The sequence below is a fragment of the Pantoea sp. SGAir0183 genome, from assembly GCF_043545505.1.
Map to the genome: position 1 here is coordinate 57,672 of NZ_CP028053.1, position 57,671 is coordinate 115,342.

Below are 57,671 nucleotides of genomic sequence, written 5' to 3' on the forward strand. Positions count from 1 at the left end.
CTGTTCTTCCGCCGCCGCGGCCAGCATCTGTACTTTGCCCAGGCGACGCAGACGGGTGATATGGCCTTGCTGATCGACGACGGCCAGACCGGCTGAGTCATAACCGCGGTATTCCAGGCGGCGTAAACCTTCTAACAAAATTTCTGCGATATCACGTTGTGCTACTGCACCAACAATTCCACACATAAGTTATTTCCTGACTTCATGGCTGTTTGCCATTACGTTGTCATATGACCTGATTGTCCGGCATTGCCGGTTCCCCGAGCCTTGTAGAGAGTGGGGATTATAGTTTTGGTACTGCAAGCGGCCCGTTTAGCCCGGGCCGTAAAAATTATTTTTTCTTCTGTGGGCGCTGCCAGCCGGCTTTGTGATTCTGCTCTTTACGGTTATAGACCAGATCGGCAGTGGAAATGTCTTTCATCACCGTTGTTCCGGCGGCAATCGTTGCGCCTGCCGCCACACTCACCGGTGCGACCAGCTGCGTATCCGAACCAACAAATACATTGTCACCAATAACGGTTTTGAATTTGTTTGCGCCATCGTAATTGCAGGTAATCGTCCCTGCACCGATATTCACATTGGCACCGATCTCCGCATCACCCAGATAAGACAAGTGACCTGCTTTAGAGCCTTTCCCGAGTCGGGCTTTTTTCATTTCAACGAAATTGCCGACGTGGGCGGCCTGGGCCAGTTCACTGCCGGGACGTAAACGCGCGAACGGGCCGACCGTACAGTCAGTGGCCAGATTCGCATCCTCGATCACCGAATAGGGGCTAATCTCGCAATCATCGCCGATGACGCTGTTTTTAATGACGCAGCCCGCACCAATATTGACCCGGTTGCCCAGCGTTACCTGGCCTTCAATAATGACGTTGACGTCGATCTCAACGTCCCGACCATGCTGCAGCGTGCCGCGCAGGTCGAAGCGTGCCGGATCGCGTAGCATAACGCCCGCAAGCAGCAGTTTTTCTGCCTGCTCCTGCTGGTAAGTGCGCTCGAGAGTTGCCAGTTGCAGACGGTTGTTTACGCCATCAGTTTCGCTATTGCGTGCCGGGTGTACCGCATTGATGACCCGACCTTCCTGATGCGCCAGGGCAATGATGTCGGTGATGTAATATTCACCCTGAGCATTATTATTGGTAAGTTTTGCCAGCCAGCGTTTTAGATCACCACCGTTAGCGATCAGGATGCCAGTATTGATTTCATTAATGGCCAGTTGCGCAGGGCTGGCATCTTTCTGCTCAATAATGCCGACGATGGTGCCATTTTCACGCACGATGCGGCCGTAGCCCGTAGGGTTATCCAGTACGACGGTTAACAGTCCAATCCCGCCTTCCGGCTTCGCGTCGCGCAGACGTTGTAATGTCTCTTCAGAAATCAGCGGAACATCACCATAAAGCATCATGATGTCTTCGTCGTCTGCAAAGTGCGGAGCTGCCTGCTGCATGGCATGCCCGGTACCGAGTTGTTCTGCCTGCAACACCCAGTTAACGGCACTGTCGGTTAACGTGGCTTTGAGCTGGTCACCGCCGTGTCCGTAAACCAGATGAACCTGTTGCGCACCCAGCCCTTTAGCGGCATCAATGACGTGCTGAACCATCGGTTTACCTGCCAGCGTATGCAAGACTTTTGGCAGATCGGAATACATACGTGTGCCCTTGCCAGCCGCAAGAATCACCACACTCATCGCACTGTTAGACATATCTATCCTGACTGATTTTTGACTGAGGAACGTTAAACGATTTAGCACTGAGATTACTACATTTTTCTCGTTCCGAAATTAGCTATTATCCCGCTATCCGGGCTTCAGATAAAAAAAATGCCAGCCCGATGGGCTGGCATTTCATGACGCATAAAGCCGGATTACATCGCTTTTTTGGTCAGCTCGATCACGCGCAGTTTGGCAATGGCTTTCGCCAGTTCCGCAGAAGCCTGAGCATAGTCCACGTCGCCGTGGCTGCTGTTCATATGCTCTTCTGCTTTACGTTTTGCTTCCAGGGCACGCGCTTCGTCCAGATCGGTACCGCGAATAGCGGTATCGGCCAGAACGGTAGTGCTGCCAGGCTGCACTTCCAGCACGCCGCCAGAGAGGTAAATAAACTCCTCTTCGCCGTGCTGTTTCACGATACGGATCATTCCAGGCTTAATGGCAGTCAGCAGCGGGGCGTGGCCAGGGAAAATCCCCAGTTCACCTTCGCTACCTGACACCTGAATTTTCTGTACCAGACCAGAGAACAGTTGGCTCTCTGCACTGACAACATCCAGGTGATAAGTCATAGCCATAATTTTCCTCCTGGGAAACCGTTATTACAGTTTCTTCGCTTTTTCGACCGCTTCTTCGATGGCACCAACCATGTAGAAGGCCTGCTCTGGCAGGTGGTCAAATTCACCTTCCATGATGCCTTTAAAGCCACGGATGGTGTCTTTCAGCGTCACGTATTTACCTGGAGAACCGGTGAACACTTCTGCTACGAAGAACGGCTGAGACAGGAAGCGCTGAATCTTACGCGCACGTGCCACCAGCAGTTTGTCTTCTTCAGACAGTTCGTCCATACCCAGGATGGCGATAATGTCTTTCAGTTCCTGATAACGCTGCAGCAGTGACTGTACGCCACGTGCAACATCGTAGTGCTCCTGACCCACAACCAGTGGATCCAGCTGACGGCTGGTTGAGTCCAGCGGATCAACGGCTGGGTAGATACCCAGAGAGGCGATCTGACGGCTCAGGGTGACTGTTGAGTCTAAGTGAGCAAAGGTGGTTGCCGGTGACGGGTCAGTCAGGTCATCCGCAGGGACGTAAACGGCCTGTACGGAGGTGATTGAACCGGTTTTGGTGGAGGTAATACGCTCCTGCAACACACCCATCTCTTCTGCCAGCGTTGGCTGATAACCTACCGCAGATGGCATACGACCCAGCAGTGCAGAGACTTCTGTACCGGCCAGGGTATAACGGTAGATGTTGTCGATGAACAGCAGAACGTCACGGCCTTCATCACGGAATTTCTCCGCCATAGTCAGACCGGTCAGTGCAACGCGCAGACGGTTACCCGGCGGCTCGTTCATCTGGCCATACACCAGCGCAACTTTGTCGATAACGTTGGAGTCAGTCATTTCGTGGTAGAAGTCGTTACCCTCACGAGTACGCTCACCTACGCCGGCAAATACCGAGTAACCTGAGTGCTCAGCCGCAATGTTACGGATCAGCTCCATCATGTTTACGGTTTTACCCACACCCGCACCACCGAACAGACCGACTTTACCGCCCTTCGCGAACGGACACATCAGGTCGATAACCTTGATGCCGGTTTCCAGCAGTTCCTGCGAGTTAGACTGCTCTTCATAAGAAGGCGCAGGGCGGTGAATAGAGGAAACCTCTACTGCACTGCCATCTTCTTCTTTCAGGTCGCCTTTCATGTCGATAGGCTCGCCCAGCACGTTCATGATACGGCCGAGGGTTGCTTTACCAACCGGTACCTGGATCGGTTTTTTCAGGTCGGCAACTTCCAGACCGCGCTTCAGGCCGTCAGAAGTACCCATGGCGATAGTACGCACTACGCCACCACCCAGCTGCTGCTGAACTTCCAGCACCAGACGAGCATCACCATTCTTAACCTCAAGAGCGCTGTACACTTGCGGTACTGCATCCTGAGGGAATTCGACGTCAACTACGGCGCCGATAATCTGGACAATCTTTCCAGCTGCCATCTTGAATCCTCTACCTAATTCCAAACCTGGTTAAACCGCGGAGGCTCCCGAGACGATCTCGGTAAGTTCCTGGGTGATGCTGGCCTGACGAGCTTTGTTGTAAACCAACTGCAGCTCTTTGATCAGATTTCCGCCGTTATCGGTTGCAGCTTTCATTGCCACCATACGTGCGGCCTGCTCACTGGCCAGGTTTTCCACCACACCCTGATAAACCTGCGATTCGACATAGCGACGCAGCAGCGTATCCAGCAGCGCTTTCGGATCGGGCTCGTACAGGTAATCCCAGGTCTTCGCCTTCATCTCTTCTTCACCTTCCGCTGGCGGTAACGGCAGCAGTTGGGTAATGGTCGGAGTCTGAGACATGGTGTTGTTGAACTTGTTGTTAACAATGTACAGCTTGTCGATACGGCCTTCATCGTAGGCCTGCAACATCACTTTTACCGGGCCAATAAGATCAGACAGCGCAGGCTTATCGCCCATGCCAGTGACCTGTGCCACTACATTGCCACCAACAGCGCCGAAGAATGACACGCCTTTCGATCCCACAATGGCCAGATCGCTCTGTACGCCTTTGTCGGACCAGGCCTTCATCTCTGCCAGCAATTTTTTGAACAGGTTAACGTTCAAACCACCACAAAGCCCGCGGTCAGTCGAAACGACCAGGTAGCCGACGCGCTTAACGTCGCGCTCATCCAGGTAAGGGTGCTTGTATTCCAGATTGCCTAACGCAAGGTGACCAATCACTTTGCGCATGGTATCTGCATACGGACGGCTGGCCGCCATGCGTTCCTGCGTTTTACGCATTTTGGAGGCGGCGACCATTTCCATCGCTTTGGTGATCTTCTGCGTATTTTTTACGCTTCCAATCTTGGTACGTATTTCTTTTGCGCCGGCCATTAGCTTCTCCTCAAAGCCTTGCGGCCTGCCTTTTCAGACAAGCCGCCAGACATTACCAGGACTGGGTTGCTTTAAACGTCTCAAGGAGGCCTTTCAGCTTCTCTTCGATGTCGTTATTGAAGTTACCAGACTGGTTGATTTCAGCCATCAGATCGGCGTGATCGCGATCTGCGAACGCCAGCAGAGCCGCTTCGAAGCTACCAATTTTTGCCAGCTCAACGTCGTTCAGATAGCCGCGTTCCGCTGCGAAAAGAACCAGACCCTGTTGCGCGACAGACATCGGCGCATACTGTTTCTGCTTCAGCAGCTCGGTCACTTTCTGACCATGGCTCAGCTGTTTACGGGTTGCATCGTCCAGATCAGACGCAAACTGGGAGAATGCAGCCAGTTCACGGTACTGTGCCAGCGCGGTACGAATACCACCGGACAGTTTCTTGATGATCTTGGTCTGAGCAGCACCACCTACACGGGATACAGAGATACCCGGGTTAACAGCCGGACGGATACCGGAGTTGAACAGGTTAGATTCCAGGAAGATCTGACCATCAGTAATCGAGATTACGTTGGTCGGAACGAACGCAGAAACGTCACCCGCCTGAGTTTCGATGATAGGCAGTGCGGTCAGAGAACCGGTCTGGCCTTTTACTTCACCATTGGTGAAGCGCTCAACGTAGTCAGCGCTAACGCGTGATGCACGCTCCAGCAGGCGAGAGTGGAGATAGAACACGTCGCCCGGGAATGCTTCACGACCTGGTGGACGGCGCAGCAGCAGAGAAATCTGACGGTATGCAACAGCCTGCTTAGACAGGTCATCGTATACGATCAGCGCATCTTCACCGCGGTCACGGAAGTATTCGCCCATGGCGCAACCCGCATACGGAGCCAGGTACTGCAGTGCAGCAGACTCAGATGCAGAAGCCACAACAACGATGGTGTTAGACAGCGCACCGTGTTCTTCCAGTTTACGTACCACGTTAGAAATGGTTGACGCTTTCTGACCAATCGCAACGTAGACACACTTGATGCCTGAATCACGCTGGTTGATGATGGCGTCGATTGCCATCGCGGTTTTACCGGTCTGACGGTCACCGATGATCAGCTCACGCTGGCCACGGCCGATTGGAATCATCGCATCGACAGATTTGTAACCCGTCTGAACAGGCTGGTCTACGGACTGACGATCGATAACACCGGGTGCAATCACTTCGACTGGCGAGAAGCCGTCGTTGTCGATTGCGCCTTTACCGTCGATAGGTGCACCCAGGGTGTTCACCACGCGGCCCAGCAGGCCACGGCCAACCGGTACTTCCAGAATACGGCCAGTACACTTGACCTTCATGCCTTCGGCCAGGTCAGCATACGGACCCATCACCACGGCACCTACAGAGTCACGCTCGAGGTTCAGGGCGATAGCGTAACGGTTTCCCGGCAGGGAAATCATCTCACCCTGCATTACATCGGCCAGGCCGTGTACGCGGATGATACCGTCACTTACAGAAACAATAGTACCTTCATTGTGAGCTTCGCTCACGACATTGAACTGAGCAATGCGCTGCTTGATCAGTTCGCTGATTTCGGTGGAATTCAGTTGCATATGCTCCAGTCCCCTTAAGACTGCAAGACGTCTGCCAGACGGTCAAGACGGCCGCGTACGCTGCCATCAATCACCAGATCACCCGAACGGATGATCACGCCTGCCATCACAGACTTATCAATTTTGCAATTCAGCTTAACTTTGCGTGACAGACGTTTTTCCATCGCGGCGCTGATTTTAGTCAGCTGGTCGTCACTCAGCGTGCTGGCAGAAATGACATCCACTTCGGCCGTCGCTTCATACGCGTCCCGAAGTTGAATGAATTGCGCCAGTACAGCTGGAAGCGCTGTCAAACGTCCGTTTTCCGCCATCACCTTAATCAGGTTCTGCGCGGGTTCATCCAGTTGATCACCACAGACTGCGTTAAACGAGGCAGCCAACGCTTCAGGTGCTAACGCACCGGAAAGCAGGTCAGCCATCTGTTCATTGGCAGCCACTTCTGCGGCAAACGCCAGCATCTTTTGCCAGCGTTCAATACTTTGATGCTCAACAGCAAAGTCAAAAGCTGCTTTGGCGTAGGGGCGAGCTACAGTAATCAGATCAGACATCAGCCCCTCCCTCCTTACAGTTCAGCGACCAGTTTATCAACGATGTCGCTGTTAGCAGCTTCATCCACGGAACGTTCGATGATCTTCTCGGCGCCAGCCATTGCCAGCAACGCGACTTGCTTACGCAGTTCTTCACGTGCACGTTTACGCTCGGCGTCAATTTCAGCCTGCGCTTGTGCCACGATGCGAGTACGTTCGTTATCAGCTTCAGTCTTGGCTTCGTCCAGAATCTGCGTGCGACGCTTGTTCGCCTGCTCGATAATGACCTGAGCTTCCTCTTTCGCTTTTTTCAGCTGGTCGGTCGCATTAGCCTGCGCGAGATCCAAATCTTTCTTCGCGCGTTCAGCAGAAGCAAGGCCTTCAGCAATTTCTTTCTGGCGCTTTTCGATGGCAGCCATAATCGGCGGCCATACGTACTTCATGCAGAACGCGACAAACAGGATGAACGCGATGGCCTGGCCGAGGATTGTTGCATTAATGTTCACAGCACAATGCCTCTAATTAAGTAGTAAACTTTTCTGCCGCTATCAGTGATAAACGGCAGAATCCGTTCACGCCTGCGCCGGGCGCAGAGTGAACACAGGGCTTTAGGCGACAGCAAACATCACGTAGAGGCCCAGACCAACAGCGATCATTGGGATTGCATCCACCAGACCCATTACAACAAAGAACTGCGTGCGCAGCAGAGGAATCAGGTCAGGCTGACGAGCAGCGCCTTCCAGGAATTTTCCTCCGAGGATGCCGATACCGATCGCAGCACCGATTGCCGCCAGTCCCATCATCACAGCGGCAGCCATGTACAGCAGATCCATATTCAGGTTTTCCATGACAGTCTCCAGTTTGTTTCAGTTAAACGCGTATTGTTGAGAAAAAAATCAATGTTCTTCAGATGCCATCGACAGATAGACAATCGTGAGGACCATGAAGATGAAAGCCTGTAGCGAAATGATCAGGATGTGGAAAATGGCCCACGGCACATTCAGAACCCACTGTGACCACCACGGCAACAGACCGGCAATAAGGATAAAGATCAGTTCACCCGCATACATGTTACCGAACAGTCGCAGACCGAGAGAAACCGGTTTGGACAGCAGGCTAACACCTTCCAGAATCAGGTTGATGGGGATAAAGATCGGGTGATTAAAAGGCTGCAGCGTCAGCTCTTTCGTGAAGCCGCCAATGCCTTTCATTTTGATGCTGTAGAACAGAATCAAAATAAAGACGCCCAACGCCATAGATAACGTGATGTTCACGTCTGCGGACGGCACAACGCGAAGCGCTGGCAGGCCTAACCAATGCTCACCGATATACGGCAGCAGATCGATTGGCAGCAGATCCATGAAGTTCATCAGGAAGACCCAGACAAAAATTGTCAGAGCCAGCGGGGCGATAAGTTTACTTTTACCGTGATACATGTCGCGCACGTTGCTATCAACGAAACCGACAACCAGCTCGATAGCCGCCTGCATTTTCCCTGGCACACCGCTGGTGACGCTTTTCGCCACGCTACGGAACAACACCAGGAAGATAACTCCCAGCACCAGAGAGAAAAACATGGAATCGATATTTAATACCCAGAACGTCGCGGGAGCGTCGTGAGCATTCACTAACTCGAAGGTACGCAGGTCCAACTGAAGATGAGTCAGGTGGTGACCAATGTACTCTTGCGGAGTAGAGATTTCTCCTGCAGCCATGATGCCTCTTACCCTTTGTTGTTAATTACCGCCGGTGCCAACATCTGTACGACCAGCACCGATAACCAGGCTACTCCGACCGGCCAAAAGACCGCATCGAATATACCCAACGCCACAATGAGCAAAATAATGGTCGCGAACACTTTGGCTATTTCACCCAAAGCAAAGCTCCATGCGACGCGCCCCGATGCCGGGGTTTGCCCTTGCAGGCGCCAGGCTATAAACAAGAACAACACGTTCGGCAGCCAGGCTGCCACGCCGCCAGCAAGTGCAGAGGCGCCCCAGGTCATATCTTTCAGGGCAAAAAAGAGAACACCGACGATGACAATGGTCACTAACTGAATCATCAGCACCGTTCGGGCGTATTTTACACTGTAAAGAGACACTGACATGACGCTGATACTCTCCTGCCCCTTTAGGGGTATGTCGCGTGTCGTATAAGACTGCCTTTGTGCATTTGAGTCAAGTAGCAAAAGCCGTGCAAATTATACGGGCCGCACCTGTGATTTCAATCGTTAAGTAACGAAAAGGTGAACAATTATCTAAATTTCTTTCCGAAGGACTATTTTTCCAAAGATAGAGAGCAGGTCGTTACGAATTACACGCCGAAAAGTTCGGTCGTCATGCTGTTTTAAAGCGTGCTTTAGATCACATAATAAGCATTCGCACCGTAGCAGGTTTTATCGTCCTGTAATTACCTGAGCTAAGAATCAATAAATAAACCCTTTATGGACAGTCACTTAAAAAGAATTACCGCCTCATTTTTTCGTAATGGCGATAAAAAGGGTCTATTGACATCGAAGACGGGTTCAGAATCGTAAAATGCTTATTCCCCGTGACCACATTTCATTGCCGTTTAACCGGAGAATGGGTGATTCACACCTGGAAAATTCCAGGAATGCGTGATTATTTTGATAAAAAGTTGTGAATTAAAAGTTAAATGTGAAAAAGTTTTTCAGATAATTTCCGGGTGGGTATTTAACATTGCGAGGTGAAATAACCGATGAGACAAATGTCGCCCTACCGCATCTTTGGTAACACGTGCACCGTGCCTCGTCGTCGCGCACGGTGCAGACTTCAGCTATTCACGTCCGATAATGACCAGGTGACGTTCACCCTCAAGCTGAGGAACCCGCAATGCAACCACGCCATCAAGCGCATAGCCCGCAGGCAGGTTGGCAATTTCATCATCAGGCCGTACGCCTTTAAGAGCATAAAAGTGGCCGTCTTCCGCCGGTAAGTGGTGGCACCAGCTCACCATATCGTCCAGGGAGGCAAAAGCACGGCTGATGACGCCGTCAAATGGCGGCTCTGCAGGAAAGTCCTCTACCCTGCTCTGCACTGGCGTGATATTGGTCAAACCGAGTTCATGCTGGACCTGCCGTAAAAAACGCACACGCTTACCGAGGCTGTCCAGTAAAGTGAAATGCGCATCAGGCATGACGATGGACAGAGGAATACCAGGTAAGCCCGGCCCTGTCCCGACATCGATAAAGCGGGCACCTTTAAGATGCGGCGCAACCACAATGCTGTCCAGAATATGGCGCACCAGCATCTGCTGGGGATCCCGTACGGACGTCAGATTGTAGGCTTTATTCCATTTATCCAGCAGCCCGACGTAGGCTACCAGTTGCTGTTTTTGTTGATCGGTAAGAGAAATGTTTGCCGCTTGCAGCAGCGAAGTGAGTTTGTTGATCACAGCATCAGTCCAGTCAGCGGGGGCGGGTAAGCCCGCCCCGGTTCAGATCAGGCGCTTTTGCGCAACAGACCTTGTTTTTTCAGGTAAATAAGTAAAATCGAGATTGCCGCAGGCGTAATGCCTGAAATGCGTGACGCCTGACCAATTGACGTGGGTTTATGATCGTTCAGCTTGGCGATAACTTCATTGGACAGACCGCTGACCTGACGATAATCCAGCGTCGCAGGCAGTAGTGTATTTTCGTTACGCAGCTGACGTTCAATCTCTTCCTGCTGGCGCGCAATATAACCTTCGTATTTCACCTGGATTTCGACCTGCTCAGCAGCCTGCTCATCGGTTAACGCCGGGCCAAATGCTTCCAGCGTCATCAGTTTCAGGTAGGTCATTTCAGGACGACGGAGCAAATCTTCACCGCTGGCTTCTTTCGTCAACGGTGCGCTGGTTACGGTATTCACGTCGGCGATGTTTGCGGATTTAGGATGGACCCAAATATCACGCAGTCGCTGACGCTCCTGCTCGATCGCTTCCAGCTTCTGGTTAAAGCGCGCCCAGCGCGCATCGTCCACCAGACCGAGTTCGCGACCCGTTTCCGTCAGACGCAAATCGGCGTTGTCTTCACGCAGCATCAAACGGTATTCAGCACGCGAGGTAAACATGCGATACGGTTCTTTGGTGCCGAGCGTACAAAGATCGTCCACCAGCACGCCCAGATAGGCCTGGTCACGACGCGGCGCCCAGCTTTCCTTATCAGCAGACTGTCTTGCCGCATTCAGGCCTGCCAGCAAGCCCTGGGCCGCCGCTTCTTCGTAACCGGTGGTGCCGTTGATCTGGCCAGCAAAGAACAGACCGGCAATAAATTTGCTTTCCAGCGTGGGTTTCAGATCACGTGGGTCAAAAAAATCATACTCAATGGCATAGCCCGGGCGCACGATTTTTGCATTTTCCATACCCTGCATAGAACGTACGATCTGCATCTGCACATCGAATGGCAGGCTGGTGGAGATACCGTTCGGGTAGATCTCGTTACTGGTCAGCCCTTCAGGCTCAAGGAAAATCTGATGCGAATTGCGATCGGCAAAGCGCATGACTTTGTCTTCAATCGAAGGGCAATAGCGTGGGCCGATCCCTTCGATGATCCCGGCATACATCGGGCTACGATCGAGGTTATTGCGGATCACATCATGCGTTTTTTCATTGGTATAGGTGATCCAGCACGGAACCTGCTGAGGATGCTGTGACGCGCTTCCCATGAACGAAAACACAGGCATGGGGTTGTCGCCATGCTGCGGCGATAACACGCTGAAGTCGATGCTACGTGCGTCAATACGCGGCGGTGTGCCGGTTTTCAGACGATTAACACGTAAGGGTAACGCCCGCAGACGTTTCGCCAGCGGGATAGAAGGGGGATCACCCGCGCGTCCACCGCTGTAGTTATCCAGCCCGATATGAATTTTCCCGTCAAGGAACGTGCCCACGGTTAACACAACGGTTTTGGCACGGAACTTCAGGCCCATTTGCGTCACAGCACCGACGACACGATCGTTTTCAACGATGAGATCATCGACGGCCTGCTGGAAGATCATCAGGTTGGGCTGATTCTCCAGTGCTGTACGCACAGCCTGACGGTAAAGCACGCGGTCGGCCTGCGCACGCGTTGCCCGAACAGCAGGGCCTTTACTGGCGTTTAGTATCCTAAACTGAATGCCGGCCTGGTCGATCGCGCTGGCCATCAAACCGCCTAAGGCATCCACTTCCTTTACCAAATGTCCTTTGCCGATACCACCGATCGCCGGATTGCAGGACATTTGTCCCAGCGTATCAATGTTATGGGTCAGTAACAGGGTTTGCTGACCCATTCGGGCTGCTGCCATGGCAGCTTCCGTGCCCGCATGACCACCACCAATAACGATGACGTCAAAAGGATCTTGATAAAACATGAAGTGGTACCTCGTTGATGAATAGTCAGAGATCGTTCTCTCTGGGCGGTGGATTCTACTGAAATTATGGCTGAGGCGAAAGCAGCGGGATCGTCAGGTTTAAAAGATAAGATCTTTATTCTTTATATGATCTCTCTGTTAGATCTCTTATTAGGATCGCCATGCCTTGTGGATATCTGCGGAAACCTCAAAGGAAACAAGTTGGTAGCGAGGATCGATACCTGTGAATGATCGGTGATCCCGATCCGTATAAGCTGGGATCAAAACAGGTCCTTATCCACAGCTCAGAAAGTAAACTACGGTTGTTCTTTGGATAACTACCGGTTATACGCAGAAAAGCAGGGTAGTTATCCACAAAACAAACAGCAGGATCCGACGAAAAACAATATTATCTGCTGGGGATCGTCATTATTTCACGATCCCACACCCGCTCAGATCGCGGATTTCCAGGTCATCACCCATTCTTCAGCCGGATCTTCAGGGATCTCATGTTCGAGAATGTCGATTTCCAGTCGTTCACCGATACGCTGCGCGCCGCAGGCAATCAGCAGAGCATCAATATTGCGGATGGCGCCACAAAACAGATCGTACTCATGATTGCCAATGCCAACAGCCCCAAAACGGACGGCAGACAGATCGGGACGGCTTTCATTAATAGCATCATAAAAAGGTTGCAGATTGTCAGGTAACTCACCGGCGCCGTGGGTTGAACTTACCACCAGCCAGATGCCTTCCTGCGGCACCTCTCCCAGCTCAGGGCCATGCAGCATCTGCGTAGAGAAGCCCGCTTCCTGCAGTTTTTCTTCGAGATGTTCGGCAACATATTCGGCGCTGCCTAAGGTGCTGCCACTGATTAACGTAATGTCGGCCATCGTGCTCTCCTGAGGTGAAGCCGGTATTGTACGCTGTGATCAAGCAGTGATCCACCTGTGGAAAACAAGGTTATTAGGTTAGATAAACCCGATACAGCCGTTGTCAGACGGCTGATCGTCAAAGGATAAGATTGTGCACAAGCCGGTGGAAAGATCAGGGCTTGATGGTTCGCATAATTGGATTTTGCAGTGAGATCAGTGTCTCAGTGGACTGGATTTCGTCGATGGTCTGGATCTTATTGATTAACACCTGCTGCAGGGCATCGATAGAACGACACATGACTTTAATGAAAATACTGTAGTGCCCGGTGGTGTACCAGGCTTCCACGACCTCATCCAGGGCTTCAAGCTTGCTGAGGGCTGCCGGGTAATCACGGGCGCTTTTCAGGATAATGCCGATAAAACAGCAGACATCAAAACCCAGCTGACGCGGGTCGATCTCGACCCGCGTGCCCAGAATGATGCCCGCCTGCTTCATCTTTTCGACGCGTACATGAATCGTTCCCGGACTGACATTGAACTGTTTGGCCAGCTCGGCGTAGGCGGTTCGCGCATTTTCCAGCAGGGCATTCAGAATGCCCCGGTCCAGATTATCCAGCTGCAGATGGTCAGGCATTGTCATCCTCGTTATCGTTTTTCTTCAATGAACTGAGGAGAATGTGCAGCAAAATAACGGCCCTGGCAACCAACGGACAGCGGCACGTGCCGCTGCCCACGGGTTAACGCTTACGCCAGAGCGTGACCTGGGCAAGCGTGTGCTGGAACTTACGGGCGGTTTCACGAATCACAAACGGCACGTCCTGTGGCGAACCGATTTGCTCAAAGTCTGCCGCCAGCAGGCGTTGTAGCGCCTGTAAGGTCGTCAGCGCTTCGCCATTTTCCCTTACCCCGCCCAACCAGTTTTCCTTCGGCGTAAACTCTTCAAGCCAGGTGTATGGCGATGACAGAACCAGAAGGCCACCCGAGCGGATCATGGGGGTGACATCATGAAGGAACCGGGCCGGCTGGCGCAGGCGATCAATCAGATTTGATGCCAGGACCAGATCGTAACGTGTAGGCTGGGGTTTCATATTACAGGCATCACCCTGGATAAACTGAATACGCTTTGCCTGTTCGCTGGTAACAGAAAAGTCCTTAAGCCTTACCTGACGATACTCAACCAACTCGCCTTCTTCCGGCACGACATAACGGAAATCCTCACCCGTGGTCAGCTGTAACGCGACATCAATAAAGCGTGCCGAGTAATCCATGCCGGTCACATGCGCAAAGTGACGAGCCAGCTCAAAGCTCGCGCGGCCCGTCGCGCAGCCGATATCCAGTGCCTCTCCGCGGTTCTTACAGTGCGGCAGCGCCAGTGTGACCAGCGCTTCTGCATAGTTATCAACGCCGAAATACCGTGGGCCGTATTGGAAATCGAGATATTGTGAAACCATGCTGTCGGTTTCATAAGGGTTCAGCGCCATGGTTTCCTGATGGGAAGAAACGACATAGCGGAAGCCGGCATGCTGGAAAAAGTGGCGACGGAAGGCATAACGTGACGATTTAATGGCTTCATTGCCAGTCGATATCCAACTGCCACCTTTAATAAGTGAATGCTTACCATCAAAGGTAGGTGTCGAGAAATCATCGTAAAGGGGATGAACTTTGAAGCCCTCAAAGCCATTGGTTGGCGTAGTCGTCCACTGCCAGACGTTCCCCACGATGTCAAAGAACTCACCCTGTGGGAAGCGATCAACAGGACAGGATGAAGCCCAGTAGGCCAGGTTTATGTTGCCCGGCGCCTGATCCCAGTCTGGCTGGTCGCCTTCAACCTGTTCACGCAACTGGTACCATTCTGCTTCGCAAGGCAACTGCACAGATTTTCCGGTTTCCTCGGCTTTCCAGCGGCAAAACGCGGCCGCTTCCAACTGATTCACCTCAGCAGGCCAGTCCCATGGCATTGCCACTTCTTCGCACATCAAACGCAGTTTTAGCTGATCGGGCATCGCGGCGTTGCCGACCCAGAAGGTCGGCATTGTCGCCCTGGCAAACTTACGCCAGCCCAGCCCTTCTTCATCCCACCAGCGATCGTTCTGGTAACCGCCCGCTTCGATAAAGGTATAAAACTCGGCATTACTGACCAGCATTTTGCTGGCTTTAAACGGTTTCAGCTCTGTCTGCTGCGTGCCGTATTCATTGTCCCAGCCGTAGGTGTCATCGGTTTTACCCAGCGTAATCAGTCCGCCTGGCTGAGAAACCAGGCTGTTTGTCGGGACGGACTGGCGATCGTGACGCGCTTCGCTGCAGACCGGCCATTGTGGTTGCGGTTTTACCCATTCAACCGGTAACTGCCGAATCAGTACGCTGGATGTTTCAAGATGAATACGTTCATGCTCAATGCCCATCAAAATAACCCAGGCCGGACTGTCCCAGCTAACAGGCAATTCCAGCGGCATCGTTTCAATAAACTGCGTCACCAGTGCTTTCACACTGCCGCGATAATCGCGTACAGCTTCCACTGAAGGCCAGTCATAGTGACTGTCATTAAGATCATCCCAGCTCATTTCATCGACGCCTATTGCCAGCATCGCTTCGATGCGATCGTCAATACGTGAGTCGATGTAGCGGCCTGCCATGAGCTTGTTTATATAAAAGGTGGCGGTGTGGCCGAAATAGAAGATCAGCGGATGACGCAGCGGTATCGCTTTTGTAAACCAGGCGCGTTGATCGTTGAGGCAGGTAAACAGATCCTCGTACAGCGCCCAGGTCTGGTTGAAATAAGCCAGGAGCTCGGCACGTTTTTGTTCGACGTTTTGGCCAGAGAGCAGCGGTGTTCGGGTTGGGGCTGGCAAATCATGATGGTGTTGAACAGCGTTCACAGGACACTCCAGATTGCTGAATAAGTAATTGCAGATATTTACTATAAAGCAAAATGGGATTTCTGCCGTAGGGCTTAACGGCGCCAGTGACGCAATAAACGGCTTTTTATGCCGGTATCAAAACGCCAGATATGGTCAAAGATACGCATGATGCCGGGTTTTCCGTGCGCAGACATGGCGACAGCGTGAAAGCGTTGCTGCTGCTGTTGCTGGCGATGTTTAACGCTGCGCACAACCTCATCTGGCAGGCGTTGCGCGATAAAATCAGACACGATGACGGCATCCGCATCCTGCCATTGCGGCCCTTCCATGCGGGCAATGACGGCGGAAAGGCAGGCTGCCAGGTCGGTGCCACCGCGAAAACGCTGGCTGAGAAAACGAATGGCCTGCTCCAGTCCGTCATCGCCCGTTAATTCGTAACCAATTACGTCATGCGCGAATAACATGATGTAACAGCGCCGCCGATCGGCCAGCGCAATCTTGAGAAGGGCCAGGCAAAAGGCTTTTGCACATCGCTCATTGAAACCGCCCATCGAGCCGGACGTATCGACACAAACGATAAAGGGGCCACGTGGCTGTTCTTCATGCTGCTGGTGGCTGACCGGACGCTGAGTGATCTTTTCGTGCCAGGCGTCACCCTGAAGTTTGTAAGTAAGTAATCGCTTCTCTACCAGGCGGCGGTAAAACTCAAGTTCCAGTTCACTGACGCTTAATGCCGCAAGCTCAGGCGGTAATAAACGCAGCACATCATCGCTCTGATGAATGCCGCTGACTTCTTCCGGCACGGCATCCGGTTCGCGTACCAGATGATGGAATGTTTCCAGCGGGGCATCCTGTGAAGGCACCGACTTTGCTTCCCGGCTGCGGCCCAGTTGCTGAGCCAGCTTCATTAATTCAGGCTGCTGCGCAAGAAAATCCCCATATTGCAGCATCAACTGGTAATCGCCGTGCTGGAGCGGGGCTTTGCCCATATCCCACAAGCGTCCGGCTGCGGCTTCGTCATCATCCGCCAGTACCGGCGCCAGCTGCCCGCTCAGTGCCATACGTTGCTGCAACTCTGCCATCAGACGTTCACGCTGCTGCTCAAGGAGTTGTTCATTCAGCGTGAGCGTTTGCAGTGTGAGGCTGAGCCGCCAGCGTTGCAGGAATAAGGTATGTTGTGCGGTGCTGAGATTACCGGGATCGTTATGCAGCAGCAGCCGTCGAGCTTCCTCTAAGAAAGGGGATGTCAGGCGTTCGAGGTGAGCAAGCGTTTCATCAAGCTGCTGGCTAAATTCACGATCGCTGAGTAACTGAATACGCTGAAACAGCTGAAATTCTTCCGCCAGCATGTCGGGAACGGGCGTGGCTTTGAGTTCGGCGTCAATCTCGGCTTTCCAGCGAGGGACGTCACGTAGCAGCGCCTTCTTCATACCGGGGAATTTTTCAAAGAAAAGCGCCAGCTGTGGAGACGCGAGTAAGGCCAGAATAAGCTCTTCAATCAGGTCCGTTTCGCCGATTGACAGCAATGTACTCAGCGTCTCCAGTGAGATCATTTACGCGCCTGTTTGAGCTGTTCCGCCACATCCTGCAGGCTGGTTTCGACGCGTGCCAGCCAGTCATCGCTGATAAACAGGCAACGTTGCTGCTGGCTGAAAAGGTGACGCTGTTGACGCAACTGGCCGTCAAGTTCATCCAGCGCGTCGCTGATTTCCTGCGGCAAGGCATCGGCGCTGCTGGCACCCGGCAATGTCAGCCTGGCGGTTTGCAAACTGACGTCGCGTATCGCCAGGCAGTGCTGCGCATCCACCAGCAAATCCAGCGTCTGCGCAAAACCGATGCCATTTAATTTACCGCGCACATCACCACCTTTTTGCAGCCAGTGATCCAGCGCTTCGCGCTCGATCACCAAATGCGTCACCTGCATGTCGTGCAGCACAAGGGGTTTCTGCAACATCAGGGTTAACTGTGCCTCGGTAAAGCTTTCGGGCAAATCGTAATGGGGTTTACGGCTAAACATACCGCTGTGTTTTTCCAGCGTAATTGCAGCAGCGACGCTTTGCTGCTGTTGCAACGCCAGCCGACGCGCTTTGAGCTGCTGGAGTTTCAGCAGGATCGTTTGCTGTTGCCAGGCGTGCTGCGTCATCAACTGATCGATTTCACTGTCCAGAATTTTCATCGATGCGACGTCGTGCCACAGGCAGTCCTTAAGCAGGATCAGATCGAGGGGCGCTATCGCATTGCGGCCACTGTAAAAAGCGCTGGCCTGCAACAGGTGAATGGCTTTTTTCCAGCGGCGATCGGAAATGTAGGGTGCCTCTGGTAGCTTCTCCAGGTGCTGACGTAGCTGGTAAATCAGTTCAAAGACATTATCCGGCAACGCAACCTGACTGATGCCTTGCTGCCATTGCACATATTCTTCGTCACTGATGCGCAGCGACTCGGCTACCGGATTGTCATTTTCATCCTGCTGGTGGGTCAGCATGCTGCGGAAGTTTTGTTTTTCATGCACGTTGTCCAGCCACAGGCGGATCAACATACGGTCATACAGGGCTTCCAGTCCGCTGTCGGCTTCCGGTAACTCATTCGAGGCGGTGACCAGCAGGCGCATCGGAATTTTTTCTTCGCTATCGCCATTGCGAAAGCGGCGTTCGTTGATGGCGGTGAGCAGCGTATTCAGGATGGCCGGGCCGGCTTTCCAGATCTCATCCAGAAAAACGATTTCAGCGTCCGGTAAATAACCTTTGGTCAGCCTCTGATAGCGGCCTTCATCTTTCAATGCCTGGATGGAAAGGGGACCAAAGACTTCTTCCGGTGTGGAGAAGCGGGTCATCAAATATTCAAAGGCACGGGCATGTTGAAAGGCGCATTTCAGTCGGCGGGCAATCAGGCTTTTTGCAATACCTGGCGGGCCAAGTAAAAAAACGCTTTCGCCGCTAAGTGCGGCCAGCAGGCAAAGGCGAATGGCATGATGTCGCTCATACAAACCTTTTTCTAACGCATTGCTGAGCCGAGAAATTCTTTCTGCCAAAAGATGGGGTTGAGCCATAATCACATCTATGTCCTTACGATCGTCGAGCCGCAGCGTTTTAGCGAACGCAATACTCTATAGGGTATGATGCGCGAAAGCGTTAATCGATGTCAGCTTTTTTGTTTCATAAGGTTCGATAGCGCGGCTTTTAATGTTAATAAGAACGCAAGAAATCAGGGGATGACCGCCTGTAACCCTGACGGCGGAGTATAAATTTTCGTGAATACGTGCATACTGTGCGCTTTTTGATGGCTTGAGCGCCTCTCAGAATCTAACAAAAGATCATTTTATGAGCTCTGATAATAAGCACTCACTAGGCGGATTAACGCTGGCGGCTATTGGGGTCGTCTATGGCGATATCGGTACCAGCCCGCTTTATACCTTACGCGAATGTCTTTCGGGACAGTTTGGTTTTGGCGTTGAACGGGATGCCGTCTTTGGCTTTCTTTCGCTGATTTTCTGGCTGCTGGTGCTGGTGGTCTCGTTGAAATACATCAGCTACGTTATGCGTGCTGATAATGCCGGAGAAGGCGGTATTCTGACGCTGATGTCGTTGGCGGGCCGACATACGGGCGGGCGCATAACGGCAACGCTGGTAATTATGGGACTGATTGGCGGCAGCTTCTTCTATGGCGAAGTGGTGATTACGCCAGCCGTCTCCGTCCTGTCAGCGATTGAAGGGCTGGAAATCGCCGCGCCCAACCTGGACAGCTATATTGTTCCGCTGGCAATCACCGTGCTTACGCTGCTGTTTATTATCCAGAAACACGGTACAGGGATTGTCGGTAAACTGTTTGCGCCGGTCATGCTGCTGTGGTTTATCGTGCTGGCAATACTGGGCGCACGAAGCATTGCCAACAATCCTGAGGTACTCCAGGCGCTGAATCCTTACTGGGCGCTGCACTTCTTTGTGGAATATAAATCGGTGTCCTTCTTTGCGCTTGGCGCCGTTGTGCTGGCGATTACGGGCGTTGAAGCGCTGTATGCAGACATGGGGCACTTCGGTAAGTTTCCTATTCGTCTGGCGTGGTTTGTGGTGGTGCTGCCGTCGCTGGTGCTCAACTATTTTGGTCAGGGTGCGCTGTTGCTGAAACACCCGGAAGCGATCAAAAACCCGTTTTTCCTGCTGGCACCCGACTGGGCGCTTGTCCCCATGTTGATTCTGGCAACGTTAGCCACCGTCATCGCCTCGCAGGCGGTTATTTCCGGCGTATTCTCGTTAACCCGACAGGCCGTGCGTCTCGGCTATCTGCCGCCCATGCGCATTGTTCATACCTCAGAAAAAGAGTCAGGCCAGATCTATATCCCAATCATTAACTGGCTGCTCTATTTCTCTGTGGTGATTGTGATTATTGGTTTTGAGCATTCGAGTAATCTTGCTGCGGCGTACGGGATTGCGGTCACGGGCACAATGGTGCTGACCTCTGTGCTTTGCGCGACCGTCGCGATAATGAACTGGCACTGGAATCGCTATCTGGTTGGACTGATTTTGATTGCCATGCTGTGCATTGACGTATCCCTGTTCTCGGCCAACCTGATCAAGATTTTCTCCGGTGGCTGGCTGCCGCTGACTCTGGCATTGATGATGTTTATCGTGATGACGACATGGAAGAGTGAACGCTTCCGTTTGCTGCGTCGTATGCATGAACACGGCAACTCTCTGGAGGCAATGATTGCTTCTCTGGAAAAATCGCCGCCTGTGCGCGTGCCCGGAACGGCGGTTTATATGTCACGCGCACTAAATGTGATCCCTTTTGCCATGCTGCATAACCTTAAGCACAATAAGGTGCTGCACGAACGCGTGGTGTTATTAACACTGCGCACAGAAGACGCGCCCTATGTGCATAACGTCAGACGCGTGACTATCGAACAGTTGTCGCCGACCTTCTGGCGTGTGGTAGCCAGTTACGGCTGGCGTGAAACGCCAAACGTAGAGGAGATTTTCCATCGTTGTGGGCTGGAGGGACTGAACTGCCGCATGATGGAGACCTCATTCTTTATGTCTCATGAGTCGCTGATTATCGGCAAACGGCCATGGTATCTGCGACTGCGCGGCAAGCTGTTCATGACGCTACAGCGCAATGCGCTACGTGCGCCCGATCAGTTTGAGATTCCGCCCAACCGGGTGATTGAACTGGGTACCCAGGTCGAGATTTAACAGCGTGCGCCTGCCTGTCAGGCGCTTTTTTTACCAGCTCAGGCTGACGCACAGCCCGCCTTCCGGAAGCTGACTGAAGTGCAGCGTCATGCCATGTAACTGGGCAATATTGCGCACAATGGATAAACCTAATCCACTGCCGCTTTTCTCCTGCCCTGGCGGACGCCAGAAACGCTCACCCAGTCGTTGTAGCGCATCGGGTGATAAACGGTTGCCGTTATCTTCCACTCGCAATCTTCCTGACTGAAGAATCAGATCCACGTTGCTGCCTGGCGGTGTATAACGAATGGCGTTATCAAGCAGATTCCTTATCAGCAAAGACAGCAGCAAGGGATGTCCCGAAATGACCGGATCGGCTTCAGCATTGAAGCGCAACCGGATATCACTTTTCTCTGCCAGCGGCAGCTGTGAGGTCAGGGTTTCCTGCGCCACTTTCTTCAGCATGACGGGCTGGAACGCGTTACGGGCATCCTCTGCTTCAATACGCGACAGCGTCAGTAACTGATCCACCAGACGTGTCGCCCGGACAATGCCCGCATCCAACTGCTGAAGTGCATGCGTGCGCATTGCCTCGTCATCGGCGGCCAGTTGGATGACCTCGCTTTGTACCTGCAGGGCCGCCAGCGGACTGCGTAATTCGTGCGCCGCATCGGACGTGAAGCGGCGTTCCCGCTGCACCATCGTATGAATTCGACCAAACAGTCCATTCAGCGCGTCAATGACCGGGCGCACCTCTTTCGGCACGCGGTCAGCCTGTAAAGGCGCATCATCATCAGGTGCGCGTTGAGCCAGTTGCTGGCTGAGCTTTTTTAGCGGGCGGAGTTCATACCAGACCAGGCCCGTTAACATCAGCAGCATAAAGGGGAGTGAAATCAGCCAGGGCAGCGTGCTGGTCTTCACGATATCGTTGGCCATGTCATCCCGGTATTCCCATTCCTGACCCACTACTACGCGGTAGCGTTGATCGGGCGTGGTCAGCCAGACTAACCGCCAGGGATCGTCATCGTCCCTGAGCTGACCATTCAGAAAGCCCTGATGATCGGCATTAAAGAGAAGATCTTTGCCGTTATCGCCATCGTTGAGGACCGGTTTCCCATCACGCGTAAAGACGGCAAAGGCCAGCGCATCATCATCCTGTTCGCCCCGGTTATGGGGCAGTATTTTTTTACTCCTGGGAAGCGAGGTTTCGTTCACTGAGGTGAAATTCAGCGTCAGCAGGCGCTTTGCAAGTAACAGTTGCTGCGTATCAAACAGCTCATTGATCGTTTCGCGCGTCTGGTAGCGAGCGCTCAGCGTGGCCGCTCCCCAGCAGATGCCGAGTATCAACATCAGGCCAATGCCCAGACGCAGGAATAAGCTCATCGATCGCATTCGCTTTCCCCCAGCGTATAGCCCACGCCGTGAATCGTGCGAATAAAGCGTTGGCCTAATTTCCTGCGCAGATGATGAATATGCACCTCAACCGCATTACTCGAAACCTCGGTATCCCAGGTGTAAAGTTTTTCTTCTAACTGGCTGCGCGTCAGCACGCGCCCCGGGTTACGCATAAACAGTTCCAGCAGCGCCATCTCGCGGCTTTTTAGTTCAACGCTGGCCCCGTTTTGTACCACGCTGAGGTTACCGGGGATCAATACGACATCGCCGTGACGCAGTTCGGGTTGCAGTTGCCCGTGGCGTCGTCGAATCAGTGCCTGTAAACGCGCGGCGACTTCGGTCAGCGCAAAGGGTTTGCACAGATAATCGTCCGCGCCCATCTGTAATCCTTCAACCCGTTGGTCGAGTGCATCGCGCGCCGTCAGAATGAGTACCGGGACATCGTACCCCTGCTGACGCCACTGGCGCAGAATGTCCAGCCCGTCACGCTCCGGCAGGGACAGATCAAGCACAACCGCATCCCACGGGGCGGCATTCAGGGCCTGAAATCCGGCCTCGCCTGAGACAAACCAGTCGACGCTAAACCCCAGTTTGCTGAGTCCAGCCTTAATGCCGTCGCCGATCAGGCGATCGTCCTCAATCAGTAAAATGCGCATCGTCTCTCCCTTTTAATAAGCGATTTATACGAAGCGAAATGGCGGTTGTACAGCGAGTCTGGCTAAAAAAAGAGGATATTTTCCCCTTAAGATCCTGTTAAGAACTGTGTGGTTTACTGCTGTCACTGAAAGAACGGATTCACAGACAAGAGGTGACGAAATGAAAAAGTATGCTGCACTTATCGCTGTAACACTGTTAGCGTCTGCGCCTGTACTGGCGGCACAACAAGGCGGTTTTGTTGACCCGAATGCGCCTGCACCGGCAGCACACACGCAGCAGGGTGGTTTTCACGCCGATCACACCAGCGTCGTGACGGTGAAGCAGGCTGAAGCGATGAAAGATGACAGCTGGATTACCGTAAGGGGTCAGCTTGAAAAACAAACGGGTAACGAAGATTATTTGTTCCGCGATGAAAGCGGCACAATGACGGTCGAGATCGACCATAAGCGCTGGAATGGCGTCACGGTTTCACCGAAAGATCGGGTTGAGCTGACAGGTGAACTGGATAAAGATTTCAACAGCATTGAACTGGATGTGAAACAGGTTAAGAAGCTCCCTTAATCACCCGTGACCGGACCGTATTGACGGTCCGGTTTTCCTTTCAGAACAGTACCTAACTCAAATTCTCTCCGGCAATATCGAAACGTTTCGATAGCGATCACAAATTTCTTCTCCAGTGGTTGAATTGTAACCTTCTTTTTATACACTCCAGAAAGCGAAACGTTTCGCTCTGGAGTGGAAAAATGAAAAAAGGTCGCCTGTTAAACGCTGAACTCTCTTACGTTATCGCCCGCCTGGGCCATACAGATACGTTAACGATCGCTGATGCGGGGTTGCCCATTCCGGCAGAAACGCAGCGTATCGATCTGGCACTGATACCGGGTACGCCAGGCTTCATGCAGGTGGTGGAAGCGGTAACGCATGAGATGCAGGTGGAAAGCGCCTTTATCGCGGAAGAAATTAAGCAACACAATCCGCAGCTCCATAGCGAACTGATCGCCGTGCTCGACGCATTGCAACAGCACCAGGGAAATCGCATTACCATCCGCTACATCAGTCATGAACAGTTTAAACAACAAACACAACGTAGCCAGGCGGTCATTCGCAGCGGAGAGTGCTCTCCGTATGCGAATGTCATCCTGAGTGCCGGTGTGACCTTCTGAGGCCGTTATGCAACCGTTACTGCAGCTCAAAGGCATCGAAAAAGCGTTTCCGGGCGTGAAAGCATTAAATGGCGCGTCGCTGTCCGTCTGGGCAGGACGCGTTATGGCATTAGTCGGTGAGAATGGCGCCGGCAAGTCCACCATGATGAAGGTGCTGACCGGGATTTATACCCGTGATGCCGGATCACTGCAGTGGCTGGGCGAAGAAACCACCTTCAGTGGACCGAAAGCCTCGCAGGAAGCCGGTATCGGCATTATCCATCAGGAGCTCAACCTGATCCCGCAGTTGACTGTGGCAGAAAACATCTTTCTTGGGCGTGAATTCGTTAATGGTTTTGGTCGCATTAACTGGAAGCGGATGTATGCCGAGGCGGATGCGCTCCTGAAACGCCTGAATCTGCGTTTTAGCAGTCACAAGCTGGTGGGCGATTTATCCATCGGCGATCAACAAATGGTCGAAATTGCCAAGGTTCTGAGCTTTGAATCGAAAGTCATCATTATGGATGAGCCCACGGATGCGCTGACGGATACCGAAACATTGTCCTTGTTCCGGGTGATCAATGAACTGAAGGCGCAAGGATGCGGCATCGTTTATATCTCTCATCGTATGAAAGAAATTTTTGAGATTTGTGATGACGTGACGGTCTTCCGTGACGGGCAATTTATTGCAGAGCGTCCGGTCGCCGAGATGAGCGAAGAGAGCCTGATCGAAATGATGGTGGGGCGCAAATTAGAAGATCAGTATCCCCATCTGGATGAGGCGCCCGGCGAAATTCGTCTTAAGGTTCAGAACCTCAGCGGCCCTGGCGTGGATGACGTCAGCTTTACCTTACGTAAAGGCGAAATTCTCGGCGTATCGGGCCTGATGGGCGCAGGCCGGACAGAGTTAATGAAAATTTTGTATGGTGCCTTGCCCCGTACCGGGGGGCAGGTCTGGCTGAGTGGACGTGAAGTCGTGATCCGTTCTCCTCAGGATGGCCTGGCTAACGGCATCGTTTATATCTCCGAAGATCGCAAGCGCGATGGCCTGGTGTTAGGCATGTCAGTCAAAGAAAACATGTCGCTTACCGCCTTACGCTATTTCAGTCACCCGGCTGGCAGACTGCGCCATGCGGAAGAGCAGCTCGCTGTAAAAGATTTCATTCGCTTATTTAACGTGAAAACGCCGTCGATGGAGCAGCCGATTGGCCTGTTATCGGGCGGGAATCAGCAGAAGGTGGCGATAGCCCGTGGATTGATGACGCGCCCAAACGTGTTGATTCTTGACGAACCGACGCGCGGCGTGGACGTCGGGGCAAAAAAAGAGATCTATCAGCTGATTAATCAGTTCAAAGCTGAAGGGCTGAGCATCATCCTGGTGTCGTCAGAAATGCCAGAGGTGCTGGGCATGAGTGACCGCATTGTCGTGATGCATGAAGGCCGTTTAAGCGGCGAATTTAGCCGTGAAGAAGCTACCCAGGAAAGCCTGATGGCAGCAGCCGTCGGTAAGCAACACAGTGAGGATTTAGTTGTATGACCACCCAAACCGTTCCATCTAACCGTCGCTGGTTCAGCAAAGCCTGGCTACTTGAGCAAAAATCGCTGATTGCGCTGATTGTGTTGATTGCTGTTGTGGCGAGCCAGAGCCCGAATTTCTTTACTGTGGCCAACCTGTTCAACATTCTTCAGCAGACGTCGGTCAATGCCATCATGGCCGTGGGAATGACCCTGGTCATTTTAACGTCCGGCATCGATCTTTCCGTCGGCTCGCTGCTGGCGCTGACGGGCGCGGTGGCCGCCTCGCTGGTGGGCATGGAGGTGAATGCCTTTGTTGCTGTTGCAGCCTCCCTGGTGCTGGGCGCGGCGATTGGTGCGGTCACGGGAACCATCGTGGCGCGGGGCAAGGTGCAGGCGTTTATCGCTACGCTGGTCATGATGTTACTGCTGCGCGGCGTCACCATGGTTTATACCAACGGCAGTCCGGTCAATACCGGTTTTAACGATAATGCCGATCTGTTTGGCTGGATTGGTATTGGTCGTCCGCTGGGTATTCCAACCCCGGTCTGGCTGATGGCGCTGGTGTTTGTCGCCGCCTGGTACATGCTGCATCACACGCGCCTAGGTCGCTATATTTATGCGTTGGGCGGTAATGAGGCGGCCACGCGTCTCTCCGGCATCAACGTTAACCGTGTGAAAGTTATTGTTTACTCACTGTCTGGCATGCTGGCCGCGCTGGCGGGATCGATTGAAGTGGCGCGTCTGTCTTCTGCCCAGCCAACAGCGGGTACAGGCTATGAACTGGACGCTATCGCGGCTGTCGTGCTGGGCGGAACGAGTCTGGCAGGCGGTAAAGGCCGCGTCGTTGGCACCTTAATTGGCGCATTAATCCTTGGCTTTTTAAACAATGGATTAAATCTGATGGGTGTATCTTCCTACTACCAGATGATCGTCAAAGCAGTCGTTATTCTGCTGGCGGTGCTGGTGGATAATAAAAGCAGCAAATAACTCAGACTCTTATACAGGATAAAATGATGAAAAAGTTAACTGCACTCGCTGTCATTCTTGGCGCAACCCTCAGCGCCAGCGCAATGGCGAAAGATACCATTGCCCTTGTTATCTCTACGCTGAATAACCCGTTCTTTGTGTCCCTGAAAGACGGCGCGCAAAAAGAAGCGGATAAACTGGGTTACAACCTGGTCGTGCTGGATTCACAGAACAACCCTGCGAAAGAACTGGCTAACGTGCAGGATCTGACGGTTCGCGGCACCAAAGCACTGCTGATCAACCCAACCGATTCTGACTCTGTAGGCAATGCCATCAAGCTGGCTAACCAGGCAAAAATCCCTGTTATCACGCTGGATCGCGTGGCGGCTCAGGGTACCGTGGTAAGCCATGTTGCATCTGATAACCGCTTCGGCGGAAAAATGGCAGGTGACTTTATTGCCCGTAAACTGGGTGATGGCGCGAAAATCATCGAATTAGAAGGGATCGCGGGAACTTCAGCAGCCCGTGAACGTGGCGAAGGCTTCCAGAAAGCCGTTGATGCACACAAGTTCAAAGTTCTGGCCAGCCAGCCTGCTGACTTTGACCGTACTAAAGGCCTGAACGTGATGCAGAACCTGTTGCAGGCGCATCCAGATGTGCAGGCGGTATTTGCCCAGAACGACGAAATGGCACTGGGTGCCCTGCGTGCACTGCAGACTGCTGGCAAGACCGATGTGCTGGTGGTGGGCTTTGACGGCACGCCAGATGGTGTGAAAGCCGTTGAAGGCGGTAAGCTGGCGGCGACCGTTGCTCAGATGCCAGAGAAAATTGGCATGATCGGCGTTCAGACTGCTGATAAAGTGCTGAAAGGCGAAAAAGTGCAGGCAGTTTATCCAGTTGATTTGAAACTGGTTACTAAATAAATCAAAGAAAAGCAGGGCACTGCGCCACCCATCGGTGGCGCACTTATTTCGGACTCTCCCAATGAGCAAACACGCAAAACTGGCCGTTCTCGGCAGCATCAATGCTGACCATATCCTTAATCTGGCACACTTTCCCCGTCCCGGCGAAACGGTGATCGGGCAAAAATATCAGATTGCGTTTGGTGGTAAAGGCGCCAATCAGGCGGTTGCGGCCGGCCGTGCGGGCGCTGATATTGCCTTTATTGCTTGTGTCGGTGCCGATGACATTGGTGAACGTGTCTGTCAGCAACTCGCGCAGGATAAGATTGATACCCAGCCGGTAGAGGTCATTGAGGGTGAATCGACGGGCGTTGCGATGATCTTCGTCAATGGCGAAGGCGAAAATAATATAGGCATCTATTCCGGTGCTAATGCCGCGTTAACGCCAGCCTACGTCGCGCGTCACCAGCAGGTTATCGCCGGGGCTGACGCATTACTGATGCAGCTTGAATCACCACTGGACAGCGTTGTAGCGGCGGCAACCCTTGCCCGACAGCATCAGACGCAGGTCATTTTGAATCCTGCGCCAGCAACGGCTCTGCCGGACAGTCTGTTAGCGCTGGTTGACGTGATTACGCCAAACGAGACTGAGGCTGAAATCCTGACAGGAATTGCCGTCAGAAATGATGAGGACGCTGCGCGTGCGGCGGCTGCGTTACATAATAAAGGCATCCCCACTGTCTTGATCACCCTGGGACGCCGTGGCGTCTGGCTGAGTGAAAAGGGCCAGGGGCAACGTGTTGCGGGTTTTGACGTGAAAGCCGTAGATACGATTGCGGCGGGTGATACGTTTAACGGCGCGTTTATCACAGCACGTCTTGAAGGCAAGGCCATGCTGGATGCCGTTCGCTTTGCGCACGCTGCTGCGGCAATTGCGGTAACCCGTTCGGGAGCACAGCCCTCTGTACCCTGGCGTGCCGAGATCGACGACTTTTTACAGCAACAGGGTTAAGCGCTTGGCTACGATGAAAGATGTCGCCCGGCTGGCGGGCGTCTCCACCTCAACGGTTTCACACGTCATCAACAAGAATCGTTTTGTGAGCGATGGTGTACGTGAAAAAATCGAACAGGCAATTCGCGATCTGAACTATGCGCCGTCGGCACTGGCTCGTAGCCTCAAGCTTAACCAAACCCATACGATCGGCATGCTACTGACCGCCAGCAGTAACCCCTTTTATGCCGAAGTGGTACGTGGTGTTGAAGACAGCTGTTATGAGCGTGGATACAGCCTGATTCTGTGCAATACCGCCGGGGACGAAGACCGGATGAATCGTAGCCTGGAAACCTTGCTGCAAAAGCGGGTCGATGGTTTGCTGATTATGTGCACGGAAAGCCATTTACCGTCGGCGGACATCCTGAATCGTTATCCTTCTATTCCTATGGTGATGATGGACTGGGCGCCTTTCGAAGGGCGGGGCGATATCATTCAGGATAACGCGCTGTTGGGGGGGGAACTGGCGACACAGCATCTGATTGACAGCGGATATTCGCGTATCGCCTGTATTTCCGGGCCGCTTGATAAAACCCCGGCGCGCATGCGCCTTGAAGGTTTTCATCAGGCAATGCAGAAAAACGGTCTGGAGGTCCCGCCAGACTATGTCGTGAGCGGTGACTTTGAGTTTGCGGGCGGTTATAACGCCATGTTCGAACTGTTGGCGCTGGATACCCCACCGCATGCCGTTTTTACCAGCAACGACGCGATGGCGGTTGGGGTTTACCATGCACTGCATCAGGCCGGCTTGCAGATTCCTCAGGATATGGCGGTGATGGGATATGATGACGTGGAACTGGCGCGCTATATGTCGCCACCGCTGAGCACCATTCATCAACCGAAAGATGAGCTGGGTGAACTGGCTATTGATACGTTGATTTATCGTCTGAGTAATCCCGACGTCAGCCAGCAGACGCTGGTACTGACGCCGGAACTGGTTCCGCGGGGATCGGTTTAAGCTTTCTTCTTTTTATCGCGATTTTTAATCAGGTTGCGTCCGTCGCCATTGCGCAGCATCGTAAACGTCAGCGCTGACAGGACGGTGACGATGCCCATCGTCAGGAAGGTAGAATGGAACTGTTCTACTGTCGTGCTATCAAATTCCTGATAAAAGCGCAGGACGGCTGCACTGACGGCCACCCCAAAGCTGATCGCGAGCTGCTGTGTCACCGCGAGTACACTGTTGCCGCCACTGGCATTGTCGTCATCCAAATCAGCCAGGGTAATGGTGTTCATTGCCGTAAACTGGGTGGACATCGCCATACCTAACAGGAAGAGCGGAATTAATAAGAACGCAATATCCTCAGAAGGTGACTGCAGCGAGAAGCTGGCGATCATCACGCCAATGATCATCGTAATACTGACTAACAGGCGGCGATAGCCAAACCAGCGCAGTAATTGCGTCACGCTTTGTTTAGCCAGAATGGAGCCAATGGCTGTGGGGGCCATCATGCAGCCAGCCAGAATCGCAGAATAGCCAAATCCTACCTGAAGCATCAGCGGCATCAAAAACGGCACGCAGCCAGTGCCCAGCCGCGAAGCGATGTTACCAATGATGCCTACCGAGAATGTGCGTGTCTTAAACATGGGCAGATTGATCAACGGCGAGGGATGACGCCGGGCATGGGCTATATAGAGGAGCAACAAGACAACGCCGCCAGTCAGAACGCCTGCCGCAAGCCAGGGTGAGACAATACGCTCACCAAACAGCTCTATGCCGGTAGAGATCATCACTAATCCAATGCCGAACAATAAAAATCCCAGAAAGTCGAAGCGGCGCTTTGGTGTCGTGAAGTCAGGCATGAATTTACGTGCATAGACGATGCCGAGCAGACCTATCGGAATGTTTATCAGGAAGATCCAGTGCCAGGTGGCATAGGTCACCATGATTCCCCCCAGCAACGGCCCCAGTATCGGTCCGACTAATCCCGGCATGGTGACAAAGTTGAGAATAGGTAAGAGTTCACTACGGGGATAGGCACGCAGAAGTGCCAGCCGCGCGACGGGCATCATCATCGCGCCACCCACGCCCTGAATAACGCGCGATGTGACCAGTATTGATAAGGAAGGCGATAAGGCACAGGCAAGTGAACCCAGCGTAAACAGCGAAACGGCAATAATAAAGATCTTGCGTGTGCCAAAGCGGTCTGCAAGCCATCCACTAACCGGAATAAGCATGGCAACAGTTAAGGTGTAGCTGATAACGGCGGACTGCATGGCTAGCGGGGAACGTTCAAGGCTGGTAGCGATCGCGGGCAGCGCGGTATTGAGTATCGTGGCATCCAGTGACTGCATAAAGAAGGCCATAGCGGCAATCCATGGCAGACCGGCCATACTGCGCGCGGATTTAATCATTGAGCGTCCTTCGTAATGTCTTCGGCAAAGAATATAAAAAAGAATAGCATTGGCAGAAATGCACAATACGCCTCTTTCAACCGATATGTGGTGATTTCCGTGCGTTATTTACGCAGGATGTGTTGCTTTTTACCCCGTTCGTTTAAAAATGAATCGCTCAGTCATTTTTTTATAATTAATGCTTGTCACCCAGAAAGAACGCCCTATAATGCGCCTCCACTGACACGGCACAACGGCTTACGGAATGCGGTGTTCAGCAGAGAACTCCCCGGAGTTTTCGCCGGAGAAAAACTTCTCAAAAAGAGGTTGACTCTGAAGGAGGAAAGCGTAATATACGCCACCTCGCAACAGACGGTTAACCCGCTGGTTGCACTGCTCTTTAACAATTTATCAGACAATCTGTGTGGGCACTCGCAGGATTGATATCCGCGTCTCCGGACGTAAAAAATATCAAGTCTTAAGAGTGAACACGTATTGAAATTCATTACGACGTTTTCCTTGAGCATCGCTGCACTGGTTGCAGCAAATCAAACTTTAAATTGAAGAGTTTGATCATGGCTCAGATTGAACGCTGGCGGCAGGCCTAACACATGCAAGTCGGACGGTAGCACAGAGGAGCTTGCTCCTCGGGTGACGAGTGGCGGACGGGTGAGTAATGTCTGGGAAACTGCCCGATGGAGGGGGATAACTACTGGAAACGGTAGCTAATACCGCATAACGTCGCAAGACCAAAGTGGGGGACCTCCGGGCCTCACACCATCGGATGTGCCCAGATGGGATTAGCTTGTAGGCGGGGTAACGGCCCACCTAGGCGACGATCCCTAGCTGGTCTGAGAGGATGACCAGCCACACTGGAACTGAGACACGGTCCAGACTCCTACGGGAGGCAGCAGTGGGGAATATTGCACAATGGGCGCAAGCCTGATGCAGCCATGCCGCGTGTATGAAGAAGGCCTTCGGGTTGTAAAGTACTTTCAGCGGGGAGGAAGGTGGTGAGGTTAATAACCTCATCAATTGACGTTACCCGCAGAAGAAGCACCGGCTAACTCCGTGCCAGCAGCCGCGGTAATACGGAGGGTGCAAGCGTTAATCGGAATTACTGGGCGTAAAGCGCACGCAGGCGGTCTGTTAAGTCAGATGTGAAATCCCCGGGCTTAACCTGGGAACTGCATTTGAAACTGGCAGGCTTGAGTCTCGTAGAGGGGGTAGAATTCCAGGTGTAGCGGTGAAATGCGTAGAGATCTGGAGGAATACCGGTGGCGAAGGCGGCCCCCTGGACGAAGACTGACGCTCAGGTGCGAAAGCGTGGGGAGCAAACAGGATTAGATACCCTGGTAGTCCACGCCGTAAACGATGTCGACTTGGAGGTTGTTCCCTTGAGGAGTGGCTTCCGGAGCTAACGCGTTAAGTCGACCGCCTGGGGAGTACGGCCGCAAGGTTAAAACTCAAATGAATTGACGGGGGCCCGCACAAGCGGTGGAGCATGTGGTTTAATTCGATGCAACGCGAAGAACCTTACCTACTCTTGACATCCAGCGAACTTGGCAGAGATGCCTTGGTGCCTTCGGGAACGCTGAGACAGGTGCTGCATGGCTGTCGTCAGCTCGTGTTGTGAAATGTTGGGTTAAGTCCCGCAACGAGCGCAACCCTTATCCTTTGTTGCCAGCGATTCGGTCGGGAACTCAAAGGAGACTGCCGGTGATAAACCGGAGGAAGGTGGGGATGACGTCAAGTCATCATGGCCCTTACGAGTAGGGCTACACACGTGCTACAATGGCGCATACAAAGAGAAGCGACCTCGCGAGAGCAAGCGGACCTCATAAAGTGCGTCGTAGTCCGGATCGGAGTCTGCAACTCGACTCCGTGAAGTCGGAATCGCTAGTAATCGTGGATCAGAATGCCACGGTGAATACGTTCCCGGGCCTTGTACACACCGCCCGTCACACCATGGGAGTGGGTTGCAAAAGAAGTAGGTAGCTTAACCTTCGGAGGGCGCTTACCACTTTGTGATTCATGACTGGGGTGAAGTCGTAACAAGGTAACCGTAGGGGAACCTGCGGTTGGATCACCTCCTTACCTGAAGATACCTTCGTGCGCAGTGCTCACACAGATTGTCTGATAGAAAGCTGAAGAAGCAAGACGGCTGCGAAGCCGAGACACACGTACGTGTCCCCTTCGTCTAGCGGTTAGGACTCCGCCCTTTCACGGCGGCAACAGGGGTTCGAATCCCCTAGGGGACGCCACTTGCTTGGTGACAGGTGAAAGGTGTCTCCACAAAGTATCTCAAAACTGGCCTCAGGGTCACGTTTGAGATATTTGCTCTTTAACAATCCGGAACAAGCTGAAAATTTGAAACGACGCACGTCGTGTTCCTCCGTAATAAGGAACACAGCACGATGCGTTCGGGTCTCTCAAAAGCTCATAACACGCAAGCGCAAAACGCCTGTGGGTTGTGAGGTTAAGCGACCAAGCGTACACGGTGGATGCCCTGGCAGTCAGAGGCGATGAAGGGCGTGCTAATCTGCGATAAGCGCCGGTAAGGTGATATGAACCGCTACAACCGGCGATACCCGAATGGGGAAACCCAGTGTGACTCGTCACACTATCATGCAGTGAATCCATAGCGGCATGAGGCGAACCGGGGGAACTGAAACATCTAAGTACCCCGAGGAAAAGAAATCAACCGAGATTCCCCCAGTAGCGGCGAGCGAACGGGGAGGAGCCCAGAACCTGCATCAGCTTGTGCATCAGTGGAAGCGTCTGGAAAGTCGCAGGGTACAGGGTGATACTCCCGTACACAAAGGTGCACAGGCTGTGAGTTCGATGAGTAAGGCGGGACACGTGGTATCCTGTCTGAATATGGGGGGACCATCCTCCAAGGCTAAATACTCCTGACTGACCGATAGTGAACCAGTACCGTGAGGGAAAGGCGAAAAGAACCCCGGCGAGGGGAGTGAAACAGAACCTGAAACCGTGTACGTACAAGCAGTGGGAGCACCTTCGTGGTGTGACTGCGTACCTTTTGTATAATGGGTCAGCGACTTATATTCTGTAGCAAGGTTAACCGTATAGGGGAGCCGCAGGGAAACCGAGTCTTAACTGGGCGTTAAGTTGCAGGGTATAGACCCGAAACCCGGTGATCTAGCCATGGGCAGGTTGAAGGTTGGGTAACACTAACTGGAGGACCGAACCGACTAATGTTGAAAAATTAGCGGATGACCTGTGGCTGGGGGTGAAAGGCCAATCAAACCGGGAGATAGCTGGTTCTCCCCGAAAGCTATTTAGGTAGCGCCTCGTGAACTCATCTCCGGGGGTAGAGCACTGTTTCGGCTAGGGGGCCATCCCGGCTTACCAACCCGATGCAAACTGCGAATACCGGAGAATGTTATCACGGGAGACACACGGCGGGTGCTAACGTCCGTCGTGAAGAGGGAAACAACCCAGACCGCCAGCTAAGGTCCCAAAGTCATGGTTAAGTGGGAAACGATGTGGGAAGGCACAGACAGCCAGGATGTTGGCTTAGAAGCAGCCATCATTTAAAGAAAGCGTAATAGCTCACTGGTCGAGTCGGCCTGCGCGGAAGATGTAACGGGGCTAAACCATGCACCGAAGCTGCGGCAGCGACACTATGTGTTGCTGGGTAGGGGAGCGTTCTGTAAGCCGTCGAAGGTGTGCTGTGAGGCATGCTGGAGGTATCAGAAGTGCGAATGCTGACATAAGTAACGATAAACAAGGTGAAAAACCTTGTCGCCGGAAGACCAAGGGTTCCTGTTCAACGTTAATCGGAGCAGGGTGAGTCGACCCCTAAGGCGAGGCCGAAAGGCGTAGTCGATGGGAAACAGGTTAATATTCCTGTACTTGGTGTTACTGCGAAGGGGGACGGAGAAGGCTATATCGGCCGGGCGACGGTTGTCCCGGTTTAAGCGTGTAGGTGTGTGCGCCAGGCAAATCCGGTGCACTTTACACTGAGGCGTGACGACGAGGCACCACGGTGCTGAAGTGATAAATGCCCTGCTTCCAGGAAAAGCCTCTAAGCATCAGGTAACACGAAATCGTACCCCAAACCGACACAGGTGGTCAGGTAGAGAATACCCAGGCGCTTGAGAGAACTCGGGTGAAGGAACTAGGCAAAATGGTGCCGTAACTTCGGGAGAAGGCACGCTGGCGCGTAGGTGAAGGGACTTGCTCCCGGAGCCGAGGCCAGTCGAAGATACCAGCTGGCTGCAACTGTTTATTAAAAACACAGCACTGTGCAAACACGAAAGTGGACGTATACGGTGTGACGCCTGCCCGGTGCCGGAAGGTTAATTGATGGGGTTATCCGCAAGGAGAAGCTCTTGATCGAAGCCCCGGTAAACGGCGGCCGTAACTATAACGGTCCTAAGGTAGCGAAATTCCTTGTCGGGTAAGTTCCGACCTGCACGAATGGCGTAATGATGGCCAGGCTGTCTCCACCCGAGACTCAGTGAAATTGAAATCGCTGTGAAGATGCAGTGTACCCGCGGCAAGACGGAAAGACCCCGTGAACCTTTACTACAGCTTGACACTGAACACTGAGCCTTGATGTGTAGGATAGGTGGGAGGCTTTGAAGCGTGGACGCCAGTCTGCGTGGAGCCGTCCTTGAAATACCACCCTTTAATGTTTGGTGTTCTAACGTGGGCCCGTGATCCGGGCTGCGGACAGTGTCTGGTGGGTAGTTTGACTGGGGCGGTCTCCTCCCAAAGCGTAACGGAGGAGCACGAAGGTTGGCTAATCCTGGTCGGACATCAGGAGGTTAGTGCAATGGCATAAGCCAGCTTGACTGCGAGAGTGACGGCTCGAGCAGGTGCGAAAGCAGGTCATAGTGATCCGGTGGTTCTGAATGGAAGGGCCATCGCTCAACGGATAAAAGGTACTCCGGGGATAACAGGCTGATACCGCCCAAGAGTTCATATCGACGGCGGTGTTTGGCACCTCGATGTCGGCTCATCACATCCTGGGGCTGAAGTAGGTCCCAAGGGTACGGCTGTTCGCCGTTTAAAGTGGTACGCGAGCTGGGTTTAGAACGTCGTGAGACAGTTCGGTCCCTATCTGCCGTGGGCGCTGGAGAATTGAGGGGGTTGCTCCTAGTACGAGAGGACCGGAGTGAACGCACCGCTGGTGTCCGGGTTGTCACGCCAGTGGCACTGCCCGGTAGCTAAGTGCGGAAAAGATAAGTGCTGAAAGCATCTAAGCACGAAACTTGCCCCGAGATGAGTTCTCCCTGAGGCTTCGGGCCTCCTGAAGGGACGTTGAAGACGACGACGTTGATAGGCCGGGTGTGTAAGCGCAGCGATGCGTTGAGCTTACCGGTACTAATGACCCGTGAGGCTTAACCTTACAACGCCAGAGGCGTTTTGGGTTGAGAGACAGAAAGAATTTTCAGCCTTGTTTACCGGATAACGCCGTGCGGCCCGAGAGGGCGGTGCGGCAGACAGAATCTGCCTGGCGGCTGTAGCGCGGTGGTCCCACCTGACCCCATGCCGAACTCAGAAGTGAAACGCCGTAGCGCCGATGGTAGTGTGGGGTCTCCCCATGCGAGAGTAGGGAACTGCCAGGCATCAATCAGGTGAAGAAGCCCCGTACGGAAGTACGGGGCTTTTTTACGTCCGGCGTCCGGGGAGGGCGGGGGCTGCCGGGCCTCTGCGGGCTTCAGGGCAGATCTCTGTTGCTGCCCTGACCGTTTACCTTGCCTCTGCATGTATGCGGAACCGTCATACCATTCATCTTCCGACGCCGCCCTCGTACAACCCCATAACGACGTCTCAGCCGATACCTGTCAGAGATAACGCGCCCTGTATCTCGTTCCCTTAACTGGCCTTTTCCAGCCATGTCATGATAAACGCAGCAACCTCTCCGGGCTGGTTGATATCCACAGTGGGCACATCCGGCTTCCGCGAAAGGTCGTCAGTGACAACCGCCACGACATGCTCATCCAGCAGATCGACCAACTCCCCTTTAACACCCGATCGCCAAAGCACCATTTTGGGCACGGGTTCATCTTTGAAGCCTTCCACTAGCACCAAATCCAGTTGCGTACTATCCATTCGTGAGGCTAACATCCTTAGACTAACGGACTGCTCTGGCGTTTCACACATCATCGCCCAGCGCCGATCGCTGGCGACAATAACCTGATCGGCACCGGCTTTTCGCAGCCGATAGCTGTCCTTACCTGGCGTATCAACATCCATCTGATGATGCGTATGTTTGATCAGTCCTGCTCGTATTCCCTGCGCTTTCAACAGCGGTATAACCTGCTCAAGCAGCGTGGTTTTACCGGTTCCGCTCCAGGCGACAATTGCTAATAACGGGACGGGCATGATGATTTCTCCCGATTAACCAGATCGTCAGGCGTATTAATATTGCGGAAAGCTGATTCCGCATCACTGAACAGTACGGGATGTCCACCCTGTTCACGCATAAATTGCATAAGCCTGCGTTCACCACGTAACAGGCCCGCTTCAAGATCGCCAATCAGCGCCCGATTCATCAGCGCCAGAGTCGGATGATCACGTTCGGATGACTGCACCCAGACAACAGGTGCGCTGTTACGCTGCTGCCAAAGACGCGCAACAAAATCGCCGGGAATATCAGGTGTATCGCACGCGCAAAACGCAACCCACTCAGTAGGACTGTTTCGCAAACCGCTCAGCATACCTGCCAGTGGTCCGGGATAGTCCTGCATGGTGTCAGCCACGACCTGACAACCACTTATCTGATAACGATCAATGTTACGGTTGGCGCTTATTAACACAATGTCTACCTGCGGCTTTAACCGCTGAAGAACATGCTGATAAAGTGGTTTACCTTGCAGCATTATTAACCCTTTATCCTGTCCTCCCATACGGCGACCTTGTCCACCTGCAAGGATTACCCCGGTAATTGCTGTCATTTTCGTCTCCTGACTCAAATCTGGACGATACTCACATTGCGGCAGCGGACCACCTGCATAAAGGAATCATCATGAAAACGCATCGGCTGAGTGAACTGCTCGAACTCCTGCAACCAGCCTGGGAAAAAGAACCTGATCTTAACCTGCTGGCATTTTTACAAAAACTGGCTCAGGCGTCCGGTTTCGTTGGCCCATTAAGTGAATTAAGCGATGACATATTGATTTATCATCTAAAAATGCGTGATTCTGCCAGCCATGATCAGATTCCCGGACTGAAAAAAGATTATGAAGTTGATTTTAAAACGGCGCTGCTGCGTGCACGTGGAGTCATTAAAAATGATGAGTAGTGTTATCCTTAGCCGTTCACAGTAAAGATAAGCACAGGGATAACCATGAGTGATGCCGCCTTTAATTTTCAAACGCTCAATCCAGATGTCCTGCTTGATGCGCTTTGGGAAACAGGTATTCGGGTAGACTCCGGTCTTACGGCCCTGAACAGCTACGAAAACCGCGTTTATCAGTTTAGCGATGATAACAGGCAGCGCTATGTGGCCAAGTTTTACCGACCACAGCGTTGGTCTGCTGAGCAGATTACTGAGGAGCATCAGTTCTCTCACGATTTACTCGGCGATGAAGTGCCCATTGCTGCGCCCCTGGTTCTTAAGGGTAATACGTTGCAACAGCATGCGGGTTTTTACTTTGCGGTTTTCCCCAGCCTCGGGGGCCGACAATATGAAACCGATAACGACGATCAGATGGAATGGGTTGGGCGCTTCCTGGGCCGCATGCATCAAACTGGCCGAAAAAATCTGTTCCGGCATCGCCCCTCAATGGGGCTTGATGAATATCTGGATCAGCCCCGGGATGTGCTGGCAAACACTGAACTTGTGCCCGCGTCGCTGCGCAGTGCATTGTCAGAGGCCGTCGATAAGCTGGGTATGGCACTTCGTCAATGCTGGCATGACAACTGGCAGCCGTTACGATTACATGGTGATTGCCACCCAGGCAATATCCTGTGGCGGGACGGCCCCCTGTTTGTCGATCTCGACGATGCCCGCAATGGCCCGGCCGTTCAGGATCTGTGGATGTTGATCAGCGGCGATAAGCAGGAGCAGCGGATCCAGTGGGATATTCTGCTGGAAGCCTATAGTGAATTCAGTGATTTCGATATTAACGAATTGTCACTGATTGAACCTTTACGTGCGATGCGCATGATTTATTATCTGGCCTGGGTTGTTCGCCGCTGGCAGGACCCCGCCTTTCCGCGCGCGTTTCCCTGGATGACCGATGAGGATTTTTGGCGCAGGCAAATTTTGCAGTTTATCGAGCAGGAAAAGGTGTTGCGGGAACCCCCGTTGCAGCTGACCCCGCAATTTTAATGACAAGTCAGGAGAGTTTTCCCCAATGAAGAAAATATTTTTTGCACTGATGGGTTTGGTGCTGGCCTTCAGCGCATCTGCTGCACAATTCTCTGAAGGTAAACAATATGTCAGCCTGCCTAAGCCGGTTGCCGGTGAACCGCAGGTCATGGAGTTTTTCTCTTTTTTCTGTCCTCACTGCTACCAGTTTGAAGAAATCTATCATGTCAGTGATGCGGTGAAAAAGAACCTGCCAGCGGATACCAAAATGGTTAAATACCATGTTGATTTCCTGGGCGGCGAGCTGGGGCCGGTTGTCACGCACGCATGGGCTGTGGCCATGGCGCTGGGGGTTGAAGATAAAGTCACGGCACCTATTTTCGACGGTATTCAGAAAACCCAGACCATTACCGATCCCGCCAGTCTGAAAGACGTTTTCATCAAAGCCGCAGGCATTACCTCTGAGCAATATGATTCGGCCTGGAACAGCTTTGCAGTAAAAGCGCTGGTTGCCCAGCAGCAAAAAGCGGCCGCTGATGTGGATCTGCGCGGTGTTCCCGCTATCTTTATTAACGGCAAATACATGGTTAATAATGGTGGACTGGATACGAGCTCAATGGAAAACTTCGTGGCGGATTATGCCAACGTTGTTAAATTCCTGGTCGAAAAGAAATAAGCGTTTTTGCTATCATCTTCCGCAAAACGCCAGCATTCGCTGGCGTTTTCTTTTGCCATCACTCACCTTATCTCTGCTGGACTGGAGAAGCACAGTTTTTCTATCCACACAAGCAGACATGCCGTCAAAAATCACGATCACATCACGGTTTTGTTTTAAGTTACTAATTTTAAACAAGTATCATTGCTGGCCGGGATCGCTATGATATAAATAAATGATTGATATGATTTTTACGCACAAAGTTATCCACAGGAAGATCGTTACGATCCAAAAGGCTACAGCACCAAAAAAACAACTTCCCGTTTGTCTTGATTAACCCTTTTCGCCAAGGTGTGGCATCCTTATAGACCAATCCATGGCAACGAAGAATACACAGACATATGGCGCAAATAGCAGAAAACCCCCTGATTTTGGTTGATGGCTCATCCTATCTTTATCGCGCGTACCACGCTTTCCCGCCGCTGACGAACAGTGCAGGAGAGCCTACCGGTGCTATGTATGGCGTGCTGAACATGCTTAAAAGCCTGTTGGTTCAATACAGCCCTACACATGTTGCTGTGGTGTTTGATGCTAAAGGCAAAACCTTCAGGGATGAGCTGTTTGAACATTACAAATCTCATCGCCCGCCCATGCCCGACGATCTGCGGTCACAGATTGAGCCGTTACACGAAATGGTGCGTGCGATGGGATTGCCTCTGCTGGCCGTCAGCGGTGTCGAAGCGGATGATGTGATTGGTACGCTGGCGTTAGAAGCGGAAAAAAAGGGTTACTCTGTCCTTATCAGTACGGGCGACAAAGATATGGCGCAGCTGGTGACGCCAGCGATAACGTTAATCAATACGATGACTAACACCATTCTTGGGCCGGAAGAAGTTGAGCAAAAGTATGGTGTGCCACCCGCCTTGATCATCGATTTTCTGGCGATGATGGGCGACAGCTCAGATAACATTCCAGGCGTACCAGGCGTGGGTGAAAAAACGGCTCAGGCCCTGCTACAGGGACTGGGAGGGATGCAGTCGATCTACGATAATCTCGATAAAGTTGCCGATCTTTCATTCCGTGGTGCCAAAACTATGGCCACAAAGCTGGAACAAAACCGCGAGGTGGCGTTTCTCTCCTATCAACTTGCGACCATTAAAACGGATGTAGCACTGGATCAGCCTTGTGAGGCGCTCACCGTCGGTGAACCGGATATTCAGGCCTTGCAGGCGCTGTTTAGCCGTTACGAGTTCAGGCGCTGGTTGACCGACCTGCAAGAGGGAAAATGGCTGCAGGGTAAGAAAAGCAACCGACAGGCCCAACAGGTTCTTGTCGATGAGCCTGTAAAGGCGGAAGCCACAAGCGTCTTGTCTGCCGAGGGTTATGTCACCATCCTGGATCAGCAAACGCTGGACAACTGGGTTGAGAAGCTGAAAAAAAGCGACGTTTTCGCGTTTGACCTTGAAACCGATGCGCTGGACACGTTAACAGCCAATATTGTGGGTCTCAGTTTCGCCATCGCGCCAGGCGAAGCGGCTTATCTTCCTGTCGCGCATGATTATCTTGATGCGCCCGAACAGCTTGATCGCGATGCGGTGCTCGCACAGCTCAAACCGCTGCTGGAAGATCCTGATGTCAGCAAAGTGGGGCAAAACCTCAAGTACGATCGCGGTGTCCTTAAGAACTACGATATTGAGTTAGCAGGCATTAAATATGACACCATGCTTGAGTCGTACATCCTGAACAGTGTGGTGGGCAAACATGATATGGACAGCCTGTCGGCACGCTGGTTGAATCATAAAACGGTCACCTTCGAAGAGATCGCCGGTAAGGGTAAAAATCAGCTTACGTTTAATCAGATAGCCCTTGAGCAGGCTGCGCATTATGCAGCAGAAGATGCTGACGTCACGTTGCAGCTGCACCTGAAGATGTGGCCTGAGCTTGAAAAAGAAGCCGGCCCGAAAAAGGTGTTCGAACAGATCGAGATGCCGTTGCTCAGGGTCATTTCGCGCATTGAGCGTAATGGTGTGTTGATCGATCAGGCCATCTTAGCGCAGCACTCAAAAGAGCTGACAGCGCGCCTGGCTGAACTGGAACGTGAAGCGCATGAACTGGCGGGCGAGCCGTTTAATCTCTCTTCCACGAAGCAGCTGCAGGTCATCCTGTTTGAAAAGCAGGGCATCAAGCCCACCAAGAAAACGCCGGGTGGTGCGCCGTCGACCAGCGAAGAAGTGCTGGCAGAGCTGGCGCTGGACTATCCATTACCGAAAGTCATTCTGGAGCACCGTGGGCTGTCAAAACTCAAGTCCACGTACACCGATAAGCTGCCGTTGATGATCAATCCTGTAACCGGCCGCGTGCATACGTCTTACCATCAGGCCGTCACCGCGACCGGACGTTTATCATCTACCGATCCTAATCTGCAAAACATCCCGGTGCGGAATGACGAAGGACGGCGCATTCGCCAGGCCTTTGTAGCAGGCAAAGGCAACCGCATCGTCGCGGCGGACTACTCGCAGATTGAACTGCGTATCATGGCCCATCTGTCGCAGGATAAAGGCCTGCTGGACGCGTTCTCGCAGGGAGAAGATATCCACCGGGCTACCGCAGCGGAAGTGTTTGGCGTACCGCTCAGTAAGGTGACGGGTGAACAACGTCGCAGCGCGAAGGCCATCAACTTTGGTCTCATCTACGGTATGAGTGCATTTGGCTTATCCCGCCAGCTGAATATCGGTGCAGGTGAGGCGAAGAAATATATGGATCTGTACTTCGAGCGCTATCCAGGCGTCCTGCGCTACATGGAAAATACGCGTCAGCTCGCCGCGAGTAACGGTTATGTCGAAACGCTGGACGGGCGTCGCCTGTGGTTGCCTGACATCAAGTCCAGCAATGCGATACGACGTAAAGCGGCAGAACGCGCCGCAATCAACGCCCCTATGCAAGGAACGGCGGCCGATATCATTAAACGCGCGATGATCGCGGTTGATAACTGGTTACAGGAACAGCGAAGCGACGCAGTGAAGATGATTATGCAGGTGCACGATGAACTGGTGTTCGAAATCAAAGAGGAGGCCGTTGAAGCGGCCAGTAAGCAGATTCGTACGCTAATGGAAGGCAGTATGGCGCTGGATGTGCCCTTACTGGTTGAAGTTGGGGTAGGGGATAACTGGGAGCAGGCACACTAGGTAAGCAACCGGCGCTGACGTGATGCGTTAGCGCCCGGTGAGAAACGTGGCCCGTTCAACCATTCAGGTTTTCTCAGCATCATGAAGGAATGACTGACTCTGCCTCCACCATTTTTTTGATAATTTAACTACATGTCATCTTCATTTTTGTGACGAGCATAGTAAAAAAAGTGGCGGAAAATGAATGGGAGTAACAAAAAAACCTTTGTTGCTCACAAAAAATCAGGTAAAGTTCGAGGCGTAGGGTACAGAGGTAAGATGTTCTATCTTTCAGACCTTTTACTTCACGTAATCGGATTTGGCTGAATTTAGCCGCCCCAGTCATTCTGTGACTGGGGCGTTTTTTATTGGGCTTTTTGCCCGGCCTTACGCGTCACTGTCCTGATCGTTCACTGCGGGTTCCAGTTCACTAAACCAGCTATTCAGCTTGTGGCGCACTTTATCAACGCCAATCTTTTTCAGCGATGAGAACACCTCCACCTGCACATCTCCCATGAAAGCCAGCGAGGCTTCCTTCACCATATTAAGCTGGGCCTTACGTGCGCCAGATGCGAGCTTGTCGGCTTTCGTCAGCAGCAGCAAAACAGGAATACCGCTGTCAACGGCCCACTGAATCATTTGCTGATCCAAATCTTTAAGAGGGTGACGAATATCCATCAGTACTACCAGGCCTTTTAATGCCTGGCGTTTTTGCAGATATTCTCCCAGTGCCCGCTGCCACTTGAGTTTCATCTCTTCCGGCACTTCGGCATAGCCATAACCGGGTAGATCGACGAGGCGCTTACCTTCGGCCACCTCAAACAGGTTAATCAACTGCGTACGACCGGGCGTTTTACTGGTACGCGCCAGGCTTTTTTGGTTGGTTAACGTGTTTAAAGCGCTGGATTTCCCCGCATTAGAACGGCCAGCGAACGCCACTTCAATGCCGGTATCAGAAGGTAAATGGCGGATATCAGGCGCGCTAAGGATGAAGCGGGTGACATGGTAATTCAGTTCAGACAAGGTAGTACTCCAGAAACGCATAAGGGCAATGGCGCTGATTATACGCATTATGGCGGGAAAGTGCTCAATACCATTGTTCAGGGCTCCCTGTAAGACATTTGCCATAAATCTTGCAGGTTATGTCGCTTTTTAATTAAAAAATTAAAAAAATAAATGATTAAAATTCAGTGCATTATACTAAAGTACAGGTTTTTCGCTCAAACACCATACAAGTATTACTTGAGCCTTTTACCAATTGGTCTACATTATTCAGCAGTGCAGGACAGCATTCATCAGGATGATGCGCTCAGGAACGTTGGGATAACGAAGAGCGACAGGAAAGGAAATGGTCAGGGATTGCGGACCAGAAAAGGAAAAGGATGAGCTCCGGAGTTGAGCAGGCGCAGGATTAACCGGGATGTTGTGAGCCGAAACGGATTTGAAACATGATTCCTTCTGCCGAAGGTATGAAATAAGGCGACAGCTTGAGCTGTCGCCTTTTTTCTTTGTCTGGTTTCTGCTAGATTTCGCCGCAATTCTATACTGAATAAAAAACACCGGAACCCAAGATTATGAAGCAACCTGCAAGCGCGGCGAAGGGCAAGCCTGTCGCCAAAGCAAAACGTAAATCGCGTGAAGAGATCAATAACGAAGCGCGCGATCGTAAACGCGATAAAAAGCATCGTGGCCATGCGTCAGGCAGCCGTGCTAACCCGCAAGCGCAGAGCAGCAACGGTAAGCAAGCGGCCCCGGCAAAAGATCCTCGTATCGGCAGTAAAAAGCCGGTGTCGTTAATCGTTGCCGACAACGCTGCACCCGCAAAAACCAAAAAAGTGACGGCAAAACCGGCGAAGCAGAAAGTGGTGCTGACACCGGAAGAAGAGCTGGCGCAGTTAGAGAACAGCGAGCGTCTTGATGCGCTACTGGACCGCCTTGAGAAAGGCGAAACGCTTTCATCTGAGGATCAGGGCTGGCTTGATGTCACGCTGGATCGCATTGATGAACTGATGGAACAGCTCGGTATCGCGATGGACGAGGAAGACGATCCGGAGGCGGAAGAAGATATGTACCGCCTGCTTAAAGGGAATTAAGCCGTCTTTGATCGGCATGCGTAAATGCGCATGCCTGGTTTAACAGGTAAACGACAATGTTTTGGCCTGGATCAATTTTCGTGCTTTTGATGACATGTTATCTCCTGTGGTTATTGTTTAAACTACAACGACTGTCGCGTCTGAAGCAGCGTTTACGGCGGGTTTCCTCCCGCACTCCTCTCTTTCCTTCTGCATCGCGGCCTTTCCCACAGCGAGGTAAACGGAAGGAGTCAGCATGTCAGCGACACAAATCGACTGGAACCAGGCATTAATTGAAAAATACAATGCGGCGGGTCCGCGCTATACCTCTTATCCCACCGCGCTAGCGTTCAGCGAGACCTTTACAGACGCTGATTTTCAACGTGCCACTGAACGTTATCCGCAACGCGCGCTGTCGCTCTATGTTCATATCCCGTTCTGTCATCGCCTGTGCTATTTCTGTGGCTGCAATAAGGTTGTCACGCGTCACTTACATAAAGCCGACCGCTATCTGAACGCGCTGGAACAGGAGATTGTCGCCCGCGCGCCACTGTTTCGTGATCGTCGCGTCACTCAACTGCACTGGGGCGGCGGCACGCCGACATTTTTGAATAAGCAGCAGGTTAGCCGGCTGGTGGCGCTGCTGAAACAGCATTTCACCTTCGAGGATGACGCGGAGATGTCGATCGAGGTCGGTCCGCGTGAAATTGAACTGGAGATGATCGATCATCTCCGGACGTGCGGTTTTAATCGCCTGAGCATGGGCGTACAGGACTTTAACAAGGCGGTGCAGGAACGAGTTAACCGGGTGCAGGATGAGGACGTGATTTTTGCCCTGATGGCACGGGCACGTGAGCAGGGGTTTCGTTCAACCAGCATCGACCTGATTTACGGTCTGCCGCTGCAAACGCCGGAAAGCTTTGCCTTTACGCTGCAGCGGGTTATCGCGCTGGATCCCGATCGACTGAGCGTTTTTAACTATGCGCATCTTCCGTCACTCTTTGCCGCACAGCGAAAAATTAAAGAAAATGAACTGCCCTCGGCGCAACAGAAGCTGGCCATCCTGCAGCAGAGCATTACAACGCTGACCCGGCATGGCTACCAGTTCATCGGTATGGACCACTTTGCTAAACCGCAGGACGAGCTGGCGGTGGCACAGCGCGAGGGGAACCTGCACCGCAATTTTCAGGGTTATACCACCCAGGGCGACTGCGATTTACTCGGTCTGGGCGTCTCCGCCATTAGCATGATCGGCGACCGCTACGCGCAAAACCAGAAAAGCCTCAATGACTGGTACAGCCAGGTTGAAAAACAGGGCCATGCCTTGTGGCGGGGATTCACGCTCAGTCAGGACGATTGCCTGCGCCGCGATGTGATCAAAACGCTTATCTGCAACTTTGCGCTCGATTTCAGCGCGACAGAAACGCAGTGGAATATTACCTTCGACAGCTATTTTGCCGAAGAGCTGGCGCGGTTAAAACCGCTGATTGCGGATGGGCTGGTGGTGCAAAACGCGACAGGCCTGAAGGTGACAGGAACAGGACGACTGCTGATTCGCCATATTTGTATGTGTTTTGATGCTTACCTGCGACAAAAGACGCAACCACAGCCCTATTCGCGTGTGATTTAACCGCCGGAACAGCACAGGCTGTTCCGGCGGAATGGCTTATTCCATGCCCAGCTCTTTCAGCTTACGCGTCAGCGTATTCCTTCCCCAACCCAGCAAACGCGCGGCTTCCTGTTTGTGACCCTGCGTGTGGCGCAGTGCAGTCGTCAGAAGCGTGCGTTCCATTTCCGGCTGTGCTTCTGACAGCAGATTTTGATGACCGGAACGCAAGGCACGATCGGCCCATTGTGCCAGCAGGGTTGCCCAGCTGTCGGGAAGCGACTGCGTGGGGCTTTCCGGCGTACTGGATTCGAATAACTCCGGTGGTAAATCCTGAATCAGCACTTCCTGACCGGCGGCCATCACCGTTAACCAACGGCAGGTATTCTCCAGCTGACGCACGTTACCCGACCAGTGCAAACGGGTCAGCGCGGTCTCGGTCTCCGCATGCAGGATCTTGGCTTCCACACCAAGCTCGCGTGCGGCCACCTGCAGGAAATAACGGGCCAGACGGGGAATATCTTCACGACGCTCACGCAGCGGCGGCAAATGCACGCGGATGACATTCAGGCGGTGAAACAAGTCTTCACGGAACTTGCCTTCCTGTACCCGCAGTTCAAGGTTCTGGTGCGTAGCGGCAATGATGCGCACGTCCACTTTGACCGGTGCATAGCCACCGACGCGGTAAAACTGCCCGTCTGCCAGTACGCGCAGCAGGCGCGTCTGAACATCCAGCGGCATATCACCAATTTCATCTAAAAACAGCGTCCCGCCGTCGGCCTGTTCAAAGCGTCCCTGACGAATCTGATTCGCACCGGTAAAGGCCCCTTTTTCATGGCCAAACAGTTCCGACTCAATTAAATCCTTAGGGATCGCCGCCATGTTGAGGGCAATAAACGGCGCTTTACTGCGAGGACTGTGGCGGTGCAGTGCGTGCGCTACCAGCTCTTTACCTGTACCCGATTCCCCGTTGATCAGCACGCTAATCGACGAACGGGAGAGACGGCCGATAATACGGAATACGTCCTGCATGGCGGGCGCTTCACCGATAATATCGGTGGTGGGGCCGCTTACCGGTTGATTACGTGGCTGCTGTTGCTCCTGATAGTGACTGATGGCACGTTCAACCAGCGCGACCGCTTCGTCGATATCGAACGGTTTGGGCAGGTAATCGAACGCGCCTTGCTGATAGGCGCTTACCGCGGCATCCAGGTCGGAATGCGCTGTCATGATGATAACCGGAAGCATGGGATGGCGCTGTTTGATTTGTTTTAGCAGAGCCAGCCCGTCCATACCCGGCATACGGATATCAGACAATAAAACGTCCGGGGTTTTTGTTGCGAGTGCATTGAGCACGTCGTTCGCGCTGTCAAAAGTGGCACAGCTTAAACCGGCTCCAGTGAGCGCGCGTTCAAGCACCCAGCGGATGGAGCTATCGTCATCGACGATCCAGACTATCCCTCGTTGCATAGAAACCTCACTGGCGAATAGGCAGGTAAACCGAAAACTCGGTATGACCCGGCCAACTGTTGAACTCAATTTTTCCCGAATGCTGATCAATCAGGCTACGGGCAATAGAAAGGCCTAAGCCGGTACCGCCTTCCCGTCCGCTTACCATTGGATAGAACAGCGTATCCTGTAGCTGGGCTGGAATACCGGGGCCGTCATCTTCGATATCAATGCGGGCAACCAGACGATAACGTGTGCCATGCAGTGTTAACTGGAAGGCTGTACGGGTTCGAATCACGATTGTGCCGCCGTCTTCGCCTAACGCCTGCAGCGCATTGCGCACGACGTTCAGCAATACCTGCTCAATCTGATCGGGATCGTGCGGTAATTCCGGCAGGCTGGGATCGTAATCGCGAACCAGCGATACATTTTCTGGCAACTCCATCGAAACCAGGTTAACGACACGTTCCGCTACCTGATGAATACTCTGGGTAATATGCATACCGGGCTGTTGCGGCCCCAGTAAGCGATCAACCAGATTTCGCAGGCGGTCTGCCTGTTCAATAATGACTTTGGTATATTCATTCAGGGCAGGGTCCGGCAGGGCGCGTGACAAAAGCTGCGCCGCGCCGCGCAATCCACCTAGCGGGTTTTTAATCTCATGGGCCAGCCCGCGGACCAGATCGCGTGCGGCCACCTGCTGAGCATGCTGCAGCTGTTCCTGACTCAGGCGACGCTGATTATCCATCGGTGCCATTTCCAGCAGAATCAACCCATCAGGCAGGCGCTGTGCCGTGAGCGACATAATGTGCGCCCGGCCATCCACGACCAGAGTAACTTCGCTGTCAGTAAAGCCCTGGCCCGCCTCAAGACTCTCGCGCATGACCTCGACATTCAGCGAAAAGTAGCCGGTTAATTCAGGTAACGGCGTGCCGAACAATTTACGTGAGCTTTGCGCCAGTAATTGCTGTGCCGCCGGGTTGGCATAATGGATCGCCAAATCGGTATCCACCAACAAAATACTGTTGATTAAGGTATTGAGAATCTGCCCGGCGTCGGGCAGGGAGGCAGTTGCCATACAGCGTTCCTCTGCACTAATTTAGTGCATTGTAGTCTTTAAGCCGGAATTAAAGCGAATGAACGATGAATTCGCGGAGAAAAAAGCCCATCCGAAGATGGGCTAAAGTTTCCACGGCAACAAAAAAACGTTTCAGGTTAAGCGTGCCGCAATTGCAATCTTTCAATGCGGCACCCATTTTGCTGACTCTGAAATTAGACGCTGTAGTACAGTTCGAACTCAACCGGATGTGGCGTCATGCGCACACGGTCGTTCTCTGATTTACGCAGCTCGATGTAAGCATCGATCGCGTCGTCAGTGAAGACGCCGCCACGGGTCAGGAACTCGCGGTCTTCGTTCAGTGCATTCAGCGCTTCTTCCAGTGAACCTGCAACTTTTGGAATCTCAGCTTCTTCTTCCGGTGGCAGGTCATACAGGTTTTTATCCATCGCATCACCAGGATGGATTTTGTTGATGATGCCATCCAGGCCAGCCATCAGCAGTGCAGTAAACGCCAGGTACGGGTTAGCCGCTGGGTCCGGGAAGCGCGCTTCAATACGACGTGCTTTCGGGCTGGCAACAACCGGGATACGGATTGATGCAGAACGGTTACGGGCAGAGTAAGCCAGCATAACCGGTGCTTCATAACCCGGAACCAGACGCTTGTAAGAGTTGGTGGTTGGGTTGGCCAGGGCGTTGATTGCTTTTGCGTGCTTGATGATACCGCCGATGTAGAACAGCGCGGTTTCAGACAGGCCGCCGTATTTGTCACCAGAGAACAGGTTTTGTCCGCCTTTAGACAGAGACATGTGGCAGTGCATACCTGAACCGTTGTCACCAAACATTGGCTTCGGCATAAAGGTTGCCGTTTTGCCGTAAGCATGCGCCACGTTGTGCACAACATATTTGTAGATCTGAATTTCGTCAGCTTTTTTGGTCATGGTATTGAAGCGGGTTGCCACTTCGTTCTGGCCCGCTGTCGCAACTTCGTGGTGATGAGCTTCAACAACCAGACCCATTTGCTCCATTGTCAGACACATAGCAGAACGGATGTCCTGTGATGAATCGACCGGTGGAACCGGGAAGTAGCCGCCTTTCAGACCTGGACGGTGACCTTTGTTACCGCCTTCGTATTCTTTGCCGGTGTTCCAGGCCGCTTCGATATCATCGATAGCGACGTGTGAACCAGAGGTTGACGAACCGAAACGGATATCGTCGAACAGGAAGAATTCTGGCTCGGGTCCAAACAGAACGGTATCAGCGATGCCTGAAGAACGCAGATAGTCTTCAGCGCGCTTTGCGATAGAGCGTGGATCGCGGTCATAGCCTTGCATGGTGCCAGGCTCAAGGATGTCACAGCGAATGATCAGTGTTGAATCTTCAAAGAACGGATCCATAACTGCCGTGGTTGCATCCGGCATCAGTACCATGTCTGATTCGTTAATGCCTTTCCAGCCGCCGATGGAAGAGCCATCGAACATTTTGCCTTCTTCGAAGAAGTCAGCGTTAACCTGGTGAGCCGGAATAGTAACGTGCTGTTCTTTACCTTTGGTATCGGTAAAACGCAGGTCAACAAACTTAACTTCGTGCTCGTTCATCATCGAGAGAACGTGTTCAGCGGACATACTCAACTCTCCTGGAAATGGTCATTGTCTACATGGTGAGAACCGGGTGAGGAAATGTGCGACATGTGTCAGCCATACCTCAGTCTGATCCCGACCAGCTCTGCAACCGTTGTCTTACGTCGTTTTCATCTGGATAATACAAAGCGAATTCTGTGCCAACTTTATTTCTTTGCACAAAATCGCGCTGTCATGCACCTTTTTGTCATAAAAGACGTGCACCATGATAGTTGCACTGCACTTTTTATGTGCATTGGCGTTGAAAATGAGCACCATTGTGGTGCAAAACATCATTGCAGTGCAATTTTTGCACGGCTATTAGTGCGATTTTGCGACAATGCAATAAACTTTCAGTGAAAAGTGTGATCGTGTTCAGTCTCCCGCTTAATCCGTGTACAATACCGCGTTATTTCTAATGCCTGAGGCAAAAAAGCTGTGATCGAAAATTTGCGTAACATCGCCATCATCGCGCACGTTGACCATGGAAAGACCACCCTGGTTGATAAACTGCTGCAACAGTCTGGTACTTTTGATGCCCGTACTGAAGCCACCGAGCGCGTGATGGACTCCAATGATTTGGAGAAAGAGCGTGGGATTACCATCCTCGCAAAAAATACCGCCATTAAATGGAACGACTACCGTATCAACATCGTTGATACCCCAGGACACGCCGACTTCGGTGGTGAAGTTGAACGCGTAATGTCTATGGTGGATTCGGTACTGTTGGTTGTAGATGCGATGGATGGCCCTATGCCGCAAACCCGCTTCGTTACCAAAAAAGCGTTCGCGCATGGTTTGAAGCCGATTGTGGTTATCAACAAAGTTGACCGCCCTGGCGCACGTCCTGACTGGGTTGTTGATCAGGTGTTTGACCTGTTCGTTAACCTGGATGCAACGGACGAGCAGCTCGATTTCCCTATCATTTTCGCCTCTGCGCTGAATGGTATTGCCGGTCTGGATCACACCGACATGGCTGACGATATGACCCCGCTGTATCAGGCAATCGTTGACCACGTTTCACCTCCACAGGTTGAAGTCGAAGCGCCGCTGCAGATGCAAATCTCTCAGCTGGACTACAACAACTATCTGGGTGTGATCGGTATCGGCCGCATCAAGCGCGGTAAAGTGAAGCCTAACCAGCAAGTCACCATCGTAGACAGCGAAGGCAAAACCCGTAACGGTAAAGTGGGTAAAGTGCTGACTCACCTGGGGCTGGAGCGTATTGACAGCGACCTGGCAGAAGCGGGCGACATCATTGCGATCACCGGTCTGGGTGAACTGAACATTTCTGACACCATTTGCGATCCGCAGAATGTGCAGGCGCTGCCAGCCCTGAGCGTGGATGAGCCAACGGTAACCATGTTCTTCAACGTCAACACCTCACCGTTCTGCGGTAAAGAAGGTAAGTACGTGACCTCACGTCAGATCCTTGAGCGTCTGAACAAAGAACTGGTTCACAACGTGGCACTGCGTGTGGAAGAGACCGAAGATGCTGACGCGTTCCGCGTATCGGGCCGTGGTGAGCTGCATCTGTCTGTACTGATCGAGAACATGCGTCGTGAAGGTTTCGAACTGGCGGTATCCCGTCCGAAAGTTATCTTCCGCGAATTCGAAGGCCGTAAACAAGAGCCATTCGAGAACGTGACGCTGGATATCGAAGAAACGCATCAGGGTTCCGTTATGCAGGCCATGGGCGAGCGTAAAGGCGACCTGAAAAATATGGATCCAGATGGCAAAGGCCGCGTACGTCTTGACTACGTCATCCCAAGCCGTGGTCTGATCGGTTTCCGTAACGAATTTATGACCATGACATCAGGTACAGGTCTGCTGTACTCCACCTTCAGCCACTACGACGATATTCGTCCGGGCGAAGTGGGTCAGCGTCAGAACGGCGTTCTGATCTCTAACGGCCAGGGTAAAGCGGTAGCGTTCGCCCTGTTCGGTCTGCAGGATCGCGGTAAGCTGTTCCTGGGCCATGGCGCGGAAGTTTATGAAGGCCAGATCATCGGTATTCACAGCCGTTCTAACGACCTGACCGTGAACTGCCTGACCGGTAAGAAGCTGACTAACATGCGTGCCTCCGGTACTGACGAAGCCACCACACTGGTTCCACCGCAGAAAATGACGCTGGAACAGGCGATCGAGTTCATTGATGATGACGAACTGGTCGAAGTTACGCCTCTGTCAGTGCGTATCCGTAAACGTCACCTGACTGAGAACGACCGTAAGCGTGCTTCACGCGGCGGTAAAGACGCCTAATCGCGTAGTAATACAGCCCCGTTTTAACGGGGCTTTTTTTTGTCCGGGGTTTTTACCAGCTCAGTTAAATCCAGTCTAAACCAGCCTGTAACTTCTTCTTTGTCCCCTTCCCACTTTGTCCTGTCGTACCTTAATTTAAAGTGTGTAATTTTCTCGTCCGGGCCGCCTGTTCAGGCCGCACTTTTACCGCTAGAGTGAATGATCCAGGGAACCAAAGGAGGCACCATGCTGTATATCTTTGATTTGGGCAATGTGATTATCGATATCGACTTTAACCGCGTGTTGGGCGTCTGGAGTGACCTCAGCCGCGTACCGCTGGCATCGCTTCAAAGTCATTTTCAAATGGATGCGGCTTTTGAGCAGCATGAGCGCGGTGAAATCAGCGATGAAGCCTTTGCAGAAGCCTTATGTGAAAAACTGGAGATTGCGCTGAGCTATGAACAGTTTGCTGCGGGCTGGCAGGCTATCTTTGTGGGGGTGCGTCCGGATACGCTGGCGCTGATGAATCAGCTACGCCAGGCGGGACATCGGGTGGTGATATTGTCGAACACCAATGCACTGCATTGCACCTTCTGGCCGACCCAGTATCCTGATGTGCAGCAGGCGGCTGACAAGATTTATCTGTCCCAGGAACTGGGCATGCGTAAACCTGAAGCCCGCATTTATCAGCACGTACTGGATGCGGAAGGATTCAGTGCCGATCAGGCCGTCTTCTTCGACGACAATGCCGCCAATATTGAAGGTGCGCGCGCATTAGGCATTACCAGCGTGCTGGTGACCGACAGTAAAACCGTGCCCGACTGGTTCGCGGGTCAGCCTTAAGCCATGAAGTTACATCGTTTTCGCCCCAGGTTTCATGCCTTCTGGCTGTGGCTTAAGCTGCTCTGGAAGCGTATTGATAATGATGCCATGACGACACAGGCGGGCAACCTGGCCTTTGTGTCGCTACTGGCGCTGGTGCCGCTGATCGCCGTAGTTTTTGCGCTGTTTGCCGCGTTTCCTGTGTTTTCTGATATCAGCGTCCAGCTTAAAAACTTTATTTTTGCCAACTTTATGCCTGCTGCGGGGAACACGTTGCAGCGTTACCTTGAGCAGTTTGTGGCTAACGTGCACCGCATGACCGCCGTGGGCGCCGTGGGGCTGATTGTCACGGCGCTGCTGTTGATGCATTCTGTCGATTCGGCTCTGAATGCTATCTGGCGCAGTCATAAAAAGCGCCCGCTGGTCTATTCCTTTGCCGTCTACTGGATGATATTGACGCTTGGGCCGTTGCTGGCTGGTGCCAGTTTAGCCATCAGCTCTTACCTGCTGTCGCTGAAATGGATAAACGTGACGGGGGTGACCAGCCTGGTCGATCAGACGCTGCGTTTCTTTCCCTTGCTTCTGTCGTGGCTGTCATTTTGGTTGCTGTACAGTATTGTCCCAACGCAGCGGGTGCCTTCTCGCGATGCGCTGACGGGGGCGCTGGTCGCCGGGTTGCTGTTTGAACTGGGGAAAAAGGGGTTTGCGCTGTATGTTACGATGTTCCCGACGTATCAGTTAATCTATGGCGTGCTGGCGGTGATCCCCATTCTTTTCCTGTGGGTGTACTGGACCTGGTGCATCGTTTTGCTCGGTGCCGAAATTACGGTTACCTTAGATGACTATCGCCAGTTCAAACGGCAGGAAAGAGAAAAAGAACGAGAGGACGGATGATTGCTTTAATTCAACGCGTTCAGCGTGCCAGCGTCAGCATTGATCATGCGGTCGTGGGTGAGATCGGGCAGGGATTATTGATTCTGTTAAGCGTTGAAAAAGGTGATGACGAAAAGCGCGCTGAACGACTGGCGGAGCGCGTACTGGGCTACCGTATTTTTAGCGATGAACAGGGCAAAATGAACCTGAACGTCAAACAGGCTGGCGGAAGCGTGCTGGTGGTATCACAGTTCACCCTGGCTGCCGATACGCAAAAGGGCATGCGGCCCTCTTTTTCCGGTGGCGCCGCGCCGCAGGAAGCGGAGCGGTTATATGAGTATTTCAGCGCGTGTTGTCGCCGTCATGATGTCACGACCGCCAATGGCCGTTTTGCTGCCGACATGCAGGTTGCTCTGGTCAACGACGGTCCGGTGACGTTCTGGTTACAGGTATGACGCCTCATTTCGCACGGCTTAGCCTCGGCAACCCCGCATCAGAACGAGAGAACCATTTTATGTATCATCTTCGTGTGCCACAAACGGCGGAAGAGCTGGATATGTATTATCAGTTCCGCTGGGAAATGTTACGAAAGCCGCTGCATCAGCCTCAGGGTTCTGAACGCGATGCCTGGGATGCATTAGCGCATCATCAAATGGTGGTGGATGAACAGGGCAAGCCGGTTGCAGTAGGACGGCTCTATATCAATGCTGATAACGAAGCGGCTATCCGTTTTTTGGCCGTTCATCCCACCGTACAGGGCAAAGGCCTCGGCACGCTGGTGGCGATGACGCTGGAGTCCGTTGCGCGTCAGGAAGGTGTGAAGCGCGTGACCTGTAGCGCACGAGAAGATGCGGTGGCGTTCTTCGCTAAACTTGGCTACCTGAATCAGGGCGAGATTACCGCACCGCAGACGACGCCGGTGCGACACTTTCTGATGATCAAGCCGGTCGTCACACTGGACGATATTCTGCACCGTGCGGACTGGTGCGGGCAGTTACAACAGGCCTGGTATGAGCACATTCCTCTGAGTGAAAAAATGGGCGTGCGCATCCTGCAATATACCGGGCAGAAGTTTATTACCACCATGCCGGAAACCGGCAACCAAAATCCGCACCATACGTTGTTTGCCGGAAGCCTGTTTTCACTGGCTACGCTCACCGGCTGGGGGCTGATCTGGCTGTTACTGCGGGAGCGCCATCTGGGCGGCACCATTATTCTGGCCGACGCGCACATACGCTACAGTCGTCCGATTACCGGTAAACCCGGTGCTATTGCCGATCTTGGCTCACTGAGTGGCGATCTTGATCGCCTGGCGCGCGGACGCAAAGCCCGTGTTCAGCTTGAAGTGCAGCTGTTTGGCGATGATGAGTGTGGCGCGGTATTTGAAGCGGTTTACATCGTGTTGCCGGTGGATCCCGAAGGACCACTGGAAGAGGGCGGCTCCGGCGCGCGTATCAATTAAATCACAGGGCCGCTATTGCGGCCCTGTGTGCGTTAGCGGACCTGTCCGGCCTGCATGCTCTGCTGTAGCTGCTGGCTGTCTGTGGTTACGGACAGTGTCGCGTTAACCGACGGGGCCAGCGGCTGATTCGCTTTCAGTGAGGCGTTCAGGCGCAGCTGCAAATTGCTGTCACCCTGCAAGGGAAGCGCCGGCCAGCCCCAGTTTTGCAGAACATTAACGGGCACGCCGCGTCCCGTCAGGTTCAGGCTGACAGGTCGATCAGCCTGCTGCCCTATGGTCGCCGTGCCTTCCAGCAACCCTTTACCACTAAACGCACTGAGCTCTGTCACCTTAATTTGTTGTTCATCAGCCTCCAGTGCGACAGAAGGATGACGTAAATCGGTACGATTGAAGGTCGACTCCGCCGCGTTCAGACTCAGCTTACCTGACCAGATTCCCCATTGATGCTGACGGGCCAACTGCAGATTTTCGCCGCTGCCATCCAGTGAAGTGAGCTGGAAAGGGAAGGCCGGATTAATATCGATCAGTAAATTGCGGTTCGAGGTAAAGCGCGTCACGGTTACGGCATCCAGCCAGTCAGGCAGGGCATCCTGCCATAACGCCCGCCAGTTCTGAGGCAAGGTATATTCCAGCCCGGCCACCGCCAGATTATTCAGCGTTAACCGTTTATCCTGACTTGACCAGTTGCCGTCAGCCCGGATAACGCCATTGGCCCAGCGCGAGCTGAACTGCGTCAGGGCAATCCCCTGAGGCGAGAAATCCATGTTGATGATGGGATCGTTAAGTTCGAAGCGCCCGTTAATAAAGTTACCGGCATTCATGGCCAGCGATCCGTCCTGGCTCTGCCAGTCCCGGCCCTTCCAGCTCAGATTTTTCAGCGTCAGATCGAGATCGGTCACCGCCCAGTCAGGGCCCTGGAGCCGGGCATCGGTAATATCAACCCGGTTGAGCGTAACTGAGGGTACTTCTTCAAACGGTTTCAGGAAATCGACAAGCGTATGCGCCGTTTGCAGACGGATATCGTTCAGACGCAGTTGATTAATCTTCCAGTTACCCTGCGCGTCGCGCTCACCGTTACCGGTTATTGAACCGCGTGCTAAGTCCGCCCCAATGTTGCTAAATACCATGCGGCCCTGGGACACATTACCCTGAATCAGCACGTTTTCACCGTCAACGCTGTTGAGCGTCATCCTGGCCGCGCTCATCTGGAACTGCGCATCACGACCCAGCAAATCACCGGCCTGCGGATGCCAGGGCACAATGCCGCCATTCACCTGCTGTGCCGCCAGCGGTAGCGCTGAGGCAGGGCTGTCGATGCGCATGTTGTTTAACTGCAGGCGGTTTGCCTGCATGGGCAGTGCGCTTTTGTTCGCCAGGTTAGCAAGGTTTACCTCGCCGTCGCGTAATTCTATGCTGGCAAAATGAAACGGATCGCTGAACTGTAA

Annotated in this window: 47 protein-coding genes, 1 tRNA gene and 3 rRNA genes (2 of these 51 cut by a window edge); 23 read left to right on the forward strand and 28 right to left on the reverse strand. The window is 52.9% G+C overall.

Translation table 11 applies throughout. From position 1 onward, the window contains the following. The 18 genes from glmS to ravA form a co-directional block, all read right to left on the reverse strand. A protein-coding gene (gene glmS, locus C1N59_RS00270) for a glutamine--fructose-6-phosphate transaminase (isomerizing) (protein WP_394550153.1) crosses the window boundary here: on the reverse strand, nucleotides 1–186 show its beginning. Its footprint begins 1,644 nt before the window's first position; only the first 186 of its 1,830 coding nucleotides appear in the window; its start codon is at nucleotides 184–186; its stop codon lies off the left edge, out of view. A 145-nt stretch (nucleotides 187–331) separates the two neighbouring features. Beyond that, nucleotides 332–1,702, reverse strand: coding sequence for a bifunctional UDP-N-acetylglucosamine diphosphorylase/glucosamine-1-phosphate N-acetyltransferase GlmU (glmU, locus tag C1N59_RS00275; RefSeq protein WP_054634781.1), 1,371 nt, complete (start codon nucleotides 1,700–1,702; stop codon nucleotides 332–334). Nucleotides 1,703–1,863: 161 nt separating this feature from the next. Then, nucleotides 1,864–2,283, reverse strand: a complete 420-nt coding sequence (locus tag C1N59_RS00280; protein ID WP_013023936.1) for a F0F1 ATP synthase subunit epsilon — start codon at nucleotides 2,281–2,283, stop codon at nucleotides 1,864–1,866. Nucleotides 2,284–2,307: 24 nt separating this feature from the next. Continuing rightward, a complete protein-coding gene (gene atpD, locus C1N59_RS00285; RefSeq protein ID WP_006121202.1) occupies nucleotides 2,308–3,705 on the reverse strand; it encodes a F0F1 ATP synthase subunit beta in 1,398 nt (465 codons plus the stop codon). A 30-nt stretch (nucleotides 3,706–3,735) separates the two neighbouring features. After that, nucleotides 3,736–4,602, reverse strand: a complete 867-nt coding sequence (gene atpG, locus C1N59_RS00290) for a F0F1 ATP synthase subunit gamma (RefSeq protein WP_006121201.1) — start codon at nucleotides 4,600–4,602, stop codon at nucleotides 3,736–3,738. 52 nt (nucleotides 4,603–4,654) lie between these two features. Then, nucleotides 4,655–6,196 (reverse strand): F0F1 ATP synthase subunit alpha, encoded by a 1,542-nt coding sequence (gene atpA / locus C1N59_RS00295; RefSeq protein ID WP_172913542.1) that lies wholly within the window; start codon nucleotides 6,194–6,196, stop codon nucleotides 4,655–4,657. A 14-nt stretch (nucleotides 6,197–6,210) separates the two neighbouring features. Then, a complete protein-coding gene (atpH, locus tag C1N59_RS00300; protein ID WP_006121199.1) occupies nucleotides 6,211–6,744 on the reverse strand; it encodes a F0F1 ATP synthase subunit delta in 534 nt (177 codons plus the stop codon). A 14-nt stretch (nucleotides 6,745–6,758) separates the two neighbouring features. Beyond that, nucleotides 6,759–7,229, reverse strand: a complete 471-nt coding sequence (gene atpF / locus C1N59_RS00305) for a F0F1 ATP synthase subunit B (RefSeq protein ID WP_013023933.1) — start codon at nucleotides 7,227–7,229, stop codon at nucleotides 6,759–6,761. A 102-nt stretch (nucleotides 7,230–7,331) separates the two neighbouring features. Next, a complete protein-coding gene (atpE, locus tag C1N59_RS00310) occupies nucleotides 7,332–7,571 on the reverse strand; it encodes a F0F1 ATP synthase subunit C (RefSeq protein ID WP_003849523.1) in 240 nt (79 codons plus the stop codon). Nucleotides 7,572–7,619: 48 nt separating this feature from the next. Further along, nucleotides 7,620–8,438 carry a F0F1 ATP synthase subunit A gene (gene atpB / locus C1N59_RS00315; protein WP_033737226.1) on the reverse strand — a complete coding sequence of 273 codons (819 nt, stop codon included), beginning with the start codon at nucleotides 8,436–8,438 and terminating at the stop codon, nucleotides 7,620–7,622. Nucleotides 8,439–8,446: 8 nt separating this feature from the next. Continuing rightward, on the reverse strand, nucleotides 8,447–8,830 hold the full coding sequence (gene atpI, locus C1N59_RS00320; protein ID WP_039339142.1) for a F0F1 ATP synthase subunit I: 384 nt from the start codon (nucleotides 8,828–8,830) through the stop codon (nucleotides 8,447–8,449). 689 nt (nucleotides 8,831–9,519) lie between these two features. Beyond that, complete coding sequence (gene rsmG / locus C1N59_RS00325) at nucleotides 9,520–10,137, reverse strand: 16S rRNA (guanine(527)-N(7))-methyltransferase RsmG (protein WP_039339140.1); 618 nt, start codon at nucleotides 10,135–10,137, stop codon at nucleotides 9,520–9,522. Between the two features lie 47 nt (nucleotides 10,138–10,184). Further along, complete coding sequence (gene mnmG, locus C1N59_RS00330) at nucleotides 10,185–12,074, reverse strand: tRNA uridine-5-carboxymethylaminomethyl(34) synthesis enzyme MnmG (RefSeq protein WP_033737220.1); 1,890 nt, start codon at nucleotides 12,072–12,074, stop codon at nucleotides 10,185–10,187. Between the two features lie 431 nt (nucleotides 12,075–12,505). Beyond that, a complete protein-coding gene (mioC, locus tag C1N59_RS00335) occupies nucleotides 12,506–12,946 on the reverse strand; it encodes an FMN-binding protein MioC (protein WP_006121193.1) in 441 nt (146 codons plus the stop codon). Between the two features lie 154 nt (nucleotides 12,947–13,100). Then, nucleotides 13,101–13,562 (reverse strand): transcriptional regulator AsnC, encoded by a 462-nt coding sequence (gene asnC / locus C1N59_RS00340; RefSeq protein WP_006121192.1) that lies wholly within the window; start codon nucleotides 13,560–13,562, stop codon nucleotides 13,101–13,103. A gap of 103 nt (nucleotides 13,563–13,665) precedes the next feature. Beyond that, a complete protein-coding gene (gene ovoA, locus C1N59_RS00345; protein WP_394550154.1) occupies nucleotides 13,666–15,804 on the reverse strand; it encodes a 5-histidylcysteine sulfoxide synthase in 2,139 nt (712 codons plus the stop codon). A gap of 74 nt (nucleotides 15,805–15,878) precedes the next feature. Continuing rightward, complete coding sequence (gene viaA, locus C1N59_RS00350) at nucleotides 15,879–17,339, reverse strand: ATPase RavA stimulator ViaA (RefSeq protein ID WP_033737214.1); 1,461 nt, start codon at nucleotides 17,337–17,339, stop codon at nucleotides 15,879–15,881. Then, the gene (gene ravA, locus C1N59_RS00355) at nucleotides 17,336–18,832 is read right to left on the reverse strand and encodes an ATPase RavA (protein ID WP_033737396.1); all 1,497 of its coding nucleotides are present in this window, start codon (nucleotides 18,830–18,832) and stop codon (nucleotides 17,336–17,338) included. The genes viaA and ravA overlap by 4 nt, the downstream gene beginning before the upstream one ends. A 271-nt stretch (nucleotides 18,833–19,103) precedes the next feature. On the opposite strand from ravA, the gene kup reads away from it, so the two are divergent. Next, the gene (gene kup / locus C1N59_RS00360; protein WP_006121188.1) at nucleotides 19,104–20,972 is read left to right on the forward strand and encodes a low affinity potassium transporter Kup; all 1,869 of its coding nucleotides are present in this window, start codon (nucleotides 19,104–19,106) and stop codon (nucleotides 20,970–20,972) included. A 30-nt stretch (nucleotides 20,973–21,002) separates the two neighbouring features. On the opposite strand, the gene qseC is transcribed toward kup, so the two are convergent. After that, on the reverse strand, nucleotides 21,003–22,343 hold the full coding sequence (qseC, locus tag C1N59_RS00365) for a quorum sensing histidine kinase QseC (RefSeq protein WP_394550156.1): 1,341 nt from the start codon (nucleotides 22,341–22,343) through the stop codon (nucleotides 21,003–21,005). Next, complete coding sequence (gene qseB / locus C1N59_RS00370; RefSeq protein WP_006121187.1) at nucleotides 22,331–23,002, reverse strand: quorum sensing response regulator transcription factor QseB; 672 nt, start codon at nucleotides 23,000–23,002, stop codon at nucleotides 22,331–22,333. Before qseB ends, qseC begins: the two co-directional genes overlap by 13 nt. A gap of 160 nt (nucleotides 23,003–23,162) precedes the next feature. On the opposite strand from qseB, the gene C1N59_RS00375 reads away from it, so the two are divergent. From C1N59_RS00375 to rbsR, 7 genes are all read left to right on the forward strand, one after another. Continuing rightward, entirely contained in the window at nucleotides 23,163–23,564 is a 402-nt protein-coding gene (locus C1N59_RS00375; protein WP_006121186.1) for a YgiW/YdeI family stress tolerance OB fold protein, read from the forward strand. Between the two features lie 182 nt (nucleotides 23,565–23,746). Next, nucleotides 23,747–24,166 (forward strand): D-ribose pyranase, encoded by a 420-nt coding sequence (gene rbsD / locus C1N59_RS00380; protein ID WP_006121185.1) that lies wholly within the window; start codon nucleotides 23,747–23,749, stop codon nucleotides 24,164–24,166. A 7-nt stretch (nucleotides 24,167–24,173) separates the two neighbouring features. Then, nucleotides 24,174–25,682: a ribose ABC transporter ATP-binding protein RbsA gene (rbsA, locus tag C1N59_RS00385; protein ID WP_033737209.1), complete on the forward strand. Its 1,509-nt coding sequence runs from the start codon at nucleotides 24,174–24,176 to the stop codon at nucleotides 25,680–25,682. Further along, nucleotides 25,679–26,650 carry a ribose ABC transporter permease gene (gene rbsC / locus C1N59_RS00390; protein ID WP_006121183.1) on the forward strand — a complete coding sequence of 324 codons (972 nt, stop codon included), beginning with the start codon at nucleotides 25,679–25,681 and terminating at the stop codon, nucleotides 26,648–26,650. Before rbsA ends, rbsC begins: the two co-directional genes overlap by 4 nt. Nucleotides 26,651–26,676: 26 nt before the next feature. Beyond that, on the forward strand, nucleotides 26,677–27,552 hold the full coding sequence (gene rbsB / locus C1N59_RS00395) for a ribose ABC transporter substrate-binding protein RbsB (RefSeq protein WP_033737208.1): 876 nt from the start codon (nucleotides 26,677–26,679) through the stop codon (nucleotides 27,550–27,552). Nucleotides 27,553–27,613: 61 nt separating this feature from the next. Continuing rightward, nucleotides 27,614–28,543: a ribokinase gene (gene rbsK, locus C1N59_RS00400; protein WP_006121181.1), complete on the forward strand. Its 930-nt coding sequence runs from the start codon at nucleotides 27,614–27,616 to the stop codon at nucleotides 28,541–28,543. 13 nt (nucleotides 28,544–28,556) lie between these two features. Beyond that, nucleotides 28,557–29,540 (forward strand): ribose operon transcriptional repressor RbsR, encoded by a 984-nt coding sequence (gene rbsR / locus C1N59_RS00405; RefSeq protein ID WP_054634791.1) that lies wholly within the window; start codon nucleotides 28,557–28,559, stop codon nucleotides 29,538–29,540. Here the strand turns inward: rbsR and mdtD are convergent. Further along, on the reverse strand, nucleotides 29,537–30,937 hold the full coding sequence (gene mdtD / locus C1N59_RS00410; RefSeq protein WP_006121179.1) for a multidrug transporter subunit MdtD: 1,401 nt from the start codon (nucleotides 30,935–30,937) through the stop codon (nucleotides 29,537–29,539). The genes rbsR and mdtD overlap by 4 nt on opposite strands. Before the next feature lie 536 nt (nucleotides 30,938–31,473). On the opposite strand from mdtD, the gene C1N59_RS00415 reads away from it, so the two are divergent. The 4 genes from C1N59_RS00415 to rrf all read left to right on the forward strand — a co-directional run bounded on the left by C1N59_RS00415 (nucleotide 31,474) and on the right by rrf (nucleotide 36,516). Further along, a 16S ribosomal RNA gene (locus tag C1N59_RS00415) occupies nucleotides 31,474–33,013 on the forward strand. A gap of 92 nt (nucleotides 33,014–33,105) precedes the next feature. Further along, a tRNA-Glu gene (locus C1N59_RS00420) sits at nucleotides 33,106–33,180 on the forward strand. 213 nt (nucleotides 33,181–33,393) lie between these two features. Beyond that, nucleotides 33,394–36,296: ribosomal RNA gene (locus tag C1N59_RS00425) — 23S ribosomal RNA — on the forward strand. Nucleotides 36,297–36,400: 104 nt separating this feature from the next. Further along, a 5S ribosomal RNA gene (rrf, locus tag C1N59_RS00430) occupies nucleotides 36,401–36,516 on the forward strand. Together the 16S, 23S and 5S rRNA genes with 1 tRNA gene alongside form the textbook arrangement of a ribosomal RNA operon. Nucleotides 36,517–36,766: 250 nt before the next feature. Here rrf and mobB read toward each other — a convergent pair. Beyond that, entirely contained in the window at nucleotides 36,767–37,276 is a 510-nt protein-coding gene (gene mobB, locus C1N59_RS00435; RefSeq protein ID WP_283788430.1) for a molybdopterin-guanine dinucleotide biosynthesis protein MobB, read from the reverse strand. Next, nucleotides 37,258–37,848 (reverse strand): molybdenum cofactor guanylyltransferase MobA, encoded by a 591-nt coding sequence (gene mobA, locus C1N59_RS00440; protein ID WP_033738021.1) that lies wholly within the window; start codon nucleotides 37,846–37,848, stop codon nucleotides 37,258–37,260. The genes mobB and mobA overlap by 19 nt, the downstream gene beginning before the upstream one ends. A gap of 71 nt (nucleotides 37,849–37,919) precedes the next feature. Here mobA and C1N59_RS00445 point away from each other — a divergent pair, with 71 nt between their 5' ends. The 4 genes from C1N59_RS00445 (at nucleotide 37,920) to polA (ending at nucleotide 43,046) form a co-directional block, all read left to right on the forward strand. Next, entirely contained in the window at nucleotides 37,920–38,195 is a 276-nt protein-coding gene (locus C1N59_RS00445; protein WP_006121318.1) for a YihD family protein, read from the forward strand. Nucleotides 38,196–38,240: 45 nt separating this feature from the next. Then, the gene (locus C1N59_RS00450; RefSeq protein ID WP_283788434.1) at nucleotides 38,241–39,227 is read left to right on the forward strand and encodes a serine/threonine protein kinase; all 987 of its coding nucleotides are present in this window, start codon (nucleotides 38,241–38,243) and stop codon (nucleotides 39,225–39,227) included. Nucleotides 39,228–39,252: 25 nt separating this feature from the next. Further along, nucleotides 39,253–39,882 (forward strand): thiol:disulfide interchange protein DsbA, encoded by a 630-nt coding sequence (gene dsbA / locus C1N59_RS00455; protein WP_006121321.1) that lies wholly within the window; start codon nucleotides 39,253–39,255, stop codon nucleotides 39,880–39,882. Between the two features lie 380 nt (nucleotides 39,883–40,262). Then, nucleotides 40,263–43,046 (forward strand): DNA polymerase I, encoded by a 2,784-nt coding sequence (gene polA, locus C1N59_RS00460; protein ID WP_006121323.1) that lies wholly within the window; start codon nucleotides 40,263–40,265, stop codon nucleotides 43,044–43,046. 366 nt (nucleotides 43,047–43,412) lie between these two features. On the opposite strand, the gene yihA is transcribed toward polA, so the two are convergent. Further along, nucleotides 43,413–44,048 (reverse strand): ribosome biogenesis GTP-binding protein YihA/YsxC, encoded by a 636-nt coding sequence (yihA, locus tag C1N59_RS00465; protein ID WP_054632892.1) that lies wholly within the window; start codon nucleotides 44,046–44,048, stop codon nucleotides 43,413–43,415. A gap of 551 nt (nucleotides 44,049–44,599) precedes the next feature. On the opposite strand from yihA, the gene yihI reads away from it, so the two are divergent. Both yihI and hemN read left to right on the forward strand, forming a co-directional pair. Next, nucleotides 44,600–45,118 (forward strand): Der GTPase-activating protein YihI, encoded by a 519-nt coding sequence (yihI, locus tag C1N59_RS00470; protein WP_006121327.1) that lies wholly within the window; start codon nucleotides 44,600–44,602, stop codon nucleotides 45,116–45,118. Between the two features lie 235 nt (nucleotides 45,119–45,353). Beyond that, a complete protein-coding gene (gene hemN / locus C1N59_RS00475) occupies nucleotides 45,354–46,727 on the forward strand; it encodes an oxygen-independent coproporphyrinogen III oxidase (RefSeq protein ID WP_394550157.1) in 1,374 nt (457 codons plus the stop codon). Between the two features lie 36 nt (nucleotides 46,728–46,763). Here hemN and glnG read toward each other — a convergent pair whose 3' ends face one another. From glnG to glnA, 3 genes are all read right to left on the reverse strand, one after another. Further along, nucleotides 46,764–48,173: a nitrogen regulation protein NR(I) gene (glnG, locus tag C1N59_RS00480; protein ID WP_006121329.1), complete on the reverse strand. Its 1,410-nt coding sequence runs from the start codon at nucleotides 48,171–48,173 to the stop codon at nucleotides 46,764–46,766. Nucleotides 48,174–48,180: 7 nt separating this feature from the next. Beyond that, nucleotides 48,181–49,230: a nitrogen regulation protein NR(II) gene (gene glnL / locus C1N59_RS00485; protein ID WP_033738029.1), complete on the reverse strand. Its 1,050-nt coding sequence runs from the start codon at nucleotides 49,228–49,230 to the stop codon at nucleotides 48,181–48,183. A gap of 194 nt (nucleotides 49,231–49,424) precedes the next feature. After that, on the reverse strand, nucleotides 49,425–50,834 hold the full coding sequence (gene glnA, locus C1N59_RS00490; RefSeq protein WP_006121331.1) for a glutamate--ammonia ligase: 1,410 nt from the start codon (nucleotides 50,832–50,834) through the stop codon (nucleotides 49,425–49,427). Between the two features lie 432 nt (nucleotides 50,835–51,266). Between glnA and typA the strand changes: the two genes are divergently transcribed. The 5 genes from typA (at nucleotide 51,267) to fabY (ending at nucleotide 56,226) form a co-directional block, all read left to right on the forward strand. Continuing rightward, the gene (gene typA / locus C1N59_RS00495) at nucleotides 51,267–53,090 is read left to right on the forward strand and encodes a ribosome-dependent GTPase TypA (protein ID WP_006121332.1); all 1,824 of its coding nucleotides are present in this window, start codon (nucleotides 51,267–51,269) and stop codon (nucleotides 53,088–53,090) included. A 225-nt stretch (nucleotides 53,091–53,315) separates the two neighbouring features. Then, entirely contained in the window at nucleotides 53,316–53,912 is a 597-nt protein-coding gene (yihX, locus tag C1N59_RS00500) for a glucose-1-phosphatase (protein WP_006121333.1), read from the forward strand. Nucleotides 53,913–53,915: 3 nt separating this feature from the next. Beyond that, nucleotides 53,916–54,785, forward strand: coding sequence for a virulence factor BrkB family protein (locus C1N59_RS00505; RefSeq protein ID WP_033738033.1), 870 nt, complete (start codon nucleotides 53,916–53,918; stop codon nucleotides 54,783–54,785). Beyond that, the gene (dtd, locus tag C1N59_RS00510; protein WP_394550158.1) at nucleotides 54,782–55,219 is read left to right on the forward strand and encodes a D-aminoacyl-tRNA deacylase; all 438 of its coding nucleotides are present in this window, start codon (nucleotides 54,782–54,784) and stop codon (nucleotides 55,217–55,219) included. Before C1N59_RS00505 ends, dtd begins: the two co-directional genes overlap by 4 nt. Nucleotides 55,220–55,278: 59 nt before the next feature. Then, on the forward strand, nucleotides 55,279–56,226 hold the full coding sequence (fabY, locus tag C1N59_RS00515; protein WP_394550159.1) for a fatty acid biosynthesis protein FabY: 948 nt from the start codon (nucleotides 55,279–55,281) through the stop codon (nucleotides 56,224–56,226). Nucleotides 56,227–56,258: 32 nt separating this feature from the next. Here the strand turns inward: fabY and C1N59_RS00520 are convergent, their stop codons facing one another. Further along, nucleotides 56,259–57,671: the 3' portion of an AsmA family protein gene (locus tag C1N59_RS00520; RefSeq protein WP_394550160.1), read on the reverse strand. It continues 267 nt past the right edge of the window; the window shows 1,413 of its 1,680 coding nt (coding positions 268–1,680); its start codon lies beyond the right edge, outside the window; its stop codon occupies nucleotides 56,259–56,261.

Bases quoted from the DNA above. Each gene is read 5' to 3' on its own strand.
- glmU (WP_054634781.1), bottom strand. From the start codon at position 1,702: ATGTCTAACAGTGCGATGAGTGTGGTGATTCTTGCGGCTGGCAAGGGC.
- C1N59_RS00280 (WP_013023936.1), bottom strand. From the start codon at position 2,283: ATGGCTATGACTTATCACCTGGATGTTGTCAGTGCAGAGAGCCAACTG.
- atpD (WP_006121202.1), bottom strand. From the start codon at position 3,705: ATGGCAGCTGGAAAGATTGTCCAGATTATCGGCGCCGTAGTTGACGTC.
- atpG (WP_006121201.1), bottom strand. From the start codon at position 4,602: ATGGCCGGCGCAAAAGAAATACGTACCAAGATTGGAAGCGTAAAAAAT.
- atpA (WP_172913542.1), bottom strand. From the start codon at position 6,196: ATGCAACTGAATTCCACCGAAATCAGCGAACTGATCAAGCAGCGCATT.
- atpH (WP_006121199.1), bottom strand. From the start codon at position 6,744: ATGTCTGATCTGATTACTGTAGCTCGCCCCTACGCCAAAGCAGCTTTT.
- atpE (WP_003849523.1), bottom strand. From the start codon at position 7,571: ATGGAAAACCTGAATATGGATCTGCTGTACATGGCTGCCGCTGTGATG.
- atpB (WP_033737226.1), bottom strand. From the start codon at position 8,438: ATGGCTGCAGGAGAAATCTCTACTCCGCAAGAGTACATTGGTCACCAC.
- atpI (WP_039339142.1), bottom strand. From the start codon at position 8,830: ATGTCAGTGTCTCTTTACAGTGTAAAATACGCCCGAACGGTGCTGATG.
- mnmG (WP_033737220.1), bottom strand. From the start codon at position 12,074: ATGTTTTATCAAGATCCTTTTGACGTCATCGTTATTGGTGGTGGTCAT.
- mioC (WP_006121193.1), bottom strand. From the start codon at position 12,946: ATGGCCGACATTACGTTAATCAGTGGCAGCACCTTAGGCAGCGCCGAA.
- asnC (WP_006121192.1), bottom strand. From the start codon at position 13,562: ATGCCTGACCATCTGCAGCTGGATAATCTGGACCGGGGCATTCTGAAT.
- viaA (WP_033737214.1), bottom strand. From the start codon at position 17,339: ATGATCTCACTGGAGACGCTGAGTACATTGCTGTCAATCGGCGAAACG.
- ravA (WP_033737396.1), bottom strand. From the start codon at position 18,832: ATGGCTCAACCCCATCTTTTGGCAGAAAGAATTTCTCGGCTCAGCAAT.
- kup (WP_006121188.1), top strand. From the start codon at position 19,104: ATGAGCTCTGATAATAAGCACTCACTAGGCGGATTAACGCTGGCGGCT.
- qseC (WP_394550156.1), bottom strand. From the start codon at position 22,343: ATGCGATCGATGAGCTTATTCCTGCGTCTGGGCATTGGCCTGATGTTG.
- qseB (WP_006121187.1), bottom strand. From the start codon at position 23,002: ATGCGCATTTTACTGATTGAGGACGATCGCCTGATCGGCGACGGCATT.
- C1N59_RS00375 (WP_006121186.1), top strand. From the start codon at position 23,163: ATGAAAAAGTATGCTGCACTTATCGCTGTAACACTGTTAGCGTCTGCG.
- rbsD (WP_006121185.1), top strand. From the start codon at position 23,747: ATGAAAAAAGGTCGCCTGTTAAACGCTGAACTCTCTTACGTTATCGCC.
- rbsA (WP_033737209.1), top strand. From the start codon at position 24,174: ATGCAACCGTTACTGCAGCTCAAAGGCATCGAAAAAGCGTTTCCGGGC.
- rbsC (WP_006121183.1), top strand. From the start codon at position 25,679: ATGACCACCCAAACCGTTCCATCTAACCGTCGCTGGTTCAGCAAAGCC.
- rbsB (WP_033737208.1), top strand. From the start codon at position 26,677: ATGAAAAAGTTAACTGCACTCGCTGTCATTCTTGGCGCAACCCTCAGC.
- rbsK (WP_006121181.1), top strand. From the start codon at position 27,614: ATGAGCAAACACGCAAAACTGGCCGTTCTCGGCAGCATCAATGCTGAC.
- rbsR (WP_054634791.1), top strand. From the start codon at position 28,557: ATGAAAGATGTCGCCCGGCTGGCGGGCGTCTCCACCTCAACGGTTTCA.
- mdtD (WP_006121179.1), bottom strand. From the start codon at position 30,937: ATGATTAAATCCGCGCGCAGTATGGCCGGTCTGCCATGGATTGCCGCT.
- mobB (WP_283788430.1), bottom strand. From the start codon at position 37,276: ATGCCCGTCCCGTTATTAGCAATTGTCGCCTGGAGCGGAACCGGTAAA.
- mobA (WP_033738021.1), bottom strand. From the start codon at position 37,848: ATGACAGCAATTACCGGGGTAATCCTTGCAGGTGGACAAGGTCGCCGT.
- C1N59_RS00445 (WP_006121318.1), top strand. From the start codon at position 37,920: ATGAAAACGCATCGGCTGAGTGAACTGCTCGAACTCCTGCAACCAGCC.
- C1N59_RS00450 (WP_283788434.1), top strand. From the start codon at position 38,241: ATGAGTGATGCCGCCTTTAATTTTCAAACGCTCAATCCAGATGTCCTG.
- dsbA (WP_006121321.1), top strand. From the start codon at position 39,253: ATGAAGAAAATATTTTTTGCACTGATGGGTTTGGTGCTGGCCTTCAGC.
- polA (WP_006121323.1), top strand. From the start codon at position 40,263: ATGGCGCAAATAGCAGAAAACCCCCTGATTTTGGTTGATGGCTCATCC.
- yihI (WP_006121327.1), top strand. From the start codon at position 44,600: ATGAAGCAACCTGCAAGCGCGGCGAAGGGCAAGCCTGTCGCCAAAGCA.
- hemN (WP_394550157.1), top strand. From the start codon at position 45,354: ATGTCAGCGACACAAATCGACTGGAACCAGGCATTAATTGAAAAATAC.
- glnG (WP_006121329.1), bottom strand. From the start codon at position 48,173: ATGCAACGAGGGATAGTCTGGATCGTCGATGACGATAGCTCCATCCGC.
- glnL (WP_033738029.1), bottom strand. From the start codon at position 49,230: ATGGCAACTGCCTCCCTGCCCGACGCCGGGCAGATTCTCAATACCTTA.
- glnA (WP_006121331.1), bottom strand. From the start codon at position 50,834: ATGTCCGCTGAACACGTTCTCTCGATGATGAACGAGCACGAAGTTAAG.
- yihX (WP_006121333.1), top strand. From the start codon at position 53,316: ATGCTGTATATCTTTGATTTGGGCAATGTGATTATCGATATCGACTTT.
- C1N59_RS00505 (WP_033738033.1), top strand. From the start codon at position 53,916: ATGAAGTTACATCGTTTTCGCCCCAGGTTTCATGCCTTCTGGCTGTGG.
- dtd (WP_394550158.1), top strand. From the start codon at position 54,782: ATGATTGCTTTAATTCAACGCGTTCAGCGTGCCAGCGTCAGCATTGAT.
- fabY (WP_394550159.1), top strand. From the start codon at position 55,279: ATGTATCATCTTCGTGTGCCACAAACGGCGGAAGAGCTGGATATGTAT.